The organism is Saccharicrinis aurantiacus, from assembly GCF_001660705.2.
In the GTDB taxonomy this organism is placed as follows: Bacteria; Bacteroidota; Bacteroidia; order Bacteroidales; family Marinilabiliaceae; genus Saccharicrinis; species Saccharicrinis aurantiacus.
This window is the reverse complement of sequence record NZ_LYBV02000039.1, coordinates 57672-115342: the sequence shown is the minus strand read 5'-3', so window position 1 is coordinate 115342 and position 57671 is coordinate 57672. Positions and strand designations below refer to the sequence as shown.

Sequence of the window (57671 nt, the reverse complement as noted above, 5' to 3'; positions counted from 1 at the left end):
TTAGCTGTGTTTAATTTAGTATTGATATATATCTAATTAAGATAAGTTATCTATAGCTAATTTATATCAAGTTCAGTGAGTAATCAATATTTATGCCATATTAATGGCAAAAGTGTACTTTTACAAAAAGCTAATAAATCATGTTCACAACCTTATTCTTTAATGTTTTTACCGTTTTTTTAATGATGATACCGGGCTATATTCTTATAAAAAAGAATGTTATTCCAGAAAGCACACTAAAAAATCTGAGCAACATAATCATCAAAGTATTTTATCCTGCTTTGATATTTAGTTCAATCACAAAGAGCTATAGTATACAAGAGATACTGAATTTATGGCAACTCCCTTTTGCTGTATTCTTATTTTGTTTAATCGGTTACATAATTGGGCTCGCCTATAATGGCTTCTTTAAACATAAAGACCCAGTTAGAAGGCGAAGCATTCTATTACAACTCACCGTAAACAATTACTCATTTCTTCCACTAGCCATTATTGCAAAATTATATGATGAGCAACATATGGCTGCGTTAATATTATCAACACTTGGGGCTGAGTTAACAGTGTGGACCATTGGAATGGCAATTATAAACCCACAAAAAGGATTCAATATAAAAAACCTAAAGAACCTACTTTCTCCTCCCCTCTTGAGCATTTATTTTTCACTCGGAATTCTAAGTCTATTTCATCTTTTTAAAACTAACACAGCTGCAATAGTTGAAAATAATGCCCTGCTCCAATATACACAAAGTACCATTGCACAAATAGGTCAGGCTGCAATACCTGTTTCCTTACTAATGGTTGGAGGAAGAATGGGAACCATTAAATTTAAAGACCTTGCTCCTATTGAAATATGGGGCGTTACTTTATTTCGTTTAATTATTATTCCCATGGTAGGTGTATTATTTATAAAAGGAGTATTTCCGAGTCATCCTTATCAAAATGTAATGCTCATTGTTGCAGTTATGCCAAGTGCGGTTAGTAGTTTGGTGTTGGGCGAGCTTTATGGTGGCGATCAGCATTTAATTAGCGGCACAATACTAACCTCGCACATTGTTTCGTTAATTACAATACCTTTGTGGTTGTTGTTTCTACTATAAATTAGCAACACTTGTAAAAATTACTTTGAGGTAATATTTAACTTAACATTTGAACAAAAATTACACACATGAATTCAATAAAAATAATTTTAGCACTAACGCTATGCGCAATAGCACAATTAAATGTTAATGCTGATAATAGAAGTTTAAAGTTAGCTTTAGAGAAATCTATAAAAAACCAAACACCTGTATTTGTAATAGTTACAAACAAATCAACAAACAACAAATCCTTAAAACAGGCCTATGCTGTAATTGAGGAGGCAAAAAGTGAAATTGGTAACGTAAATGTATTTGAATTGGATAAGAGCTCGCCTAAAAATGCAGACTTTGTACAAAAATGGCAACTTAACGATGAATCACTACCCTTAATAATAGCACTATCTCCCAAAGGAAATTATTCCGGACGAATTCCTGCTCATGCTGCAAGTACTGATAAATTGGTTAAATTAATACCTTCACCAAAATTAGACGAGATTTATACTATTTCAACAAACCATAAGGCCATTTTAATTGTTATGGGTAGCAGAACTGATGATGTAAAAGCAGAAGTTCTGGAAAATTGCCAAAAAGCAATTACAAAAATGAAAGGAAAAGCTGACGTTGTTAATATTGACTTTGAAGATACCGCTGAACACGATTTATTACTCTCTATGAAAGTAAATCCTCTTAGAGAAAAAGTTATTACTATGGTAATCAATAAGTATGGTGTAAAAACAAAGGTGTTTAAAGGAAAGATATCTGTTGATAAAATAATGACTGCTGCTTTAAATGAAATTGAAGAAAGTTGCAGCCATGGTAGCTGCGGACACCAACACTAAATTTTAAACTTATGACGGTTAAACAAACATTATTTATTGCATTAATAGCATCGCTATTAGCATCGTGTAGTGGTATTAAAGTAGTTACTAACTACGATAAAGAAACTAATTTTGATCAGTACTCTACTGCCCGCTATTTTGGTTGGAAAAACAATAGTGATGACTTGTTGACCGATATGGAGAAGAAGTATATTGAAACTGCCTTCCATGAAGAGTTCACCAAAAGAGATATTACTTTTATTGATGATACAAGCAGCGATCTAATTGTCTCTCTTTTTATTGTAACTGAAAAAAAATCGAACTACTCTCAAACAGCCACTTACCCACATGCCTACCGTGGATATTACAGATATGGTTATGGTGGCTATTATGGTTACGGCCCCGGTTATGGTTGGGGTGGCGCTTACCCTTACGGCGATATACAAGTTGTTGAATACACCGAAGGTACTTTAATTGTATCGGTTTATGATGCCAAGAAAAAAGAGATCATCTGGGAAAGTGTTGCTAGCGGCACCATAGAACCAAAGTCGAACAGACGAGAGGAACAGATTAAATACAGCGTTGGAAAAATTATGTACAAGTTCCCGAAAAAGATAGTGAAGAAGAAAAAATAGAGATATTCTCACAATATGATACTATAAAGGCTGCTAATGTTGATGATTAGCAGCCTTTATTAGTTTTATATTAAAGATAAGCCTACTCCTTTTTAATGGCGTCATCCCACTTATCGGTTCTAAAAGAAGGAGCTGGCAAATAACTTGTATCAAATAATGATGCCTCAGTATAACATTGCCAACCATACCTTACCGCCTTGGGATTAGGCACCTTATTGCTATAAACAAGCACCTTACGCCTGTCAATTATTTTAGCTTCTGCACTATAAAAAACCTGATCCTCCCCTGCTATATCAAAGCCAGATAAGGTACGTACGTTTTGTGTGCCATATAAACCATTCTCGGCATACTTAAAGCTTAATACTATTCCTTCGTCTGTTACTTCCATTGAGTCGTATATAGGCCCCGAAAAATCAACGGAAGTATACTTATAGCTTTTGTTTAATGCAATGTACAATAGGCGGTCGGCCACTTCTTTTTTCTGTGGAGGATGAATAGAGTACTTATCCCCTATATCCATAGTTGTAGCCATAAATGAATTGGGTATTAAATCGATGCATTTCGTTTGAGCTTCGCGAAGAAAAGCGGCATTTTTAGGTTTGGTATAATCATTTGATTTAGAAAACGGTGCTATTTGCACGTAGTAAAAAGCAAAATTAGCATCCCACCTGTCTCTCCAATCCTTAACCATAGCAGGCAATAGCTGTGTATATTTATCGGGCTCTGATCGGTTAGATTCTCCTTGATACCATAAGGCACCTTTTATGGTATAAGGCACAAGTGGATTAATCATACCGTTAAACAAAGCCGTTTGTGTTTTATTGGGCTCTTCAGTAATATTTTCAGTGTTTATATTTTCTAAAGGGGCAAGCGCATCGGCACTCACCCAAGCTTGCACACTACTTGCTCCCCACGATGTGTGGATGATACCCACTGGCACCTCTAAAATTTGCTGCAACTGACTGGCAAAGAAATAACCCACCGCGCTAAAATTAGGGACTGTGGACGGATTTGCCAGTTGCCACGATCCATTATCCGCACTTAATTGTTCCAAAGGTTCTGTTGATGGGTTTTTATTAACCGTAAATAACCGAAGCTGATCATTCTTCGAATGCACAATGGCATCAATATTTCCCACAACAGGTTGACCTGGATTACCTAGTAATGAGAAATTCATATTAGATTGACCTGAGCATAACCATACTTCTCCAAACAGAATATCGTTCAACACCACTTCAGATTCAAAATCTTTAATTACAATAGTCTGGGCTTCTAAGCTTTGGTTCGTGCTAACAGGAATACTCCACTTCCCATTTTTATCACTTTTCACTTTTAGTGGATGATTAAGCCAGGATGCCTCTAATAATATGGTTTCATTTTTATCGGCCCATCCCCAAATGCTTACCACTGTATCGCGCTGCAACACCATGTGCGACGAAACCAAAGCGGGTAGTTTAATTTTTGCATCAAGATTTAACGACGCCATTACTAATATGGCAAATAAGAGATATTTCATATTGAATAAAAGTTTAACAAGTTTATTCAAAGATGAATATGTACGAACAAGAAGTAATACTTATGAATAAAAACAATGTGTTTTTTGGTATAAACCGATAGGTACAGAGTCAATTACTATATAATTGACAAGGACATTTTCTCAAAAGCCTTGATTTTAGTAGTCCCTGAGTAGGTTTACCCACTGCAATAGGCCTTTTCTGTAGTGTTAGAGAAGTTTAATGTATTACATGAGTAAAATAATAGTCTTCAAGAGCAGTTTCACCCATTACATGATAGGCAGTCACCTATAAACGACCATACTTTTTTGAATTTCTGACTACTATGAAGCTATAAAAGAGCACAAAGTTGCAATGCATGAGGCATAAAACTAATTTTCAGAGTAGGTATCGGCCATAAATTAGTATAATTTACTCGATAATGAGGTTTAACTTACAAATCATGAATAGTGATTTTGTATAGGATACTATTGTGTTTTATATTTAAGATATAAACTAGCACCAAGACCTCGATATTATCTTGGTCCTGATGCACTTACACCTTAAAGCATTAAGTATGTTTATTTTAATGCCTGTTAAGTTTTTAGCTTTAGTTATGCTGCCCAAAATATTCTTATGTACTAACACATATACGAACAGCTGTTGAACTATCAACTCTCCGATAATACACTAGTCCTGGTACGCAATTCGTCATACATGACGTCCATAAACTACTAGTACCACTTTTAACAATATGTACTAGCACATATACGAATAGCAGTTGAATTATCAACTCCCTGAGAATGCATTACTCCTGGTACACAATTCGTCATACATGACGTCCATAAACTACCAGTACCACCTTTAGCTTTTTGTTTTTTTACTTGATACTTTTTAAACTTTTTAAGAGAATCTTTCATGCTATAAAATTTATTAAGATTAAACAATGAATAAATCTACAAACATCAAGGATTATGATTCATAGTCATTTGATACAATTATAGGGTGTATTCAGAGCTATTTGAGTACATAAAAGGTTTCGTAGACTATTAACCTATTTCCAATTGATTTTTAACTAAATGGTAATACTTGCCTTTTAATTCTAACAATTCTCTATGTGTTCCTTGCTCTACAATCTTACCTTTATCAAGAACTATAATTTTATGTGCATATTTTACAGTACTTAATCTGTGTGCAATTACAACCGTCGTTTTATTTTTACAAAATTGTTCTATATTATCGGTTATTTGCTTTTCATTAGATGCATCCAAAGAGCTGGTAGCTTCGTCTAACAAAATAAAACTTGGATTTTTATAAATAGCTCGGGCAATCATCAATCGTTGATTCTGTCCAGAACTAAGTCCTATTCCGTCGTTTCCAACTTTGGTGTGCTCTTGCATGGGTAAACTGTCGATAAAGTCCTTTATATTTGCAAGTTCACAAGCCTTCTTAAACTTTTCTAAGTCTGGCTTTTCTGACGAAATAGTAATATTCTTTAGAATACTATCTGAGAATATATATCCTTCTTGCATTACAGCACCAACATGTTTTCTTAGTTCATCACTAGACAAATCACGATAATTATTTTTACCAATAAATATTTGTCCCTCTTGTGGAATGTAAAACTTTAGTAATAATTTAAGTAATGTTGTTTTGCCACTACCACTAAGCCCTACAATTGCAGTGGTTTTATTTGATGGAATTATCAGGCTAATATTTCTTAAAACCCATGTACTTTGTTCTCCACCATATCTAAAACTAAGGTTTTTGATGCTAATGTTACTCTTATTATAGAATTGATCTGGTATATTATCTAAAGTCCCTTCGTCCTCATCTTTTTTATTATGGATATAACCTAAACGATCTAAACTTATTTTAGCATCCTGAGACTCCTGTATAAAGCCAATAAGTTGAAATAGAGGACCGTTTAATTGACCAATAATTTGCATAGTAGCCATCATCATTCCAATTGTCATTTGTCCTTCCACTACTTCCATAGCAGCATAAAATGTGATGAAAATATTTTTTGACTCATTTATAAAAGACCCTCCAAATTCTTGTAATTGTTCAAGTTTTAAACTGTTTAAACTTATCTTAAACAATTTAATCTGTATCTTCTCCCATTCATTCTTTTTATGAAGCTCCGCTTGATTTAATTTAATTTCTTGCATCCCTTGCACTAACTGTATTTCATTACTTTGCATTGCAGAAGATTCATTAAAGCGCTTATGATCTATAACTCTTCTTTTCTTTAGAAATTGCAATATCCAACCTAAATAAAATATTGAAGCTATAGAATAGATAATAAAAATTACTTTATTATAATAAAGTAATACAATTCCAAAAATAATAAGGTTAGTTAAGGAAAATATACTATCTAAAGATGAAGAAGTTAAGAGTCTTTTAATCCTATCATGATCTCTGATACGCTGTAAAGTATCTCCCAGATTTCTACTGTCAAAAAAGCTAATTGGTAAACTCATTAATTTGACGAGAAAATCTGATATAATGGCAATATTGATTCTTGTTGAAACATGTAATAAAAGCCAATTTCGTATAATCTCGACGCTTGATTTACCTATAAAAATCATTATTTGAGCAAATAAGATTAAATAAATAAATTTTATATTCTTATGCTGAATACCTATATCAATAAGTGACTGTGTGACAAATGGTGTAACTAGACCAATAAGGCTTGCTGCAATTAAACTAAATGCTATTTGAAGAAATAGCCTTTTATGAGGAATTAGATAGTTAAAAAAGTGCTTAAATGATATGTTATGGGGTTTTTGATTTGTATCATGGCTAAAGAATTTATCCGTAGGTTCAATTAAAATAGCAAGACCATCGTTCTTATTATTCCAATATTTTAAGAATTCATCGTGAGTATAATTAATTAAACCTATAGCTGGATCAGATATATAAACCTTTTTATTTGTTATTCGGTGCAATACAACAAAATGTTTTTGACTCCAATATAATATAGTTGGCAAGGGCTTTTCATTGCATAATTCTTGGAAAGGTATTTCTACTAATAAAGTTTCAAAACCTATCTGATTGAGTGCAAAATTTAGATCATCAATAGAGGTTCCTATTCTATCAAGATTACAAATATTTTGCAAGTATTCTAATGATAGATTTTTTCCGTAATATTGTGCTATCATGCGAATACAGGCTGGACCACAATCCATTGTATCTATCTGAGCTTGAAAAGGGAATTTAGGCATATAAATTATGAACTAGTTCTTAATTATATTGATTATTGAGAAAACGCTCAATCAATCTAATATCCTTTATTATTATTTCTGCCGTTCCATACATGTTGTAAACAAAACTAGGCTCTTTTTTTTTATTTGTTTGAAATCCATTTGGAAGCTTTATTTGTACTAAAAAATTTTCATCGACATCTTGTTTTGATATACTTTCGATAACTCCTTCAATAGTACCATACTCTTCAAAAGGATAATCATTGAGTTTAATAATAACCTTTTGATCAATTCTGATTTTACTCACGGCTACTTCAGATACATAAGCGTAAGATCTATATTCTGAGATTTTGGGAATAATATAAAATAACTCTTCGCCGAAGGTAACATATTGCGGATAACTGATAGTTTTATGGAAATTAACTATCCCTGCGACAGGTGCAATAATCGTATCTATATTTGGCAATGATTCAACATACCCAAGAGGGCTACCTTTATCTACATAAGTTTCATTTATATCTTTAGCATAATAGAATAGTCCACTTGTATTAGTCAGTATTTGAATTGGCGCTGTATCTGAAATTATATTAGATTCAACTATTATGACATCTGGATACTTAATAAAATATGAAAATAATAAGATAACACAGATAGTAAGCAACAATAAACCAGAACCTATTTTAGTTAGAAGTTTAGGAGTTGGACAAATCTCTTCTATGTTATTTGCTAGTCCTGTTTTTGATAATTTTGATTTATTAGCCATTCAAAATATTATTTTTATGCTAAATTAGTAAAATATTAATTACATCTGTATAATACATGCAATATGGAATATGCCAGTAATATATTTCCTCATTGCTTAGTTCTATTTAACACAATCATCATAAATAATAATCTTAAATGGAAATAAGAAAAGAGCATACCAATAAACTGATATTTAATATATGTTCAAAAATACTAAACAAACACAATGTATTATTTACTAAAACTAAGTTACGTGAATCAATTGATCTCAACTCAAGTATTGGTACAATTAATGCATTCTCAAAAGTCTTTGATATTTATTTCCTTGAGAATATTACAGTTCAGATACCACTGAAAGAACTGAATGAAATTCCACAAACATCTATTGCATTTCTTAAGGATGGAGAACCGATTATACTACAAAAAACAAGTGGTAATATTAGATACGAAGATTCTGAGGGGAACATTCACCAACTTTCTATCAACGATTTTGAATTGGCTTGGAGTGGATATTTAATAATACTTGGTAACGGAGATACTGCCTTTGAACCTGATTACCTTAATAATTTAAAGGATGAAAAACAAACATTTTTATTTAATACAATTTATAGAATCTTATTAGCATTTATTCCTCTTTTATTATTTGTTATTACATTAACGTATAAAACTTATTGGATATACCCTATATTAATTGTAATAAAATTAATTGGGCTAGGAATTGGTATTTCTTTATTCTTTGAATCTCATGGAGAGTCTTCTTTTATTGGCAAACAACTTTGTAACCTCCACAAAGATTTCCATTGTAATAAATTACTTAGATCAAAAACTTCTAATTTCTTAGGAATTAGATTATCAGATTTAGTGATTCTATATTTCTCCACTTCTCTCCTATTTTTAATTATTGGAATCGGAAGTACTAATAATATGTATCTAATATTAGTGAAAACCATAAACTTAGGAACAATTCCTTTTATTGTATTTTCAATTTCATATCAGCTTTACTCTAAACAGTGGTGTCTTCTTTGTATAAGCACGGTATTTATACTAACAATAGAATTTACACTCTTTATTAGTACTTCATTTATAAATAACAGCATTAATCTTACGGAAGTTCTAATTATACTATTAATTATTACTATGATCATTTTTATATTATTTAATTTCAAGAATTTAATAATTAAGAGATATCAGCTTAAACAAAAAGATTTAAGGTTAAATCAACTATTTAATGATAAACACATTCTTAAATCAATAATTGAAAATGGACCTGAGTTAACAGACTGTCCAAAGCAAAATATGGAATTACTGTGTTCTGATGCAAAAAACTCAATAATTATGGTTTTTAATCCTGAATGTATGCCATGCGCGAATTCTTATAAAGAATTAACGGATTTAATAAAATATATGGGGCAATACATTTCTTTAAACCTAATACCTGTACCTAATCAAAACGATCAATTCTCAGTAAAAGTATCAGATTTTTTATTAGCATCTTTAACTAAAACTGAAGATATACCAATAAGACTTAGTTTAATAAATAGTTTTTTCAAAGCTGAAAAAGAAGGTAAAACTGCCATTTTGGATTGGATGGAAAATAACCCAGTAGATCTAGATTCCATAGACAAATTATCTAACCAAATAAATAATTGGTGCATGAAGAATAACATTTATTATACACCATGCTTTATTGTAAATAATAAAATTGTGAATAATTTATTGAAGGTGTCTGAAATTATGGAATATCTCAAAAATAACATATTAGAAACCGAGGACTAGAGAGGGGTATCACCTTTTGATAGGTTGCGTTTTTCCCATATTCTTTGCAGTAATAATTTAACCCATCATAGATTATTATACGATATTTGTTTCTTATAACACAAAGGGCGAAAACCAATTATGATTGTCGCCCTTTGTCTGTTTTCTTATCTAAATTAATGCGCCTCGTGCCAGTTCGCACCTACTCCCATATCTACGGAAAGTGGTACACTTAATTCACAAGCTTTTTCCATACCATCTTTAACAATGGTTTTCACTTGTTCTAGTTCACTTGTAAGCACATCAAAGTTCAATTCATCGTGCACTTGCAAAATCATTTTCGATTGTAGTTTAGCCTCTTCCAACTTTTGTTGGATATTAACCATGGCCATCTTCACAATATCGGCCGCTGTACCTTGTATGGGTGCATTAATGGCGTTACGCTCTGCTACGCCGCGCACTACTCCATTGCGAGAGTTGATGTCGGGCAAATTACGTTTGCGTCCGAAAACAGTTTCTACTGCGCCATTTTCGCGAGCCACTGCAATACTCTTGTCCATGTACTCTTTTACCTGAGGGAAATTCTCAAAATAGCCTTCAATTAATTGCTTGGCTTCGGTACGAGGAATATTCAAACGCTCTGATAGACCAAAGGCTGAGATACCATAGATAATACCAAAGTTGGCCGTTTTTGCTTTTCTTCGCATATCATCTGTTACCTCATCCAAAGGTACTTTGTATATTTTAGCAGCTGTTGCAGCATGAATATCTTCATTGTTATTAAAGGCCTCCAACATATGCTTATCCTGACTAAGGTGCGCCATTAAGCGAAGCTCCACTTGTGAGTAATCGGCCGATAGGAACACATGCGCCTCATCGGATGATTTAAAGGCTTTACGTATTTCTCGTCCATCCTCATCGCGGATTGGAATGTTCTGTAAGTTAGGATTTGTACTGCTCAAACGGCCGGTTACCACCATAGCCTGATTGTATGTGGTATGTATTCTATTTGTATCAGGGTTCACCAATAATGGTAAAGCCTCCACGTAAGTGTTTACTAATTTTTTAAGTCCACGGAATTCTAATATCTTCTCAACAATTTCGTGCTTGCCCTTAAGCTTGGCGAGTGTTTCCTCCGAGGTACTGAATTGACCTGATTTTGTTTTCTTGGCTTTGGCATCAATTTTCATATGCTCAAAAAGCACTTCCCCAACTTGCTTCGGACTGGCCACATTGAAGTCCATCCCAGCAATGGCTTTAATATCGGTTTCAAGCGTAGCAATACGTGCATTTAGTTTTATGGCAAATTCCTTTAATTCGTCCACATCTAAACGAACGCCAGCATATTCCATCTCAGCCAATACCAAAAGTAAAGGCATTTCGGTATGATAAAACAAATCTTCTAAACCTGCTTCCTTTACTTTAGGCTCAATAAATTGCTTAATCTGTAAAGTAATATCGGCATCCTCAGCAGCGTACTCCTTCACTTGCTCCATTTCTACTTGTCGCATTGAGAGCTGATTCTTGCCTTTTTTACCAATAAGCGACTCTATTTTAACAGGCGAATAACTCAAATAAGTTTCAGCCATAAAGTCCATGCTATTTTTAAAACCCGGTAATGCCAAGTGATGCGCTACCATGGTATCAAAAATCTTTCCTTGCACTTTAATGCCGTACTTACGGAGCACTAAAGCATCGTACTTAAGGTTTTGCGCTATCTTTAAGATGTTCTGATCTTCTAGTACATTTTTAAATTTCAAGGCCAATTCTTTTGCCGCATCCTGATCCTCTGGAAAAGGAACATAGTAAGCCTCTCCTACTTTCCACGAGAAAGAAATACCTACTAGCTCGGCACTCATGGCATCTAAACTGGTCGTTTCTGTATCAAAACAAAATTCTTTTTGAATACTTAATTCAGCAGCTAAGGAAGCATAGGCCTGTTCATTATCTACCAAATAGTATTTATGATCTACGTCTGCTATTGTTTTTAAGGATGATGTAAAAGTGGGTGTTTCAGCAACCTGAGGCTGTGCAAATAAATCGCCCTGAGCAGATACCACTGGCTGAGGAGCACTTGCAGCAGCTGCCTCAAAACCGAAACGGCTCATCATATTTTTAAATTCCAACTCTTCTAAAAGTGGGAATAACTTGTCCTTATTAGGTTCGGATACCTTTAAAGCTTCCTCATCAAATTCAATGGGTACTTCGCGATGAATAGTTGCCAAAGTATACGATAATTCAACCTGCTCTTTAAAGTTAATCAGGTTCTCTTTTCGCTTACCTTTAAACTCATCAATGCGCTCGTAAATACCCTTTAATCCACCAAAGTTTTTAACAATGTCTTTGGCACCCTTTTCTCCAATACCCGGACAACCAGGGATGTTATCGGCAGAATCGCCTTGCAAGGCTAAAATATCAATTACCTGAAGCGGTGTATCTATGCCAAATTTTTCACAAACTTCAGCCACTCCTAACACATCCATACCACCACCTTTGGTTCGTGGCTTATACATTTTTACATGCTCGGTAACCAACTGAGCATAATCCTTATCGGGAGTCATCATATAAACCTCAAACCCTGCTTTCTCAGCGAGGATGGAAACTGTACCCACTACATCATCGGCCTCGTAACCTGCTACCTCTAGAATCGGAATATTTAAAGCCTCTAATAGTTGCTTGATGTATGGCACCGCCAATTTTATATCCTCAGGTGTAGCCTCTCGTTGCGCTTTATAGGGTTCAAACATTTCGTGTCGGAAGGTTGGCCCCGAAGGGTCAAAAGCAACAGCCAAGTGTGTTGGTTTTTCTTTCTGTAAAACTTCCAATAATGAATTGGTAAAACCAAAAATGGCTGAGGTATTTAGTTTTTTAGAATTGATACGTGGCGCACGAATAAATGCATAATAAGCTCTATAAATTAATGCGTAGGCATCTAATAAAAATATCTTCTTTTCTGCTGACATAATAATCTTGTATTTATAAAAGTAAAGGTAGTTGTACTGTTTGTAAACTACCTCATTTATATTAGTGTATTGTAATTGAAAGTATTTTTAGTAGTAAGACAAAAGTATAAAGACGAAAGACTCAGTAAAGCTGAGATCTTTATACTTTATACTAATTGTTCTATTTCTTTCTATCAATAGTGTATTGTACCAATTCAGTCATGGCCTCTTTGGCTTCTGAATCGTCAAACTGATTCAATATTTCAAGCGCCTTATTTTTGTAGTCAATCATTTTATCGTAGGTGTACTCAATACCGCCATTATCACGCACGTATTGGATAATCTCCGCTACCTTTTTATCATTCTTATGATGGCGACGAATGGTAGAAAGCAGCTTTTTACGCACCTTGGCATCGGCATTGTTAAGCACATATATCAAAGGAAGTGTCATTTTCTTTTCTCTGATATCGTTACCAGTAGGCTTTCCAATGGCGCTTGTTTTTTCGTAATCAAACAAGTCATCCTTAATCTGAAAAGCAATTCCTAGGTTTGTTCCAAACTCTTTCATCAAGGCCAACTTATCCTTATCTGCATCAACAGATAAAGCGCCTGTTACCGTACATGCAGCAATTAAAGTGGCGGTCTTTTTAGTGATGATATCGTAATAAACTTCTTCTGTAATATCTAGCTTTCTACTTTTTTCTATTTGTAATAACTCACCTTCGCTCATTTCTTGCACTGCGTGCGATATTACCTTAAGTTCTTCTATCCTATCATTATTTAAGGCGGTCATTAAACCTCGCGATAAAAAATAGTCTCCAACTAGAACCGATATTTTTGTTTTCCAAAGTGCATTAACCGAAAAGAATCCGCGTCGTTGGTAGGTTTCATCCACAACATCATCATGAATTAAAGTAGCCGTATGCAGTAATTCAATTAAAGCAGCCGCCACATAGGAGGCATCGTTGGTTTGCCCATTCAATTTAGCCGATAGAAATACCAACATTGGCCGCATTTGTTTTCCCTTACGGCGTAAAACGTAATTGGTAACTATACTGAGTAGTGGAATTTTTGATTTGAGTTGCTCCTTAAAATAAGGCTCAAAGGCTTCCATCTCTGATTTAATAGGCTGCTTTATCTTTTTTAATCCTGACATTATTCTCCTCTCCTGTTCTTCAGCCTTATTGATAAAGGCAATTTTGATCAGTCAAATTTAGTAATTTATACCAATTTGAAGATTCAAAAAGATGAATTGTTAGCATAGAGTTAATTTGTGGGTGATTTCGTATTCATATAGTGTAACTAAGCGTTAAGTTTTAGGTATTCACGACGTAGGTATTCACGATACCCGACGTAGATGTTTACGCCACTCGACGTAAATATTCACGCCACTCGGCGTAGATGTTCACGCAAGGGCTGCGTGAAATTTCACGGAAGCTCTAAGTAAATAGTAGTAGGATTCGTTATGATGATAGAACTGGATTTAATTTCTAAAAAAATCCTTGTACCTTCAATGCAGACAAAATAAACCAAGATTTATGGCAAAGTATAGATGTTTAGCATGTGGTTACGAGTATGATGAAGAAAGTGAGCACAAAGTTTGGAGCGAATTAGAAGACGATTACCTATGTCCTATCTGTAGTTCCGACAAATCCTTCTTCGAGGAAGTTGAAGAAGCCGCAGAAAGTGCAGTAGCAGAAACAACAAAAAACGCAGATCAATCAAAAGCCTATTTATCTGAATGGGCAAAAAGTGATGAAGCTACAGAACCTTACTTTAGAAAGATTCATGCTATGGCAGATGGTTTAACCTCGGAAACGGAAGCCATGAAAACACTTCGCCCAATAATTTCATGGGATAGTGTTTTAATTAAAGGAGCACAATTGGCTAAGTTTCCCTTGAGTCATAACGAAGAAGTAAAAACCAAAACTATTATTGGCCCCAAGGCAAAGAAACCTTTAGAGATTGATACGCCTATATACATCAGTCATATGTCTTACGGGGCCTTATCAGCCGAAATAAAAACAGCATTAGCTAAAGGAAGCGCCAAAGCCAAAACTTTAATTTGCTCTGGTGAGGGTGGTATATTACCCGATGAAATTGATAATGCCTACAAATATATTTTTGAGTATATCCCCAACGAATACAGTTGCACTGATAAAAACTTTAAACGTGCCGATGCCATTGAAATTAAAATAGGACAAAGTGCAAAACCTGGAATGGGCGGACATTTACCAGGCGATAAAGTAACGGCTGAAATTGCCAAAGTACGAGGTAAAAAAGAAGGTGAAGATATTCATAGTCCTGCTAATTTTAAGGATATCAAAAGTAAAGAAGACCTAAAAGCTAAGGTAGATTGGCTGAGAGAAAAATCAGATGGTCGCCCTATCGGGATAAAAATTGCTGCCGGCAATATTGAAGCCGATTTAGAGGTTATTCTATTTGCTAAACCTGATTTTATCACCATTGATGGCAGAGGTGGTGCAACAGGTTCAGCTCCAAAACACGTTAAAGACCACACCTCGGTTCCAACGTTATTTGCACTAAGCAGGGCTCGCAAATACCTCGATGCCAATAACGCTTCAGACATTAGCTTAATTATTACTGGTGGTTTACGAGTAGCTTCCGACTTTGCCAAGGCAATTGCCCTCGGTGCCGATGCCATAGCTGTAGCTTCTGCTGCAATGATTGCCGGCGGTTGTCAGCAATACCGCATTTGTAACACGGGAAACTGCCCTGTAGGAATTGCCACACAAGATCCTGAACTCAGAAAAAGATTAAGTGTTGAAAAAAGTGCAGAACGCGTTGCAAACTACTTAATTCAATCCACTGAAGAATTAAAAGACTTTGGACGAATAACAGGCAATCATAATATCCACAATTTAAATGTAAGTGATTTGTGTACTGACAACAGCGAAATATCAGATCATACAGATATTGAGCATGTTTAATTAATAAATAAGGGTGCAAAAAATACAAGTACTTTGAGTAATTGAGAATAAAAGATTTGGCGTAAAAGCTGACTTTTATCTTTTATTAAATCAATCACTTTTAGTACTTATGCCCCATAAAATTTAATTATTATTCATGAGTCAAGGAAAAAGAAAGTTTTCGCCAGCATTCTGGACAGCAAACTTTGCCGAATTGCTAGAACGCGCGGCGTATTACGGAGTATTTATTGTTATCACGCTATATCTATCAAGAATATTAGCCTTTAATGATATAGAGGCAGCAGCTATTGCAGGTACATTCTCTGCATTATTATATTTTTTACCAACATTTGCCGGTGCTTATGCCGACAAAATTGGCTTTAAAAAATCCTTATTAGTTGCCTTCTCATTTTTAACATTAGGATATTTTGGGCTTGGCTTATTTCCAACTATGTTAGAAGGAGCAGGTTTAGCACATTATGATATTGAAACCACATTTACAGGTTTAGAGGATAGCAATTGGCGTTATGGAATAATTCCAATAATGGCACTTATTATTATTGGTGGTAGTTTTATTAAATCGGTAATTACAGGTACCGTATCCCTAGAAACCACAGCTGAAAACAGAGCCACTGGTTTCTCAATATTCTACACCATCGTAAACATTGGTGCGTTCTCTGGTAAAACAATCGTAAAGCCACTAAGAGACGCAATGGGAAATGTGGGTTTAATTCACATTAGTTACTTCTCTGCCGGTATGACCTTATTAGCACTAATAGCGGTTTGGTTCTTCTTTAAACCATCAACAGCACAGCGTGAGGGTAAAACTTTTTCTGAAATATGGACTGCTTTTATTAAGGTATTAGGCAATACGCGTTTAATTGTACTAATTGTTATTATCACAGGTTTCTGGATGGTACAACATCAACTTTACGCTACCATGCCTAAGTATGTATTGCGTATGGCGGGAGAAAGTGCTTCACCAAGTTGGTATGCAAATGTTAACCCATTAATTGTATTTACAACAGTAGGTTTAATTACTTCATTAATGAAGAAACGCTCTGCCTTATATTCAATGACCATTGGTATGTTTATTATGCCAGTATCGGCATTTTGTATGGCTGCTGGTAATATGATTGGCGGAGAAACCATGAGCTTTATAAATATGCACCCAATTGCTTTTATGATGATTGTGGGTATTGCTTTTCAAGGATTGGCAGAATCATTTATCTCGCCAAGATTCTTAGAGTACTTCTCTTTTCAAGCACCTAAAGGTGAAGAAGGATTGTATTTAGGATTTAGCCATTTACATTCTTTCTTATCAAGTATACTTGGATTTTTAATGTCGGGGGTATTATTAGATCAATACTGTCCTGACCCAATTAAATTTGGAGGTAGAACAGCTGAATGGGCCGAAGCTACTTCGCATGCACATTACATCTGGTACTACTTTGGGGCCATTGCTCTTATATCAGCAATATCGTTAGTAGCATACGGATATATTGTAAAAAGAATTGATGCTAAAAAAGCATAAGTAAACTAGATTATATCTATACAATACACGTTGCAAAGTGTATTCACTCGCGCAACTAAAAGAGTCGGCATTATTACCCATCCCACCGGGTAAGCCGGCTCTTTCTTTTTTTATACAACTTTGTACTCAACAGTATTTCGTATCCGTAGACACACTATAATTACGTCTGTCCCCCATAAGATTTTAAGCTTACACTACTTTTATAGCTCTTAACTATAACAATCGTAAAAGCACTAAAAGTAAATGAAATACCTAAAACTTCTCATCCTTCTGACAATGCCACTAATCAGCTGGGCTCAAAATGAATCGTCAATTACAGGAATAGTTACCAATAGCAAAGGAGAAACAGTGCCCTTTGCTAATGTAGCGCTATACACACAAGAAGAAAATGCTTTAGTTGGAGGCGTAACTACTAATATTGATGGTGAATTTACCATACCTTATCTGGCTTCCAACACATACTCTATAATGGTTTCGTTTTTAGGATATGAACCATTAACCACAAACAATATCATCGTCAATGGTAATGTTAATTTAGGAGCCCTTCAACTACAAGACCAGTTAACGGAGTTAGAAGAAGTTGAAGTAAAAGCACAACGCCCTACCATTGAACAAGGCTTAGGAAAAACTACACTTAATGTGGGCAATGATTTAAGCAATGCCAACGAAAGCGCTTTAGATTTGATTCAATATGTACCATCCGGTTCAACCGATGCCGATGGTAACGTAACGCTTAGAGGAGCACCTGCAACCATATTAATTGATGGCGTACCAACCGATTTGCAGAATGCATTAGAAACGATACCTGTTGATGCTATCGATAAACTAGAAATTATTAATAACCCATCAGCCAAGTATGCTTCACAAAATGGTGCGGGTGTTATTAATATCGTATTAAAAAAGGATAACCTAAAAGGATCAAATGGAAGAGTAACGGGGATGTTAGGAACTCCTGATAGACAACAACTGAGTGGCAATATCATGTTACAGGATAACAAATTGAGTTCAAGTACGAATGTAAACTACACTCATATTTATGATGAAATTGATGCCAATTCAAAAAGAATTACGATTTCAGATACCAACCCTACTTTTTTAAATAACACAGGAACTAGCGAAAAAAACACCAGCAAAACTACCATCCGTCAGAAATTTAAATATCAGATCAATAAAAAATCATCAGCTAGAATTTCAGGAAACTACCAAAAATACGATACGGATAATAATGGTTATAACAGGGCCTTAAATTACAAAGCTGATTCTACACTACGAAGTGATAATAGAAACTCTACAATAGCAAATTATGAACGTGAATACTGGAGTATTAATGCACGCTATAATTACGACTTCAGTAGTAATACGAACCTAATAATTAATGCCAAACACGAAGGCCAAAATAGTTTGAACCAATCAGACCGTACTATTAACTTTTACGAGCCTGATACTGGTGAAGAAGAAAAGAGGTACAAAACCCAAGATAGATATGTGCCTGAATATATGAATAGCACAAGGTTAAATATCGATTTTGAACATAGCTTTAACAAACACCTAAAAATAGAATCGGGTCTATTCTTTGTTAATAAATATGCCAATACTGATAATCAGTTTCTAAGAACGGATTACAACTGGAGTGAAGATGATGAAGACTATATTCCCGATCTAGATAGTTCACAGTTCTACATTTTTGAAACAACAGAAAGAAACGCAACAGGATATTCTGTTTTATCAACTCAACTTGGGAAATGGGAGCTTGCCGGTGGATTACGCTATGAATATATTACGCTTGAGCCCTACTCTCCTACTAATGATTCTGGTGCAGTTAATAGAAATCATAATTTTTTACCCTCACTACAAGTTCGAAATGTAGTCAGTGATAATTTCGACTTTGGTTTTAGCTACTCTAAAAGAGTAAAAATGCCCAACTATCGACAATTAAATCCTATGGTAGTCTACAATGGTTTATATAATAAAAGCAGTGGTAATCCTTACTTGTCGCCAGAACAAATTCATAATATCGAACTAAGTGCAAACCTTAGAATTGGTAATCACCGTTTTATGCCTTCTATATTCTACAAGCATCATACCGATGTTATAACACAATATCAAGAGTTAGTTGAGGAAGATGGAGAAGAAATATTACATCGTAAGTTTGAAAATATCGGTAATATGGAACAAACTGGATTTGAGTTAAATATAAGCAACCGATTTTTTGAAGTATGGCGTTTGAAAACAAACTTCTTAAGTTATTACCAAGGCATTGATAATTTAAAAGATGGTGAGTTTGAAAGAATAAATGATTGGGTAAACAATGTTAAAATAACTTCGGATATTACTTTTCTTAAGACCTTTAAATGGCAAGTTACCGGAACCTATGAATCTCCAAGGAATACAACTGTTGGGCAAAATTACGAACGTATGTTTGTAAATACCAACATAAGGAAATCATTTTTAGACAACCAGGCTACACTTACCTTTAGAGTTAATGATGTATTTAATACACTTGATAGAGGCCGAGAGAACACCTCTTCTCCGAAATTTGTATCCACAAGCTACACGAAAGGAATCAGTAGATATATGGCCCTTGCCTTTTCGTATCGATTCAATACAATGAAGAGAAACTAAAACAAAATAACCTATGTAACTGAAACTTCAATTACATAGGTTATTGATATCTTTGTTACTTATTGATCACTTGCATGCCACTCAGCAAAGGAATTGGCAGTTTCGTTTAATCGTAAGCTATGTAGCTCTACTTCTTTTGGTAAACGTGCTGAAATACGTTCTGCCATTTCAATAATCATGTTTTCACAGGTAGGTTGGTAATCTGTTAGTATTACACGTTCGCCCATTTGTGGAATTTCTAAAAACCCTTTAATATCAGCATTTTTATTGAGCACCACTGTGTGATCCATCCTATCCACCACCTCTTCGTGTACTATCTGTTTTAGTACACCAAAATCAAGTACCATCCCATCTTTAGGGCTATTATTATCAGCAATAGGTTCTCCTAGTACTGTAACTCGCAATATATATGAATGCCCATGAAAATGTTTACATAAACCATCATAATTCCACAAGGCATGAGCCATCTCAAACCTAAATTCTTTTGTTAATCTTACTTTCCTCATCTATCCCAACTGTTCACGAACATGATAATTGACAACTGCAATTAAGTTCGGGCACATTTACTTACACAATTAATAATATTTTGAATGCTCTCATACTTTAATGAGTAGTACGTGTTTTTACCCTCACGCTGAGACACAAGCACTCCTTTATCCTTTAGTATCCCTAAATGGTGAGAGGTAGTACTTTGTTCTATATTAAGATTTTTATGTATCTCTGAAACGGTAAATCTATTATCCTCAAGCAAGCTTAAAATTGCAATACGCGTTGGATGCGCAATTGCCTTTAACATACTTGCTGCTCTATCTAATTCATTTGCATCTAAGTCCTGAATCTTCATCTCTTTATCATATTTTCCCTGTTTAACATAGATTAAACTAGCACATTTCCGCAGTAAATATATAATATTCATTCCAAAACACATTTATTACATGTAGATATTTAAATATATTTATTAAAAATTACCGTTTTTCAGAATATTCAATTGTATATTAATGAGCTTAATGCATTTATTATATTTGCGGAAAACTAATTTTCATGCTACAAACTACCAGAGGAATTGTACTAAATTATACTAGATATGGAGAAACAAGTGTTATCTCTCATATTTTCACTGAAGAATTTGGCAGACAATCCTATATGATTAATGGCGTGAAAAGCAGAAAGAATAAGGGGAAGAATATATTCCTTCAACCTCTAGCCCTAGTTGATTTAGAAGTATACAATAAAAATAAATCACAAATTCAGAGAGTTAAAGACTTTAAAGTCAATACTCCATTCTTCCAAATTCCGTTTGAACCCCTCAGAAGAAGCATTGCCTTTTTTATGGCGGAAGTTTTGAGCAAAAGCCTCACTGAAGAGCACAAACCCCATAATAACCTATTCAACTTTTTACATCAAAGTATTGAAATATTAGATTCTGATATTCAAGGACTGGAAAACTATCATCTATTTTTTCTTCTGCAATTAACAAAACCACTAGGCTTCTTCCCTAATATCGATAACCATATTAACAGCAGGTATTTTGATTTAAACAACGGACACTTCACCGATATAGAGCCAAGTCACAAACACTTTATGAATGCATGGGAAACTGAAATATTAAAAGAAATAAGCCATTTAGGATTAACCCAATTAGGTTTACTAAAGCTTAATCGCGAAAGTAGGACACAGTTTCTTGAAAAACTTCTTCAGTATTATAATTACCATCTTCACGGCTTTACTAAAATCAAATCACTAGACATACTAAAAGAGCTATTTGAATAAAATAGCTTTATGAATTTTTATATCAGAAAAGTTTTGTAAATTGTATCAAAGCGTTTTTCATTAAATCCCTCACTAACCTAAATTAAAACGTCTAATTATGAATTCACCATTAATCAGTTCTGATAGTAGAATCTTTACATCCCCGAGAAGTATAATCGAGTACACACGTAAAAACAATCTTATTAATCTTGCTGAAAGTTCATCTGCATTGCACGCAAATAATGAACTAATTAATAGCCTTCAGGGCTACACTAAGGAATACTCTAATCAAAGAAGTCCGAAGTTTGGTACTATTGAGCTGAGAGAGTTTATTGCTAATCATACAAAAAAGCTGTACGATTATAATTATTGCCCTCAAAAAGAAATAACAATAACTGCAGGTATTAAGCAAGCGGTATTCTCGGCAATTCTTGCACTTATAAAAGAAGGTGATGATGTTGTAATATTTGAACCTACACACCAGAGCTATAAAACTGCTATTAATATTGTTGGCGCAAATGCAGTATATGTTCCATTAAAACAGCCATCATTCGAAGTTAATTGGGATGATGTGCAAAAGGTGATTACACCCAACACTAGAATGATTATTATTAATACGCCACAATATCCTACAGGGTCTATTTTTACTGAACTTGATATGCTTAGGCTTCAGAAAGTAATTAATGGAACTAATGTAATTATTGTTAGCGACGAATCCTTTGAACAAGTACTGTTTGATGGGAATATGCAACAAAGTGTTTGTTTATATCCTAAACTTCAGAAAAAAAGTATAATTGTTTCTTCATTTAGTGAGTCTCTATTAATTCCCAATTGGAATATTAGTTATTGCAGTGCTCCTGAACACTATATGAAATCAATTAGAAAAGTATTAGCATCAATGAGTGAAGGTGTGCCCCTTCCCTGCCAGATGGCAGCTAACAATTATCTTCAAAAACAAGGTTACGATAGCTCTTTGTTTAAGACATATCAAGATAAAAGAGATCAACTATTATTAGGTTTAGACGATACTGAAATTAAACTTATTCCTTCAATGGGAACCTATTTTCAGTTAATTAATATTGAAAGTCTAACTTCAAAAAATGATGTCGATTTTGCTATTGAGCTAATGGAGAAACATGGGTTAGCAACTATGCCTACCAGTTTTTATTATCATCAAAAAGTAAAATCAAAACACCTACGTTTAAATATTTCTGTAGGAGAGAAAGATCTTGAAGCAGCTATTGAAGTATTAAATAAAGTTGCCAAATAATCTTGACACTTACTGCAAATATTAATTTCACCCCCTTTAATAGGGTGAAATTTGTTACTAACGACTGATGCTATATAAGTAACTTTGTTGGTGACATAGATTCTCGTTTTCTATGGTTTACACACACAAAAAACTACAAACCATGAAAAGAATACCTTTTTTAATATCATTACTACTTGTTTGCGTCTCAATATCCGCGCAATTACAAGGATTCAAGGTTAATAATTACACAACTAATAATGGCCTATCTCAGAACACGGTTTATTGCTCTTTACAGGATAAAAATGGGTATATGTGGTTTGGGACCAGAAGTGGCGGACTTGATCGTTTTGATGGAATAGAGTTTAAACATCATCGACGAAATCCTTACGACCCATTTAGTATAGGAGGTAACGAAGTAAACACATTGTTTGAGGATAGCGAAGGTTTAATTTGGGCCGGGTTAAGAAACAAAGGACTCTCAAAATATAACCCGTCAACCCAACAATTTACTAACTACTACCCCAATGCAAAAGACACCAATTCTCTTTGTTCTGCAACAGTATATGGTATCGAAGAAGATAAAAATGGTGAAATATGGCTCGCAACTGGTTGGGGACTTACTGTATATAATAAAAAGACAAACACTTTTAACCAATTGTATAGAGATATATTACATAACCGAAAGATATACTATAAAGGTATTTCATCCATCAGTAAATTTGGTGATAAGTATATGTTATTAGCAGAGCTTGATTCAGGCTTAACACTAATTAATGTGAATACAAAAAAAATAGAAAAAACTTGGGTACATGATAGTACCAATCCTAATTCTTTAAAAGGAAATCACCTATTAGCGGTAATGGTTGATAATAATAAAAGAATTTGGATAGGCTCAAATCAGTTTGGGATAGCTGTTTTAAACAGTATTGAATCAGACAAATTCATCTATTTAAATCCTGAGAAAAATAACCTGGCCTCAAAAGAAATTAGAGGTATAACGCAAGACAGCAAAGGAAATATATGGATAAGTACGAATAGAGGTTTAAATATTATTGAATCCAATAAAACTATAGATACAGACTTATACATTACGAAGTATACCCATGATGAGAGTAACTTATATAGTCTAAAGCAAAATGCTCTTTATAACATAAAAGAAGATAGGCAAGGTAATGTATGGATAGGAACATGGAGCGCCGGTGTTAATTATATAAATGTCAATAAAAATAATTTTGAGCATCACCAATGTATTCCAGGGAACAATAGGGCCATAAATATGCCTCTTGTGAGGAGCCTGCATAAACGAAAAAATAAAATATGGGTAGGAACTCAAGGCGGTGGAATAAATATATTGGACCTTAAAACAGGTAAATATGAATACACATTAAAAACAAATAAATTTGGAGTATATGCTCCTTGGGTCAGTGCTATAAAAGAAAATAGTAATGGGGTTCTATTTATAGGAACGATCAATAATGGACTTATCATTTATGATTCAAACACTAAAAAATCAACTAACCTTATACCCAAAAGTAAGATTCAAGATATACTAATAAGCAAAGGTAAAATATGGGTTCTAAATGAATCTGGTGTATTTTTACTTAACGTCGATCGACTACAAAAGAACCCTATAAACTTTAAGGATGAAGACTTAACGTTGATTTTAAAAGAACCTTGTAATGTTGCTTTTCAGGATAATAAACAACGTATTTGGTTAGGCGGCCCTAGAGGGTTAAAAATTTATTCGGAAACAGCTGAAGCTATTAATCAATTTGAATACAGTAAAGCAGATAAGAAATGTATAAGCGCTAACTTAATAACCTCTATTAGCCAAGATAATAAAAACAACATTTGGATAGGGACCTTAGATGGATTAAACGTTTTTAATGAAGATAGTCTAAATTTTAATTCCTTTGGAGAGTGGGATGGATTAAAAAGTAATGAAATTCAGAATATTTTCATCGATAAAAACAATAACATTTGGGTATCAAGCCCCAAAGGATTATCTGAATTTACCTATAACAGTGCAGCCTCTTCAGAAAACATGCTCACTAATTTTAAACACTATACTGTTGATGATGGACTACAAGATAATATGTTCTCTAATAACTGTAATATCGCAGATTCTGACGGAAAAATTTATATTGGAGGAGTAAATGGATACAACTCTTTTTACCCAGATCAACTTGAAATTAACCAAAAACAACCAGAAGTAATTATCACTGACTTTGAGCTTTTTAATAAACCTGTATCAATAGCCAATGAGGATTCACCATTAAAAGAAAGCATTACAAAAACTTCGTCCATTACTTTAGATCACACCCAAAACATATTTTCGTTTAAGTTCGCCGCCATAAACTATATTGCTGCTGAAAAGAATCAATATGCTTATAAAATGGAGGGTTTTGATGATGATTGGAATTATATTGGCACACGTAGAGAAGCCAATTATACAAAATTACCAACCGGCACTTACACATTCAGAGTAAAAGCATCGAATAATGATGACGTTTGGAATGAAGAAGGAACAAGTATTGAAATAATAATACTTCCACCCTGGTATGAAACTTGGTGGTTTAGATCGTTAGTAGCAATTATAATAGCAGGATCAATAATTTACCTTAGCAGGCGGAGGGTTCGAATTATAAAAGAACGTCAACGACGATTAGAACAAAAGGTAAATGAAGCTACTGCTGAATCAGAAAGTAGAAGTAAAAAACTAGCTGAGGCAAAAGAGCGCTTGTCTATAATTATGGATGAAGTAAAGTTAGAACTTGGTGAAACATCTGCACAATTATTAGAGGCAACCAATAGCCAAGCATCCACAATTGAAGAAATATCAGCCTCTATTGATCAAATGGCAAATGAAATTAATACAAATGCAACTGATGCAGCTAAAATGCATAAAAGTGCAAAAGAAATAGAAGTTGATTCTGAGATTAGTGTTAAGGTTGTTAATAATACGGTTAATTCTATCGAGGATATTGCCAAAGATATTGAGTCCATATCGGGTTTTGCACGAACAACAAACCTATTGGCACTAAATGCGACAATAGAAGCAGCTAAAGCTGGAGAATATGGAAGAAGTTTTTCAGTAGTTGCCAATGAAATTAAAAAGCTGGCAGATAGTTCTCAAGAGATGGCTGTAAACATCAAAAAAACCTCTAACAAAGGTCTTGAATCATCGCGTGAAGCGAATACTAAGATAACAGAACTGCAAAGTTATATACATAATATTGTTTTGTTAATTGATCAGATAAAAGAATCAAGTCAGAATCAGTCTTACGAGGCTAATAATGTAAATTCGGCCATACAGCAAATTTCAAATTATGTAAGTGGCACATCAGGCTTAGCCGAAAAATTAGATGAAGCTATTAAATCACTATCAATAGAAGATGAATAAAATAAAAAAGCCGATGAAAGTTTAATAATCATCGGCTTTATCTTTTCTCTGTAAACTTCTATCCTAGCGAAGCCAATATCTGTACACATATAATCAATAATACCATAGCTACAGGATATACAGTTGCATAGGCAATTGAAGGGGCATTAGTATCTGTCATTGGATCAACAGCTGCTAGTCCAGGTGTACTGGTCATAGATCCTGTTAAAGCACCAAGCATAGACAATACATTTACCTTAAAGAATATTTTTGCTACCAAAGCTCCTAAAAACATTGGTACAAGAGTAATAATTGCACCTGCTAAAAATAGCATCGATCCGTATTCATTATAAGTTTCTACAATGCTAGAACCTGCTTTTGTTCCAACTGCAGCTAAAAAGAACATTAATCCAAGTGTTCGTAATAATTGGTTGGCTCCACCGGACATAGACCAAATTATAGGGCCTGTTTTTCCAATTCTACTTAATATCATCGCAACTGTTAAAACACCTCCGGTTAAACCTAAAGAGAATGTAAAAGAATCACCTAGGTTCAATGAAAACTTACCCAATAAAAAGCCAAGTACTATACCGGCAGCAATGGGAAAGAAATCAGTATCTGATAGTTTTTTACTATTACCCCCAAACATTTTAGTAACCATTTTTAAGTGGTCTTTACTAACGGATATTTTTATTTTATCTCCCATCTGTAAAGTTAAGTTAGGACTTGGTGTAATATCGATACCAGACCTACGTACTCTAGTAATGGTTAAGTCATATGTAGATGTCCACTGACTTATTTCTCTAATTGTTTTATTAACAACCTCTGGATTAGAAACTAATATTGATTGAATCTCATAACCCTTAATTAGTGGGATAGACTCTTGTGTTGGAGATCCTATTAAGATCTCAACTTTTTTAAGTGCATCTTGTGTACCAACCGCTTTAATAATGTCACCCTTTCCTAAAATCATTGATGAGGTTGGTGCTTTTACTTCACCTCCGGCTTTAATTCTTGAAATAACACCTTGTGTCATTGTACGCACCTTTAAATCTCTAATAGACTTACCAACTACGTTATCATTTTCAACTACAAAGTGGCAAGTGCTAATCTCTGGAAAGGCATCTACTGTTCCCGATTCGTATTCCTCTTCTGCTTTCTTAATATTTACTCTAAATATTTTAGGATATAACCTTACAAAAAGAATTACTCCAATTACTCCAAACGGATAAGCAATACCATAACCAATAGAAACGTTAGGCGATCCGGTACTTTCAATGGCTGCCGCTAAACCGGGTGTAGATGTTAATCCACCAGTTAATAAACCTATGGCTACAGGTACATCTATATCAAACAACAATATACACCCATAGGTAACCAATGACGCCGATATTATTACAACAGCTGCCATTACCACCAATGTTCTACCCTGCTTTTTGAAAGAATCAAAAAAACCTGGACCAGCCTGAATTCCAATGGTGTAAACAAATAATATTAATCCAATTTTTTCAATAATCTTTGGCATCATGATACCATGATGTCCGAAAACCAGAGCTACAAAAATAATTGCAGATATATCTAAAGAAATTCCTTTAAACTTAATGTTACCAATAATATAACCGATACAAATAATTAAAAATAAGGCGATATACCCTTCTTGAAAGTATTCCATAATTGTTTGATATTTTTTTTGCAAAAATAAACAATATAATGCGCAATAATGACAAAAATCACTTTTACAACTGTTAAATTTAACTAAAGAACCATCTCTTTTTTGCAAAAATAGACTAACGCCCTCGTCAAATTATATACTTTTGCGCAAAAGGTGCATATTTTATCATAAGCACCTATATATTTTTAACACATTCTCCAGAAAAATGAAAAACAAAAGAATTATTACTGTTCTTATTATGTCAATTGGATTAATAATTTCAGTGAATGCACAAAACCATCACCAAACTAATACTAAGAGTGAGCATCATCACGAATCAACCAACTTAATTCATGCCGAACATGGGAAACATAAAATTGCAGCTTATGGCGGATTTACCCACATTAGTGCAGCCTTTTATGAACACGAAACACATGTTGAAAGTACAGGTAAGTGGGTTCCAACATTTGGTATAGAATATTATTACAAACTAAACCACCACTTCGAAGTTGGATTTATTGGAGATGTTGAATTAGATCAATATTATATTAGAACCACACATGAAGAAGAACTAGAAAGAAATAACGTACTTGTGGTTGCTGCTGTAGTTCGTTACTCTCCTATCAATAGACTTGGTGTATTTTTAGGGCCTGGTTATGAAACCGAATTTGTTGGAAAATCAGATGCAACCTCTTTCTTTGTAGCTAAACTAGGGATTGATTATGAAATTGAAATTGAAAATGGTTGGGAGTTAACCCCTATATTTTCATACGATATAAAAGAGGAATATTCAGCTTATTCATTTGGAGTTTCCCTTGGTAAACGATTCTAATAGTTAATAAACTAAGCTAAAGCCTTTCATTTATAATGGAAGGCTTTTTTTGTATACAAAACATTTTTATATTCACGATGCATTATAAACATTAAGAAAATGAATACATACGCATTAATTGCCGGTATAATAGCACTTTTTGCCACCTTGGGGCACCTTACAATAGGCAATCAGTCTTACTATAAACCCTTAAGTAAAAGTGATATTGACATCACAGTTAAAACCATATTTAAAGCTCTATTTCATTACATAACAGGCTTTCAAGTCTTATCATCTTTCATATTAATTATGATAGGAATTAGAGGTAACGGATGTAATTTCGAACCACTTTTAGTATTAGGGTTTATTGCAGCTAACTATATCTTTTGGATGATTACACAACTAATTATTGCCGCTAAATCTCCAATTAAAGGAGCTATTACAAAACTATTTCAATGGATTTTTTGGCTACTGATATCAGTCTTTACAATATTGGCCTTTATTCATTCGTGGAACTACATTAACGAATGGGTGTAATTTTTTAATTTACATCAGGATATAAATCACTTTTAAATCTTGCCTTGTTAATAAGTACTGAGTACATTTACGCCGATTTTACAATAACCTAAGGGTATGAAAGATAAGAAAAGAGCCAAACGACAGCTGATTAATTCATATTTTACTACAGTAATAAGTATAACGCTTGTACTATTTTTATTGGGTTCAGTTGGTTACCTCATTTTAAATGCCAACCGCTTATCAAATTATGTAAAAGAAAATATTGGTTTTAATGTTGTTTTAAAAGATAACATTAGAGAAGTAGAGGTGAAACGCTTACAAAAGTATTTAGATGCCTCTTCGTTTGTTAAATCAACCGAATATATTGATAAAGATGAAGCTGCTGAAGAATTGCAAAAGCAGTTAGGAGAAGATTTTGTTGATTTTTTAGGATACAATCCTCTACTATCCTCTATTGAAGTAAAATTATACGCACAATACGCAAACCCCGATAGCATTAAAAAAGTAGAAGCAATCTTTAACTCCTTTACCCAAGTTAAAGAGGTTTATTATCAGAAAAACCTAATTGAAAAGGTAAATGATAATGTAAATAAAATTAGCATTGTACTACTTGTATTTAGTGGTTTACTACTTTTAATTGCCATTGCTCTTATAAACAATACCATAAGATTATCGGTATATGCCAAACGTTTTTTAATAAATACCATGCAACTTGTTGGCGCTACAAAAGGATTTATAAGGCAACCCTTTATCAGCATAAGTTTATTTCATGGTTTTATTGGCGCAATTATTGCAAACGGAATGTTGGCTGGAGTAATTTATATTCTTCACCATGAACTAGGTGGCTTTATAGGTTTTGATAATATTGAACTCATCGGAATACTTTTTATTTTGGTGATTTTACTTGGCATAACCTTGTCATTTACATCAACTTACTTTGCTGTAAATAAATATTTAAAATTAAAAACAGATCAATTATATTTCTAACAATCTCGATATGTCTAATAAAGAAAACTCCAAATTCGAATTTGCCCTTTCTAAAGAAAACTATATTTTAATGGCAATTGGTTTTGGTATAATTATTCTCGGTTTCATTTTAATGATAGGTGGAAGAAGTGAAGACCCAAATGTTTTTAGTGAAGAACTTTACGGATTTCAAAGAATCACACTTGCCCCAATGCTAGTTTTATTTGGCTTTATATTTGAAATATATGCCATCATGAAAAAACCAAAACAATAGTATTAAACATCACTTCCATAATCACAACAACTAATTACACTTATTAAATGACTTGGATTGAAGCATTAATTCTTGGAATTATTCAAGGACTTACAGAATTCCTGCCCGTAAGTAGCAGTGGTCACCTCGAAATTGGCAAACAACTACTAGGCGTAGAAGCCACTGATAACCTAACCTTTACTGTTATAGTTCATGGAGCAACTGTATTGAGTACAATTGTAGTATTTCGTAAAGAGATACTTCAACTACTTATGGGTCTATTCTCTTTTAAATGGAACGAGGACACCCAATACATTGCAAAAATTGCGGTAAGTATGATTCCAATCGGCATAGTTGGTGTATTTTTCAAAGACTATGTTGAAGAAATATTTAACTCTGGTAATATCTTACTTTTAGTAGGTTGCATGTTATTAATCACTGCAACACTATTAGCATTTACCTTTTATGCAAAATCGAAGCAAAAAGAGATTTCATTTAAAGATGCTTTTATAATTGGTATTGCACAAACAGTTGCAGTACTTCCAGGTATTTCTAGGTCGGGATCAACCATTGCAACAGGATTATTACTTGGGAATAAAAGAGAATCAGTAGCTAAATTTTCATTTTTAATGGTACTTGTACCAATTTTAGGAGAAAATGTATTAAGCATACTTAAAACTGATTTCTCAGCAGAATCTTCTATTGGTGCCCTTCCTCTTCTAATAGGTTTTATTGCTGCTTTTACAGCAGGTTTACTTGCCTGTACTGCAATGATTAACCTAGTAAAAAAAGGTAAATTAATTTACTTTGCAATCTATTGTGCTATTGTTGGTGCTATAGCAATAACTTTTGCTCTATAAATTTATATTTGTGAATACAGAATCAGAATACGACTTTAAGGAAGGTGCTCTCCTTCTTTTTGATAAACCATATGAATGGACTTCATTTGATATGGTTAATAAGGTTAGAAAAAGAATATGCACTTACCTTGGCGTTAAAAAGCTCAAAGTTGGTCATGCTGGAACGCTTGACCCTTTAGCAACAGGTTTACTAATCATTTGTACTGGTAAAGCCACTAAAACTATTGACAGTTACCAAGCCAAGGAAAAAGAATATGTGGCTACACTTAAATTGGGGGCCACTACTCCATCGTTTGATTTAGAAACTGAAATTGATAAGACTTTTCCAACAGAACATATCGACAGAGCTCTAATAGATAAAGAACTTTTAAACTTTGTAGGAGAATTAGATCAAATTCCTCCTGCATTTTCTGCGGTAAAAGTAAAAGGTAAAAGAGCCTACGAGTTAGCTCGCGAAGGAAAAACACCTGAACTAAAACCTAAAAAGCTTGTTATAAAAGAGATCGAAGTTGTTGATTTTAAAAATGATGAGCTTGTTTTAAGAATTGTTTGCAGCAAAGGTACTTACATAAGAGGTTTAGCTAGAGATATTGGTTATGCTTTAAAAAGCGGATCACATCTAACTACCTTACGCAGAACCAGAATTGGTAAATATTCTGTAGAAAATACTCTTAGTTTAGAGGAATTTGAAAAAAAATTAAATTAATTTGTAACTTATTCAAAAACCCTACGTATAACCGACCTGCAAATCACTGCAGAATAATATCGAATAATTTAGTATTAATCACATAATATACTGCCACTTACTATTATTAAGTGTAGTAAAACTAAAGAAAGCAAATGAAGTTATCGAAGTTTAAATACGACCTTCCTGAGGAATTAATTGCATCTCATCCTACCTATAATCGCGATGAATCTCGCATGCTAGTGTTAGATAGAAAAACTGGAGAAATAGAACACAAGATCTTTAAAGATATTGTTGATTATTTCGACGATCAAGATGTAATGATCTTCAACAACACAAAAGTTTTTCCTGCCCGTTTATACGGTAATAAAGAAAAAACAGGTGCTGAGATTGAGGTATTTTTACTTCGTGAATTAAATAGAGACCAGAAACTTTGGGATGTTTTGGTAGATCCTGCTCGTAAAATTCGTATTGGTAATAAGCTATACTTTGGCGAAAACGATGAGATGGTAGCCGAGGTTATTGATAACACAACTTCAAGAGGAAGAACGCTTCGCTTTTTATACGATGGTCCGTATGACGAATTTAAGAAGTCACTTTTTGCTTTAGGAGAAACTCCACTTCCTAAATCTATCGACCGTGAGGTTGAGCCTGAGGATAGAGAGCGTTACCAAACCATTTATGCCAAACACGAAGGAGCTGTGGCTGCCCCAACTGCAGGTATGCACTTTAGCCGTGAGTTAATGAAACGCCTTGAAATTATAGGGGTAAACTTCTCAGAAGTTACATTACATGCTGGCTTAGGTAATTTCCGTTCTGTTGACGTTGAAGATTTAACAAAGCACAAGATGGATTCAGAGCAAATTTTTATTACTGATGAAGCGTGTGATATTATTAATAAAGGAAAAGACCAACGAAGAAAAATTTGTGCTGTAGGAACTACGGTAATGCGTACAATTGAAACTTCAGTTTCAACATTTGGCCATGTTAAACCTTTTGAAGGTTGGACTAACAAATTTATTTTCCCTCCATATGAATTTCGTGTTGCAAACTGTATGGTTACTAACCTGCACCTACCTTTGTCTACTCTAATGATGATGGGAGCTGCATTTGCAGGTTACGATCATTTGATGAATGCCTATGCTGTTGCAGTTAAAGAGAAGTATCGTTTTGGAACTTACGGAGATGCACTATTAATTATCTAATAAAGCATCACTTAAAATATACAAAGGCTGTGTTAACCCACAGCCTTTTTTTGGCCCTAATCCAAGCATAATGTCTAAAATATTTGGTTAAAGTTGAGTTAATTGACGATTAAAAAAGTTCGAGTAGCTTTATAAAACAGTATTTTTCAATTAAATTTACCATTTCACAGATTATTTCTAGAATCATGGCAAATAAAAAATTAAAGATTGGCATTCTTTCTGCTGGCGGCGATTGCCCTGGTATTAATGCCGCCATCCGTGGCGTTGGTAAAACTGCAATTGTACAATACGGAATGGAAGTAATTGGCATATCAAATGGCTTCAGTGGCCTTATTGACATGAATACACAACCACTTACAGAAGATCACCTCTCTGGAATATTAACATTGGGTGGTACCATCCTTGGAACTTCAAGAATGAAACCATTTAAACCTCAGGAAGGAGATACTGTTGAGAATAAACCTGAAGTAATAAAAGAAAACTACGAAAAACTTGGTTTAGATGCCCTTGTATGCATTGGCGGAAATGGAACCCAAAAAACAGCAAATTTACTTTCTAAAGAAGGTTTGAATATTGTTGGGCTACCAAAAACAATTGATAATGATGTTTGGGGAACTGATGTTACGTTTGGCTTTGATTCTGCTGTAAATATAGCAACAGATGCTATCGATAGACTTCATACCACAGCAAACTCGCACAAACGAGTAATGGTAATTGAAGTAATGGGACATAATGCTGGTTGGATTGCTCTATACTCAGGTATGGCTGCCGGTGGCGATATTATCCTGTTACCTGAATTAGATTATGATATGAATGTAGTAGCCAATACACTCAAAGATAGAGCTGAAAAAGGCAAGGCCTATTCTATTGTAGTTGTTGGCGAAGGCATCGAGCGCCCAGGCAAAAAAAGTGCAGCCCGATATGTGGCCAAGCAAATACAAGAATTAACTGGTCTTGAAACCAGGGAAACAATATTAGGATACATTCAACGAGGTGGAAGCCCATCTCCTGCTGATAGAATTCTAGCAACACGATATGGCGCTCATGCTGCCAAATTAATATACGAAGGTAATTTTGGTACAATGGTTTGCCTTGATAAAGGAAACATAACCTCTATCCCACTTGAAGAAGTTGGGGGAAAAACTCAATTACTAAGCCCCGACCACTCTCTTATTGAGAAGGCTCGCAACATGGGCGTATGTTTCGGCAATAAATAGGCTACCAAAGATAGAAACAAAACTTAATGCGGTTTGTGGTGTTAATAATTAAACATCAAAAACCGCTTATTTACTATAAAGCATATAATAATTAACGATGACCAAAGAACAAATAAACGCACTAAATCAGCAATTTAAAGATGCAAGCCCAATTGAACTAATCACTTTTTTTTTAGATAAGTATGAAGATAAAATAGCCCTATCTTCAAGTCTTGGCGCAGAAGACCAAGTTCTTACACAAATGGTAACATCTATTAAATCAGATGCTAGTATTTTCACATTAGATACCGGACGTTTATTTCCTGAGACTTACGACTTAATTGACCGCACATCAAAAAAATATAAAACCAACATACAAGTATACTTTCCGCAGCCTACTGCCGTTGAAACGATGGTGAAAGAAAAGGGAATTAATCTATTTTTCGATAGTATTGAAAATAGAAAGCAATGCTGTAATACTCGCAAAATAGAGCCTTTAAAAAGAGCTTTTAAAGGATTAGATGCTTGGATATGTGGTTTACGCGCAGATCAGTCTGTTACGCGATCTGAAATCCAATTAATTGAATGGGATGAAAACAATAACATCGTAAAAATTAATCCGCTTGCATTTTGGAGCGAACAAGATGTTTGGGATTATATTGATGAAAAAGGAATTCCGGTTAACCCGTTACATAAAAAAGGTTTCCCAAGTATTGGTTGCCAACCATGTACAAGAGCCATCATGGAAGGTGAAGATGTTAGAGCTGGTCGATGGTATTGGGAAAACCCGGATACCAAAGAATGTGGCCTACACAAAAAATAACCCACAATATTTAAATTTATCATTTACCAAAAAATCATTATAAATGAGCAAATTCAAAAAACAAGGTCGTGCCAAATGGATAGGTATCTCGCTTATCGTTGTGCTTTTATCAGGAGGCTTAGCTGGCTTTATTAACGATGATCAACGCAATTTCTCAATAGTTAAGAATCTTGATATTTTCTATACTTTATTTAGAGAGTTAAACAGTTATTATGTTGACGAAACAGATCCTGAGGATCTTATTAAAACTGGAATAGACAACATGTTAGAGTCGCTTGACCCTTACACTACCTATATTCCGGAAGACGACATGGAAGATTTCAATTTCATGACTACTGGTGAATATGGAGGTATTGGATCTCTTATCTCAAAAAGCGATGAATATATTATTATTGCTGAGCCATATGAAGGTTTCCCAGCACAATTGGCTGGATTAAAAGCAGGTGATAAATTACTTGAAATTAACGATGTTGATGTTGTTGGTAAAAAATCAAGCGAAGTAAGTGACTTATTAAAAGGACCTGTAAATACACCTCTAAAATTAAAAATTGATAGACCGGGTGAAGAGAAAGCCCTAACCATTGATTTAACTCGTCAGAAGATATCGATTAACCCAGTGCCTTATTACGGAATGGTGAATGATAAAACGGGTATCATCATGCTAAATAATTTTACTCAAAATTGTTCTGCTGAGGTAGCAAAAGCATTCAAAGACTTAAAAGAAAACCAAGGTGCCGAAAGTATTGTACTTGACTTACGCGGAAACCCAGGTGGTTTATTAGATGATGCTGTTAAAATTGTTAACCTATTTATTGAAAAAGGAAACGAAGTAGTTTCAACAAGAGGTAAGGTAAAACAGTGGGATAAAGTTTATAAAGCAACTTCATCTCCTTTAGATACAGTAATGCCATTAGCAGTATTAATCAGTCGTGGTTCAGCTTCTGCTTCCGAAATTGTATCTGGTAGCTTGCAAGACTTCGATAGAGCTGTTTTAATAGGCCAACGTTCATTTGGTAAGGGATTAGTTCAGAGCACTCGTAATTTATCGTATAACGCCAAATTAAAGGTGACTACAGCCAAATATTATATCCCAAGTGGAAGATGTATTCAGGCAGTAGATTATACACACAGAAATGATGATGGAAGTGTAGGTTTAGTGCCAGATTCACTAATTACTGAATTTAAAACCTCAGGTGGCCGTTCTGTATACGATGGTGGCGGTGTATCACCAGATATTATGGTTGAAACAGATAAATTCAAGAACATCACTTTTGCTTTGGTAGCTCAATCTATGATGTTTGATTATGCAACAGAATTTGTTCTTAAAAATAAAGAAATTGCAGCTCCAAATCAATTTGAAATTAGTGATGATGTTTACAATGAGTTTGTAAGCTTTGTTGAAGCCAAAGAAGATTTTTCTTATAAATCAGCAACACAAGAATCTTTAAAAAAGCTAGTTGATGTTGCCAAAAAAGAAAAGTATTACGATAAAAATAAAGAAGAATTTGAAGAACTTGAATCCTTACTTACTCTGAATGTAAAAGAGGATATGATGTTGTTTAGAGACGAAATTGAAGAGTTCTTGGCTTCTGAAATTATCAAACGCTACTACTATCAAAAAGGAGCCATTAAGTATACTCTTAAAGATGACAAGGAACTAGCTAAGGCTATTGAAGTGCTTGGTGATAAAAGTACGTACAATGGTATTTTAGATGGAAGCATAGCTTCACACGCTGGTGATAAAAGAAGCATGAAATCGAAAGATTAAATAATCTGCTATATTATATAAAAAATCTGATGCCATTTGGTATCGGATTTTTTTATGCCCTTAATTCAAATGTAATACAATTAAAGGTTTCAATTATTTTATAATGACAAATCAATCTAAACATAAGCACGAAGTTAAAAATACCCAGTGGCTATTTACTAATTTATAGTTATAGTTTTATTACTTTAACGGCATCTTATAACGAAACTTAGGCATAAAAACACACGAGTAATGATTAGCTTGATTAAATCAAGCCCCTATCTTTAACCTCTAAGTATTTATTAATTACTGAAATCGTTAACTCATCAGGGCGTACGCTAATGTTTAATATGCCATGATGTGTAAGTTCTTCCATCAAAGCATATTTATTGTTAATGTGATTATTAGCTAATGCCTTCTGGTAAATACCCTCCATGTTTTTGGCAGAATCATGAGTAAGTTCCTCTAGTTCAGTATTAATAAAGGTAACTAGTAATACAAGGTGTCTTTTGGCCATCTTTTTTAATAATGGTAACTGACGTTCAAGACTTGGGTTACTCTCAAAATTAGTGTAGAAAATAAGCATGCTCCTACCCTGCGTATTTTTTTCTAATGCTGCAAAAACCTGTTCTAGATTTGATTCATTAAATTGGGTTTCTTGCGCATAAAGAGTTTCTAAAATACGATTGAGTTGCAATTGTCTATTATCACTTTTTATGAGCGAATGCACTTTTGAAGAATAGGTTAACAACCCCGTTTTATCTTGCTTTTTTAAAATTATATTTGATAATGCTAAACTCGAGTTAATAGCATAATCTAGTAAAGTCATTCCTGAAAAAGGCATCTTCATGGTACGCCCCATATCTATAAGCTGATAAATATGACGCGATCGTTCTTCTTGATACTCATTTACCATCAATTTATTAAATCGAGCTGTAGCTTTCCAATTTAATTTTCGGTAATCATCACCAATTACATATTCTTTTATTTGCTCAAATTCACGACTATTTCCTGGTCGTTGGTATAATTGGTTGTTTTGTTGGTTTCTATTGTAAGAAAAGGCTAATAACTCATGCTTTTTTAGCTGTATAAACGAAGGATAAACAGCCACACCTTTATTTGCATCAATACTATAACGCATTGAAAAAAGCCCAACTTTACTACTAACCAACACACGCAATTTCCCGAAATGATAGACACCACGCTTTACTGGTCTAACACTATAATTAAAACTATGAGATTCGGATGGCGCAAAATCTTTATTTATTAAGCTACTGCGCTTCTGAAACTGCACGGGTAGTTCATCAATAAAAACAACACTAGTTCTAATCCGATAGGCACTTTTTAGCTCATACTTAATGCTATTATAATCTCCATTTGAAAAGCGTTCGGCCACTTTACGAGAAGCCGAGAATGAACCTTGCCAAATCAAAAACAGATCAACAATGATTAAAATTGATAATGCAAATAACAACACCCTTGAGAGTACAAATAAAGGACTAAAGAAGTGCCCGAATACAAACAATACGATCAATATAAAAAGAGCAGTATAAAAACGTTGATTCAGAAATATATTTAAAACTCGCTTCATTGAAGAATAATTTGTTTTGGGCTACCTAGGTACTTCAACCTTACTTAGTATTGATTGTACAATATCGGCTGAACTAATTCCTTCTATTTCCTTTTCAGCGGATGGAATAATACGATGAATTAATGCGGATGTGGCCACCATTTTAATATCATCGGGAGTTACAAAATCACGACCTTGGATAACGGCAAAAGCTTTAGCACTGCGCAAAATTGCCAAACTAGCTCGTGGAGATGCTCCCAAATAAATATCGGGGTTATTTCGGGTACTATTAACAATTGCAGCAATATAAGCTAACAAAGACTCCTCAACATGGATCTCATCTACTTGCTCACGTAACTGAATTAATTCATCAGCACTCAAAACAGGTTGAACATTTTCCATTTGCTGATTTGAGTTTTGCTTACTAAAACGCATTAAAATAGCGGTTTCCTCTTCAAGTGTTGGAAAACCCATCTCTATTTTAAATAAGAAACGATCGAGTTGAGCTTCAGGCAAACGGTAAGTTCCTTCATGCTCAATAGGGTTTTGAGTACCAACCACAAAAAAAGGTTTGTCTAATTTATATGTTGTTCCTTCAACACTAATGCTGCGTTCTTCCATAACCTCGAAAAGGGCAGATTGTGTTTTAGCCGGAGCTCTATTAATCTCATCAATCAGTACAATATTAGAGAATAATGGTCCTTTCTTAAACTCAAAATCTGATTTTTGTGCATTGTAAACCGAAGTTCCAATTAAATCTGCAGGCATCAAATCGGGGGTAAACTGAATACGAGTAAAATTAGTATTTACTAGTTTCGCCAATAATTTGGCAGATAATGTTTTGGCAATTCCAGGAACTCCTTCTAACAAAATATGCCCATCAGCAATTAAAGCAGTTAGTAATAATTCAACTGTTTTATCCTGACCAATTAGTAGTTTCTGAATTCCAGTTCTAACTTGATCTAGTTTTTCTTTTATCTGATTAATATCAACACGTTGTATATTTTCCATAGGATATATCTCTCTTTAAAATATCTGTTACAAAAACTTTTCGATGGTTTTATTTATTTCAATTAATTGCTCTTGCGATATGTTTGTACCACTTTTGGCTATGTTAATTTGTTGCAATAATTTATCAACCTCAACTTCCGACTTACCTGTTTTTTTCATCAATTGATCCTTAACTTGTAATGTAGGCCGATTCCATTGGATAAGGTACTTTCTCTTGGTTTTAATACGTAGGTTACGTACAACATATTGGGCTATTGTTCCATTGTTTTTATTACTTAAATACAAATTTGTTAAGGTGCTAAGAAAGGCAATTGAAGCATTCTCAGGAGGATTAATTACCGGAATCAATTCTTGCTTACGGCGCCAGAAAAGTGAGAAAAAGATAACGAATACGAAGGTTAATAAATAGAAAGCATAACGCATTGGTGCAGAACTTAACACGTAACGCAACTCTGATTGCGAAGAAAAACTTCCATTATTTAGAAAATCATCCCAAACAATTGGAGCATCAGGCATTTTTGAAAACACACCATTTACATATTGGTAATTATACCCATGCGCAAAGTAATAGTTGGTAAAAACCAGTGGCGATAAGTGCATTAATATTGTTCCGTTTGAAAACTGAGCTTCAATAAAATTGGGTTTATCGTTAATTGTACCTAAAACTTTTACATTCTTAACACTATCTGCTACAATAAAATAATAGTGATTATTATAAGCCTTTATCTTATTTAAGGTATCTGTAAAAACAATGTTGCTATCACTTAACTTTAATTGCTTTACTGTATGATTTTCGTAAGCGTATTCTTTTCTTATTCCTAGAGTATCCATCAACTGATATGGCATTTGCTCTGAAACAAGCATTATAGTGTTTCCTGCGTTTAAATGTTTGAGTAAGCTTTCAGTTGATTGCTCATCAAAACCAATACCTGGTGCCATATAAACAAGGCTATAATCAGTAGAATCTTCTTTGGCGTATTCAAAAAATGTTTGATTAATACGCGTTAAACTATCCTGCCAAAGCCCTGTTTTAGCCATCTCATATAAAATACTTGTACCATATGGTATTTTGTCGCGGCTTGATAAAGTGGCTTTCCAATTTAATTCTTCCTTTTTATAGAATTCAAAAATCCCCATCAAAATAAAGCCTACGCTTAACCAGATATAATATTGCTTTGGTATCTTCATTTTGAATGTATTTGTGCTGAAATAGCTGTAATCTCAACTTTTAAACTATCATACTTACTCTTATACTCATCGTTGGTCCATGGCATTTCTCCATACCAAGCATCCTCAAAAGTACGAGTAGCGTATGTAAATTGATTATAAAATGGTTTCGATTTTAATTGAAGTAAATATTCGAAATTCGATTTTTGCTTCTCCCATACAATAAGCTCTACTTCATCAAGCTTTTGTAACAATTGCAAATAAGAATATCGGATGGCTAACCTATAATCAAAGTCTGATATAGCTGCCAAAATCAGGTTATCAAAGTTCACTTTCCCAATAACATCATCACCTATAAATCCATCTGCATTTTTAATGGTTTTCAGTTTCGGTTTTCGAAGATCACTAAAACTTAAACCTACAATTTTCATTACAATTAACACAAGAGTTACTATAACAATTATATAAGGTAATACTTCTGCAAAATGAAAAGATGCCTTGTTACCAAATAACTTTGAAAGAAACCAAATAATCCACTTTTTAAGTGCAGATAAACTAAAAGTATTATCCTCAACCTCAATATAGGATGCATAAGGCTCCTCCAACTGAAGCTGCTGCAATGTTTGCTCACTCAAAACCTCATGGTCATCGGCAATAAACACATGAGCCTGAAGTTTTGATACACTAAGCAATTGAATGATTGCAAATACGATAAAGTAGATGTATCGGTTGACTAAAATGGGTTTATGAATCATAAATCTAGAACAAAGGCTTTTCTGTACTATCATCTATCACATTCATAGCTTCAATTTGCTCGGCTAAACCAACCTCTTCTTTTAATTCAACTAAAGAAAAATATCTCATGCCAAAACCAACTGAATAAAAACAGTATAGAAACAAAGAAACAAACATGATAATTGGAATACCAAAAGTCATTACAGAGCCTAAGTAAGAAAAATCAGGCTGAGAATTGGGGTTAGTAATTAGTTGCGAAAACATTTTATAAAATGCCAAAATGTAAAAAGGGACTATCACTATAGCTGAAATAAAGCCTTGGATAAAGTATAATAAAATATAGTATCCAAATGTACTCCACCAATTACCTTTAATCAACTCAAATGATCGTCCGAAAGAATCTGTTATTGAAGCATCCTCAATACCAATTGAAAAAGGATAAATACTAAATGCAATCATCAGGTATATTAACCCGAACATCATAACAAAAACACCTAAAACCGGCGATATTATAGATAACACCAATGTTACTATAAATCCAACAAAACTAATACCTATACCCAATAATATACCTGCGCCTAAGTATTTCCAGAAATACTTTTTTATATCAGTAAATATTAACTGTAAGGTAATTTCATCTTTGGCATGTTTTAAACTCATTTTCATATAAGAAACAATAGATGCTTGATAAAAAATCCCTCCGATTATAAGAAGAATATATGCCGGAATAAAAAGAGCAAAATCGAATGGGTTGGGCTCAAGGGTTGTTTCAAACATTGAAAACATGGTACCATAAACCCGTCCTATTAGGATGCCTCCTAGTATAAAAAACGGACCTACTAAAACCATCATAAGTTTAAGCAAATTCCAAATATGAATTTTTAAATAGTTAAATACATCACTAACGGATTCTGATACAGTTCTTTTTTTTCTAAGCTGAAATGTGTTGTACATGCTTTTTATAAACTAAGTGTGGATAAATAAAAAAGTAAAATATAATAGTAATTAACGATATAGCTATGACCAAAATACTAAGCCATTGAATTTGTGAATGTCTGGTTAAAAACGATTCAATAAACCCTGCAATTATAAAAAAAGGAACTAGTCCAGTAACAATTTTAACACCCGCTATTGCCCCTTTCTGAAAGGAGTGTATACGAGAATAGGTACCCGGAAACAATATGCTATTTCCCATAACAAGACCAGCCGCACCTGCTACAACTATACTAAATATTTCAATAGTCCCGTGCATCCAAATACCAGATGCCGACTCCCAAAGTAAATTGTAATTGTAAAAAAAGTATTGAAAAGAGCCCAACATCACACCATTTTTAAAAAGCATAAAAGCTGTTCCAACAGATAAAAGCGCGCCCATTGCAAAGGCAATTAAAGCTACTCGTATGTTGTTAAGTGTAATCATAAAAAACATCGAAATTTCGTTTTGAGAAGCGTATACCCCAAGAGGCTCCCCTTTTTCAATATTTTCGATGGTCATATTAACGTAATTATCTCCTGTAATTAAACGTACGTAATCTACATCATTAGCGGCAGAAAAGGCTCCTATTAAAACCGCAATCACAAATATTAGGCAACTATAGAACAGTTGTTTGTAATGAGAATGAATTAAAAGTGGGTAGTCCTTTTTGAAAAATGTATATATTCGTGACCAGTTTTCGCGCTTGGCAGTATGCATAAACTGATGCGAATTAAGCACCAATTTATTTAAATAAGCTGTAGTGTTACTATTAGGATAATAGGTTCTGGCATAGGACAAATCATCGCTTAATTGCATATAAACTTTAGATATAACCTCAGGGTCAACCTTTTGCTTTTTTGTTAGCAGTTGCTCTGCTTCAAGCCAACGTTTTTTATTAATTTTAGAGAAGATTATTTCACGCAAAACCTTAAATCTTTAAATATGGATCCGAAATTTAACATAAATAATTCTCAAAATGTAAATATTGAGGTCAATTTTGCAGGTGTAGGCGAAAGATTACTTGCACTCATTATTGATGGCCTCGTTTTAGGTGGCATTGGAATGGCACTTTCAATTGCCGTGGCAACAGCACAACCAGGAGATACAATTGTCATCATAGTATTTTCAATATATACTTTTGCAGCCATGCTATATTATTTTTTTATGGAGTGGCTTTTTAAAGGACAAACCATTGGAAAAAAATACCAGAAGATAAAAGTTATTCATAAATCGGGTACTGATGCCTCTATATTTCAATTACTCATCAGGAATTTAATACGTGTATTCGATTCTATTTACGGACTTGGTTTACTAGTCATATTCTTTAGTAAGAAATCTCAACGTTTAGGGGATTTAGCAGCCGGAACTATCGTGGTAAAAACGCATCAGAACATTAAGTTTAATGAAACTGCATTTGCTGAAACCGAAGAAAACTACTCTCCTACTTTTGATAAATTAGAGATACTTAGAATTGACGAGAAGGATATAGAAATTATTAAGCACGTGATTGAGAGAGATACCATGGAAATTAATTGGAAAATAGTTGGTGCCTTGGCTACAAAAATTAAAGCCAAAGCACAAATCAATAATAATGAATTAAAATCGCTTGAAGTTCTGAAATGCGTGGTTAAAGATTTTCAGTATTACCATGCAGGATAAATTACTTTCCTGTTAAAGTTCTGATGACATAGGAAGCTGCGTAACAACCAAACATTGCAGGTAAATAAGAAATAGTGCCCAAAGTGGACTTTTTATTTCTTTCTCCTTCAGTTTTAATTACATATTCTTTGGGTGCTTCCTCTGTTGAAAATACAACCTTAACCCCTTTTCTAATTCCTTGTTTGTACAAACGTTTTCTAACACTACGGGCTAACATACAATATTCAGATTTAGAAATATCGGCAATTTTAATTTGAGCAGGATCAAACTTTCCACCTGCCCCCATGGCAGATATAATAGGTGTTTTAGTATCAACTGCCGACTTTATTAAAGCAACTTTTGGCGACAAAGTATCAATAGCGTCCACAACAAAATCGAAACCCTTTGATACCAATTCTTCAAAACTATCTTCATCAATAAAAGAGTTGATAACAGTTAAATTAAGCTCAGGGTTAATATCTAATAAACGTTGGGCTACCACATCTGCTTTAGCCATATTAATAGTACTTGTTAATGCAGGTAACTGACGGTTTATATTACTTGCATTCACAGTGTCTCCATCAACAATTGTAAAATTACCAACACCTGCCCTTGCAATTAATTCAGCAGCATAAGAACCAACTCCTCCTAAACCAACAATAAGAATATGTTTGTGCTTCAAATCCTGCAACATATCCTGTCCTAACAAAATCTCTGTACGTTCTATCCAATCCATCACTTACCAAATACTCTACTAAAATTTTTACTAATCTGATCTTCTAATAAATCAGGTGGCAAATTTAATAAGCTTTGTGCTTTTTTATACACATCACTAACTAATAAATCAGAATCATCGGTTTCAAAAAGCATATAATTTTGATCTATATTTTTCATGGTTTCCTCAAGCTTCGCAGAATTATTGAGTAATGATGCACCAAATGATAGATATACTCCTTTGGCTACTAATTGCTTTGCTGTCTGATACGATCCATTATAGCCATGTAATACCCAGGGCTGTTTAGCCTTAAACTTAACCCTATACTCTAAAATTAAGTGATGCATTTTTACCGAATGAATAATTAAAGGTAATTCGTATTTCTCCGATAACTCTATTTGTTTAACAAACACAGCGACTTGTATATCAGTATTTTTAATAAACTTATCTAAACCACATTCTCCTATAGCATCTATTTTTTTATCAGAACAATAAGTATCTAATAATTGTAGGCCTAAATCAATATTAGCAGTATTTATATGCCAAGGATGGATGCCACAAGAAACAAGGCGAGTTGATGTTTTGTCAGCAATGGCATCTGAATGAAAAAAGCTCACACAATTAACATCAGCACTTGAGTCTATTTTATGAGTATGGGCATTTATAATCATATCATTAAAATAATTGAAGTAATTTGTTTTTACAAATACTCACTAACTTTATATTATGAATGAGATACATGTAAGTTGTGCCATAATAATTAAAAATGATAAAATTCTGCTTGCTCAAAGAAGCATAAATATGCAACACCCGCTTTTATTTGAATTTCCTGGAGGGAAAATAGAGGAAAACGAAAGTCCTGAAGAAAGCATTCAACGAGAAATAATTGAAGAACTTTCATGTACGATCACCATTCATGAGAAACTTCCCCTTTTTAGACATAATTACAATAATCGAGCAATTGTATTACATCCCTTTATTTGCCATATAAAAACAGGTACTGCAGTTAATTTAGAGCACCGCCAAATAGTCTGGTCAGAGTTCAATAAACTAAGTACTTTTGAATGGGTTGAAGCAGATATTGCAATTTATGAGTATTTAACGGAAAAATACACCACATTAAAAAACGAATGCTTTAAGGATGATTATTAAATATTTATCAAACAAAACATGATTTTAGTATAAGTATTAAACACTATAAATACCTTGCGTGTTATAAATGATAAAAACCCACAAATCATAATATAACAAACTATGAAAAAGAGAATTATTATTCCTTCAGTATTGCTCGTAATTGTTTTTATTTTTCTCTTCTTTTTATCAACAATTGCTAAGAATTACGTTAATAAAAATGGAGAAGAACTAACAAGCAGAAAGATTCTTATAAACGAATTACACATTGACTATTTTAATTTGAAGGTTACTGTGGATGGATTTACATTATTTGAAGAAAATAAAACAGATACCTTCGTTTCTTTTGATCAACTTCTTATCGATTTTAATCCATGGAAACTATTCAATAAAGAATTCTCGTTCTCGCAAATACAACTCAGTAACTCTTATATTAACATTGAACAGAATGATGATATATTCAATTTTTCGAGTTTAATAGAACATTTTAATGACACCACAAATATTGAAACCGAAGCAGTTGATAATGACACAACTCAATCAGAAATTAAATACTCCATAACCGACTTTAAATTAATTACTGGCAGGTTTAAATACTACGATAAATCGATTGATAATTTAATTGAAGTGGATGATATTAACCTACAATTACCTGAATTTGCTTGGGACAGCCAAAGCAGTAAAATGGGGCTTGAATTTGCTATTGGTAAAGAAGGATCTGTTATAATAAATACCACTGTAAGTGAGCAATTAGCCCACTATAAAGTAAATTTTCAGACTAAAAATATACAGTTAAATAATTTCACTAATTACTTAAAAGAAAGTGTAAACATTGCAGATTTTAATGGTTATTTGCAAAGTAATATCAACATTGAAGGAAGTTTAAAAGAAACCTCTGAGGTTAAAATTGATGGCGTTATTGCGGTGGATAGTTTAATTATCATTGATGGAAACAACAATGAACTATTATCCTCAAAATCAATAAAAACAGAATTAGAAGATATCGATATTGCGAAGAATTCGTTTGTGATTAAAAATGTAATTATTGATGAACCTAATATCAATGCTACCCTAGGAAAAGTGCAAAGTAATTTTGAATACTTTTTTGCACCTATCATCAATTCCACAGATACAACCGAACAAGAAGAAACACCTAATACTCCTCAAGAAGCTGAAACCGAAATCTACTATAATATTAAAGAGTTTGTAGTAAATAATGGTAAAGTAATTTTTAGAGACAGTACTTTAAATAGATCGTTTAAATACGATATATCAAATATTGATTTACAAGTAGCGGATATAAATACTACAAACAGGGCAATTCCTGTTGATTATAGCATGAATTTTATAAACGATGGAAACTTTAAAGGAAAGGCTATAATTGATTCAGAAGAACCTACTAATTTAACTTATAACGGAAAAATATCTCACCTCGACTTACATAGTTTCTCACCGTACACTGAATATCATTTGGGCTATCCTATCAACTCTGGTTTATTCTATTACACCTGTGATATTGAAATGAATCCTACTGAACTTTTAAACGAAAATGACATTTTTGTGCAAGACATAGAGTTTGGTAAAAGCACCGGAGATACCACTGCTGCAAAGGTTCCTTTAAAACTTGCCATGGTCATATTAAAAGATTCAAAGGATAATGTTGAAATGAATGTGCCTGTCAGAGGTAATCCTTCAGAACCAGGCTTTAGACTGGGTAAGATAATGCTTAAAACTTTTGGAAAGTTCTTAGTTAAAGCCGCCGCATCTCCGTTCGGAGCACTGGGTAAAATGGTTGGCACTACAGCCGATGAATTAGACCACATCCCATTTGAATATACACAAGATTCAATGGCTATTAAGCAAAAAAACATCTTGGATAAGATTGCTAAAATATTGGTGAAGAAACCCGACCTAATATTTACATTCAGACAAGACTTATCAATGGATGATGAAACATATTTCTTATCTGAAAAAGCTATAAAAGAAAAGTACATTACTGAAAAAATGAATTCTAAAAATCTTAATTGGCTTGATATAAAAGATAATGATGAAAAGTTTGTTTCGTATGTGGATAAACTAAGCCCAGAAACCACAGGCACACCAATGAGTGAACGATATTCATCATTAACAGATGAAAACACAATAAAAACCACTTTTAAAGACCTCTATAATAAACGAAATAATGCCATAGTTGAGTACTTAACTGTCACAAAAGGTTGTAAGCCAACAAGCGTTAAAACCCTTAGTGCTGATTTTGAAAATATGCCAGAGGAGTTGAAAAACCCAAGTTTTAAGGTTGACGTGGGTATTAGGTAATCCGATTATAATTGTTGGTAGATTAAATCTTAATAGATTCACTAGGCTTATGTAATTATAAATTTAAAGATACACTTCAATCATATTAAACCCATGTTTAATATGATTGAATAATTACTTAATACTCCTACAAATAGCTTTAATCCTGTTACAAATAATTTTCATCCTATATATAGGATGAGCTATTAGCTTATGACAAATAATGATTTAATTTGATTAGTTATTGGGTATTGCCTGAAAATTCTATTTGATTATCATGACAATATAAAATGCTTTTAATAATTTCGAAGCTTCAAAATTAATTATAGCAGATGAGATTGATAATAAAGAAACTTCTCAACCTTATAGGAGGAGATCATTTTTCTGAAAAGATATACATACGATTCTTTCAATTAAAAGAATCTATACAATATCAATTCTTGTATCCATTAATACTAAATATACCCGGATTAAAAACCATCTACTTTATATTCTCTAAGGCATTTAACTATGAAGTGGCGATGTTTATTGCTGCAAGAAAGGACTACATCTACAAAAAAAATAATAACACTGAAAACCTCTTCCTTCTAAGAAGAAATATTCATAGAATTGAAAAAGGATTATTGATGAAAAATAGGCGAAGTATCTTTGCTCTAGATTATATTGAGGATACAACAATTCTTTATAAAAAGATAATAAGCCTGAACTCACAAAATGATCAATTAAATTGGGCACACGATATACTTGAAAAATACTTTAGCGTAACTGATTCTCATCCAACAATAGATAAGGCAAAAAATATTTTTACAAATATTGAAAATAGGGCTTCCAGGCAAGTTGAATTTACACCTTACTCCTTATCCAATGAAAATAAGGATAACTCATTTGAGGAGTTTAAAAAACTTGCTCATAAAAGAAAGTCAGTCCGTTTTTTTACCAATGAGCAATTACCCGAAAGAAGCCTAATAGATAAAGCTATTACCGTTGCGGGATTAGCCCCAAGTAGCTGCAATCGTCAGCCATTTATGTTTAGGGTTATCGACGACCCTCAACTAGCTAAAAAAACATCTAATTTAGCCGGCGGAACAACGGGCTTTGCCGATCATATACCCGCAATTATAGCCGTAATTGGGCAAATGAATGTTTCTCCGTCAATTGGCGACAGACATTTGATGTATATAGATGCAAGTTTAGCTTCAATGAATCTGATGCTTGCATTAGAAAGTATGAACATAGGCTCTTGCCCATTAAATTGGCCCGAAGACAAGACAAAAGATAAACAAATGGCAGAATTACTCTCGTTACAAAAATTTGAACGACCAATAATGTTAATTGCCTATGGATATCCTGAAAAGAATAGTATGTTAGCGTGTTCAGTACGTAAGCCCTTAGAACAATTAAGACAGTACAACTAAAATGAATAAGATTTTAATTACAGGAGGTAATTTTATAAATAAAGGCGCACAATCAATGCTTTTCTGTGTGGTTGATTCTTTGAAAAAGGAATATCCAAATTCAGATATCGTAATGATCGATCTATTCCCTTCTCTTACCTCTAACGACAAAAATAAATATGCATTTGAAATTGTGAACATGCATATTAGAACTGTGCTTAGATTAGGGTTTCCAATTGTAAAATTACTTGTTAAGCCTAAGCCTATTAGTAATCCTGAAAAAGAAATAATGGAGCACTTTAAAACCGCTGATCTTGTATTTGATATTAGTGGCTATGGTGTAAGCTCTCATAATCAACACCCTTTGTGGACCTATGCTACCCTATTTCCTGTAAAGGTCGCGAAAAAATTCAATGTGCCATTTGTCTTTTTGCCGCAGTCCATTGGACCATTTAATTTTAAAGGCTGGAAAAAGTTAATACTATTCCCCTTTATTAAAAAGTACCTCAGTTATCCTGAAAAAATCTTTATACGTGAACCTAAGTGCAGAGTAGAACTTAGTAAGATTAGAACAGAGGGTGTTATTGATTCATTCGATATTGTTTTACAATCAGAGAAAGTTGATATAAATAATATACACAAAGCACACTCGAATACTGCACATTACGAAGTTAAGGAAGACTCAATAATAATTATACCTAATAAACAACTAACCAAATTAAGACCTCAAAATGAGGTTATCAGCCTATTTTCAGAATTATGTAATCATTTATCAGAAAAAGGCCATAATATTTCAATCATCCGCCATTCGGCAGATGACGAGCAAATTTGTAACGCAATTTTTGAAGAAACTAAAAAAACCAATATTCAATTAATTAATGAAGATCTCGATCCATACGAAATTCAACAATTACTTGCACAAAGTTCAATAGTAATTGCTTCAAGATATCATGGATTAATACACTCTTTAAAACTAGGTAAACCATGTTTAGTTATTGGGTGGGCACATAAATATGAGCATGTTATGAAATCCTTTAATTTAATGGATTACTATTTTAGTGTTACCGATAGTACTACTAAAGGCATTATTGAATCAACTGATAAATTGTTAAATAATAAGACATCCCTTAATAAATCGATTAAAAAGTATCTTGAAGAAATAAAAGGAGTAAACTTATATAAAGACATTAAGTAATATTCACAAGTATAACTATATGAATAATTTTGCACCAATAGCACTTTTTACATACAATAGACTCGATCACACAAAAAAAACGATTGAGGCATTGGCAAAGAATAAAAATGCGCTAAAAAGCAGTCTTTTTATATTCTCAGATGGAGCAAAGACAGAAAGCGATATTCCTTTAATCGAAAAATTACATAATTATTTAAATACCGTAACCGGCTTTAAGGATGTTAAACTGATTATTTCTGACACAAATAAAGGGCTAGCTCAGTCAATTATAGAAGGGGTTACTTCAATTTTTAAAAATCACAATGAGGTAATTGTTTTAGAGGATGATTTAGTTACAACTCCTGGCTTTATCACCTTTATGAATAATGCCTTACAGTTCTACAACCCAAACAAAATTTGGTCTATTGCAGGCTATACACCTCCAATAAAATTGGAAACTGATTACTCATTTGATAGTTATTTGGCACCACGCAACTGCAGTTGGGGTTGGGCTACTTGGAAAAAAAATTGGCTTAATACAGATTGGGATATAAACGACTTTAAAAGTTTTATTGAATCAAAAGAAAAACAAATACTATTTAACGTAGGAGGAAATGATTTAACAACAATGCTTTTAAAACAGCAGCAGAAAGTGATTAACTCATGGTCGATACGATTTAACTACGGTGGATTTAAAGCTCAAAAGCCAAGCGTTTATCCATCTAAATCATTGGTAAACAATATTGGAATTGATGGATCAGGCACTCACATGAAAAAAACTAGCAGATATAATTCAGAACTTGAAAATGTATCTGAATTAAATTATAATTTTTGCCCTGATAATTTATCTAACCCTATTATTCAGTCACGTTTTAAACGATTTTATGACACTTCTCTACAGAGGAAACTAATTAATTGGTTTAAAATAAAACTAGCCAAATATACCTTAACTTAGGAAAGGTAGTTTCTTACTCCATTTTGCCCAAAACTGTTTTATTCGTAAAAGCTCTTCAGGCAATAAAAACCTACTTACAAGCAATAAACCCATCCATAAAGCCACAATAGATACTTTAATCAGTATTGAAATGATAATTGAATCTACCTGTATCAAATAGCCTAGTGATACGCAAAAAACAAAGGCTATTGTTAATAGTAATAACCTCAGCCACTCAAATTTCATTTTCACATACTTGAGTGTAAAATACAATAAGGTTAAAGCCGACAATAACTGCACTATTCCAGTAGCATATGCCGCTCCTAAAGCTTTCCATTCAGGAATAAGTAAATAATTAAGCAATACATTAATAGCTCCAGCTACAACTGAAACAATACCAATAACTTTCGTCTTCTTAACCTTATTAATAGGCAATAAGAGCATTTGCCGAACTCCTCCAAAAATTAAACCTATTGTAAGCACAGGGATTATAGCACTTGAGCCTCCATACTGTTCATTATTTGCCGTAAGAACTAGTACCAACTCATCGATAAACAAAATAATTAGCAGGCTAAAAAAAGAAATAACCAAATAAAAATAGGTGAATGATCGAGAAAAAAAGGAATCACTATCCGAAGAATCCACAGTTTTAAAATACGAGTGCATATAAGCACTAATAAAACTATTTACGACCAACAAGTTAACTACATTGGATATTTTATGAGATAAGGTAAAGGTTCCGACTTGTTTTAAGTTTGAAAATATATTGATGAAATATTTATCAGTAAAAGCAAAAGCTACATTCACCATATTTCCTAATGCAACAGGGAATCCATAACGAAGCATTTCTATAGTTTTCTTCCATTCTATTTTAAAAAATATATTTCTAAAGATATCAGGAAGTAATAGTAAGGTTTGGATTAGAAATGAAAAAATTGTAGCCCAGAATATCCCATATAAGCCTAAATCAAAAATAGCTAGAAATACAGCTACAAACGCAACAAAACTGAGTAACTGAATAACTTGAAGAACCGAATGTCGTTTCGCCTTATGTTGGATGCGAAGCAGTAGCATTGGGACCTCAGTAAATAATCGAATTAAATTACCAACAACAAATAGTAAGGCAAGTGAAGAGTTTATTGGAGACTTGAAGTAATAATCACTTAGAAGGTTAAATGAAAAATAGATGATAATACTTAATAGTATGCATACGATTGAATTAAACACAAAAGTTGTAAAAAATAAACTCTTACGATCCTGTTCCTCTTTCTGATCCCAATACCACCTTGAAAGTCCCAGTTTAATACCTAGTCCTGAAAATACTTGAAACACTTGAAATATTGCTTCAAAAAGGGCATACAAGCCAAATTCTTCAATAGGTAAATAAAATGAATAAATAGGAAGCAGGATAATTCCTGAGAACTTTCCAGCAAAATTCCCTAAGCTGTAAAAAAAACTTTGAATTACGGTAAGCTTAAACTGTTTAAAGGTATTACTCATTTACTTTAATTAGAAACAAACACCAAATTACGCACTGATAGCGCAATTACGGCTAATATTTACTTCAAACTTATAAAAAATATAATAGAGTATGGTTAAACCTGCTCAACTCACTATAACAATACTATCAATCATAACAAGAAGGGCTTGTTTTATTGCTTATGACGGAATTCAAAAATATAATACTGGAGAAAGTATTGAGCACAAAAAAACCAGCATCAATCGGATACTGGTTTTAATTTAAAGTTTTATAGAAATTAAAAGAACTTCACTGTTTCTTTAGCCTCTCCATTTAATTTTAAAATATCATTTAGCAATTCATTTGCTAGTCTGCTTGCTCCAATACGGAACCAAGTATTATTTAACCACATTGTACCTAGTACTTCTTTAACAATTGAATAATATGCAACAGCATTACTCGTTGTTGAGATGCCTCCAGCCGGCTTTAAACCTACTACTCTACCCGACTGCGCTGTATATTCTTTAATTGCCTTACTCATTACGTAAGCCGCTTCGTGAGTTGCTGCTGGGTCAACTTTACCTGTACTAGTTTTTATAAAATCGGCACCGGCTTCCATTGCAAGCATCGAAGCTTTCCAAATTAATTCAGGATCATTTAATAAACCTGTTTCCAAAATAACTTTTAAATGAACATCGCCACATGCTTCTTTTAGCTTCACTAACTCATCAAAAACGTGCTTATAATTACCTTCGAAGAATTCTCCTATAGAAATTACCACATCTATTTCGTTAGCGCCTCCATCAATTGCTAATGAAGTCTCAGTAACCTTAATTGATTGTAAGGCCTGTGAGTTAGGAAAACCGGCAGATACAACTGCCCTATTAACTCCTTCTACTTTTAAAACTGTTTTTACAGTATCCGCATAATTAGGAAATACACAAATAGCTGCAACATTTGGCATTTCTGCATATTCCTTAGAAAACTGATTTACTTTCTCAACAAAGGCAGTTACTGATTTAACTGAATCTGTAGGACTTAATGTTGTTAAATCAATGCAGCTAAAAATAGTTTTTAAAGCATCTACATCCTTATTCAGGTCTATATTTGATGATATAATATTTTCAATTTCAGCTTTAATCAATTCATCGTTTAATTGATAAGGGTATTTTTCAAATATTTCTTCCATCTTATTCTATTATAATTTTTCGTTATTCTTATGTCTATCCTTATCTCTTAAGGTTTTCTTCTTTATATTATCCTCTAAAGCTTTTGTTAAATCAACACCAGTTTGATTAGCCAAGCAAAGTAACACCCACAAAACATCTGCCATTTCATCAGCAAGGTTTAATTCTTCACCTTTTTTAATACTTTGCTCACCATACTGTCGAGAAATAACTCGGGCCAATTCACCGACTTCTTCGGTTAAAATAGCCATATTAGTTAACTCGTTAAAGTATCTTACACCAATAGTATTAATCCAATTATCTACTTGTTTTTGAGCTTCTTCTATTGTCATATTAAATACTTAAGTTAATTATTTTAAAGCATATACTTGCCCCTTATCAAAAGAACTTTCACTCATTATAAGGTTGGAATAATCATGGGTTAAAAAACCAAATTTATATTTACCACAATTATCCTGCATAAAAGAAATAACCGACTCTTGATTAATAAAGTTCAAATCAAATATAATGAGTTGTTCAGAATCGATTTTGAGCGAAGTACTGATATTTATATTTCTAGACATTGGCAAGTTACTTAGATACTTTTTTACAGAATGATTATTTGAAATAAGTCTTATATCGAATTCTGTTCCATTAATAGTTTTATTTCTACTAAAAAGATCTAAATATTTCGATCGAAACATCTGAAAATAGGATAAACCTTTAATCCCTAAATAAACAGTAGCATTGGTAACAATATTCTTTTGAGGTTTAATATGAAGTTTGTAAAATATCCACATAGAGTGGAAAAAATGATAAATAATATGTGTAGATGCCTCAGTACTTTTCCCTTTAAAATGAATTATTGATTCATCACCTATGTATATATTTTCTCCAAAGTTCTGCTGTAATCTGTAGGACAAGTCAACATCCTCTCCATACATAAAAAAAGAAGTATCAAATAATAAGAAGTCCCCACTTTTTAATCGTGGTAGAGTCATAAAGGCTCCCGCAAGTATATCGGTTTTATGAATATCAAACTCATCTATATGCCCCGCATAATACCTAGTAAAATTAGTGTTATTTGGAAAGAACTTAGCCAAACCACTGAACTTACAGAAAGAGGTGAAAATATCGGGGAATCCACGTTTTGATTCACGTAAAAAGGAACCTGTCCCATTAATCATTCTAAGGCCAATTCCTCCAATCGTACTATTATTTCTATAATATTGGATGACACGATTTAAAGCACTTTCTGTAATTATAGTGTCAGGATTCAAGAGAAGTGCCAAATCTGATTTACAATAGCGTAATCCAAGGTTATTTGCACCTCCAAACCCTAAATTCACATTATTACCTATCACATGTACAAAAGGAAAATTGGTTGTTACCAAAGAGACCAACTCAGGATTGTTAGAATTATCAATGAAAATAACCTCTGCTTTTAAATTTTCAATTGATTTTTTAACTGCAAACAAGGTTAACTTTAAGAATGCTGCAGCATTATATCCAACTATAATTATACTTATCTCGGGTTTATTCATTGAAATCGTAACGAAAAAAATACGCTTTTATTGAGTTACTCTCTATTTTTACTATCAATAATAATAGTTACAGGTCCATCATTATTTAAATTAACGTCCATATCTGCTCCGAATTCTCCGGTATATACTTGCTTACCTATTAAAGTACTCAAATGATTAACGAATTGTTCATATAATGGAATGGATATTTCGGGAGAAGCGGCGTTAATATATGACGGCCTATTTCCCTTTTTAGTTTTTGCCATTAAGGTGAATTGACTAACAACAATAATATCACCTTCGGTCTCTAAAATCGATTTATTCATAATTCCATCTTCATCGTCAAAAATTCGAATATTCGAAACTTTGTTGGCGAGCCAATTAATATCTTCATTCGAATCGTCATTGCCAATTCCCAGTAGAATCAATAAACCATCAGAAATCGATGATTTAACAATTTTATTAATTGTTACCGAGGCTTTACTTACACGCTGAATAATTAATCTCATTTCAATTTTTAATCTTTAATCCATTTTTGGTAAAACTATTCAAATAGATTAAAAGTTTACCCCGAATAAACAAATTAGTTACATTTATACTTATATTCTCAAAAGAATGCTTTTTAGAATCTATTTTATGAAAATAAATGTTCATTAATATTACAAAAAAATAATAAATATAATCAACTAAACAACAGTAACTTAAATCAACTTATCAATCTTAATTATTTAGATTTAAGGGCTTTAGAATTCAATATTTATTTTAACACGTACAATTAGCTTACAATATGAAAATCATACTCAGTAAAACTGACGATCCTTATTATAATATTGCCACCGAAGAGTACCTTTTGAAAAATTGTTCTGAAGATATATTCTTCCTATATATTAATTCAAAAAGTATAGTTGTGGGAAAACATCAAAATACACTTTCTGAAATTAATTATAATTATGTAATTCAAAATAATATTCCAGTTGTAAGGAGACTATCTGGTGGAGGTACAGTTTTTCATGATAAGGGCAATATTAATTTCTGCTTTATTACAACCGGAGCAAAACGCGAATTGATTAATTTTAAAAAACACACCCAACCTATGGTTGACTTTTTAAAGTCGATAAATATAAATGCTCATCTTGGAGGGCGAAATGATATATTAATTGAAGGGTCGAAAATAAGCGGTAATGCGTGTCATGTTTTTAAAAGTAGAGTTATGCATCACGGTACACTACTCTTCGAAAGTGAACTTTCTGCACTTACAAATAGCTTAAAAAATGATCCTCTTAAATTCAAAGATAAAGCAGTAAAATCGGTTAGAAGTAAAGTTACCAACATAAAAAGTCATCTGAAGGATGAATTAACGGTTGATGAGTTCGTAAAAGGATTGGCTAAATTCATTAGTGAAAATTACAGTGCAGAATATAAAACATTAAATAATGAAGAGGGTGATATCATCAATACCCTGTCAAACGATAAGTACAATACTTGGGATTGGAACTTTGCTTATGGTCCAAAATTCGAACTTAAAAAACGTATTAAAGGTAATAACGGAAAACGATTTGAAATTAGCATGAAAGTGAATAAAGGAATAATTACAGATGCTAAACTTAAAGGTAACTCTAAGGATCAGAAAATGATTGAAGCTATTGAAACTACACTTCAAAATACTAAACACCATCCAGAACTTCTATACAAGGCGTTAAACAACTTAAATGATGAGAGTAAAGACTTATCATCAGAACAAATTATTGAGGCTATTTTTTAGTCTTAAAATAGTTATAAACAAGTGTTGCTTTTGATAAACCTATCACAAGTTTTATACTATCTAAATCCTGCTTCTTTAGCTGATCTACCGATTTAAAAGTAGATAACAGCTTCTCTTTTGTCTTATCCCCAATTCCTTTTATCTCATCTAATTCCGACGATACAAAA

At 33.3% G+C, this 57671-nt stretch carries 50 protein-coding genes (1 of these 50 only partly in view); 27 read left to right on the top strand and 23 right to left on the bottom strand.

The annotated features are described in order from the left end of the window. The first annotated feature begins 140 nt into the window (after nt 1-140). The 3 genes from A8B35_RS20735 to A8B35_RS20725 all read left to right on the top strand — a co-directional run bounded on the left by A8B35_RS20735 (nt 141) and on the right by A8B35_RS20725 (nt 2529). Nucleotides 141-1097: an AEC family transporter gene (locus A8B35_RS20735; RefSeq protein WP_075603893.1), complete on the top strand. Its 957-nt coding sequence runs from the start codon at nt 141-143 to the stop codon at nt 1095-1097. A gap of 68 nt (nt 1098-1165) precedes the next feature. Then, nucleotides 1166-1915 (top strand): hypothetical protein, encoded by a 750-nt coding sequence (locus A8B35_RS20730; protein WP_075603892.1) that lies wholly within the window; start codon nt 1166-1168, stop codon nt 1913-1915. Nucleotides 1916-1926: 11 nt separating this feature from the next. After that, the gene (locus A8B35_RS20725) at nt 1927-2529 is read left to right on the top strand and encodes a DUF4136 domain-containing protein (RefSeq protein ID WP_075603891.1); all 603 of its coding nucleotides are present in this window, start codon (nt 1927-1929) and stop codon (nt 2527-2529) included. A gap of 82 nt (nt 2530-2611) precedes the next feature. On the opposite strand, the gene A8B35_RS20720 is transcribed toward A8B35_RS20725, so the two are convergent. From A8B35_RS20720 to A8B35_RS20710, 4 genes are all read right to left on the bottom strand, one after another. Continuing rightward, nucleotides 2612-4045: a sialate O-acetylesterase gene (locus A8B35_RS20720; protein WP_075603890.1), complete on the bottom strand. Its 1434-nt coding sequence runs from the start codon at nt 4043-4045 to the stop codon at nt 2612-2614. 723 nt (nt 4046-4768) lie between these two features. Then, nucleotides 4769-4942, bottom strand: coding sequence for a hypothetical protein (locus A8B35_RS23430; protein WP_171973245.1), 174 nt, complete (start codon nt 4940-4942; stop codon nt 4769-4771). A 129-nt stretch (nt 4943-5071) separates the two neighbouring features. Then, nucleotides 5072-7249 (bottom strand): peptidase domain-containing ABC transporter, encoded by a 2178-nt coding sequence (locus A8B35_RS20715; protein WP_075603889.1) that lies wholly within the window; start codon nt 7247-7249, stop codon nt 5072-5074. A 19-nt stretch (nt 7250-7268) separates the two neighbouring features. Beyond that, nucleotides 7269-7991, bottom strand: coding sequence for an HlyD family secretion protein (locus tag A8B35_RS20710; RefSeq protein ID WP_075603888.1), 723 nt, complete (start codon nt 7989-7991; stop codon nt 7269-7271). A 137-nt stretch (nt 7992-8128) separates the two neighbouring features. On the opposite strand from A8B35_RS20710, the gene A8B35_RS20705 reads away from it, so the two are divergent. Beyond that, on the top strand, nt 8129-9748 hold the full coding sequence (locus tag A8B35_RS20705; RefSeq protein WP_075603887.1) for a vitamin K epoxide reductase family protein: 1620 nt from the start codon (nt 8129-8131) through the stop codon (nt 9746-9748). Between the two features lie 155 nt (nt 9749-9903). On the opposite strand, the gene polA is transcribed toward A8B35_RS20705, so the two are convergent. Then, the gene (polA, locus tag A8B35_RS20700) at nt 9904-12690 is read right to left on the bottom strand and encodes a DNA polymerase I (RefSeq protein ID WP_075603886.1); all 2787 of its coding nucleotides are present in this window, start codon (nt 12688-12690) and stop codon (nt 9904-9906) included. A 160-nt stretch (nt 12691-12850) separates the two neighbouring features. Next, a complete protein-coding gene (locus A8B35_RS20695; RefSeq protein WP_075603885.1) occupies nt 12851-13825 on the bottom strand; it encodes a polyprenyl synthetase family protein in 975 nt (324 codons plus the stop codon). Nucleotides 13826-14207: 382 nt separating this feature from the next. Between A8B35_RS20695 and A8B35_RS20690 the strand changes: the two genes are divergently transcribed. The 3 genes from A8B35_RS20690 (at nt 14208) to A8B35_RS20680 (ending at nt 19755) form a co-directional block, all read left to right on the top strand. Further along, nucleotides 14208-15620, top strand: a complete 1413-nt coding sequence (locus A8B35_RS20690; RefSeq protein ID WP_075603884.1) for a glutamate synthase-related protein — start codon at nt 14208-14210, stop codon at nt 15618-15620. A gap of 136 nt (nt 15621-15756) precedes the next feature. Further along, on the top strand, nt 15757-17133 hold the full coding sequence (locus tag A8B35_RS20685; RefSeq protein ID WP_075603883.1) for an MFS transporter: 1377 nt from the start codon (nt 15757-15759) through the stop codon (nt 17131-17133). Between the two features lie 243 nt (nt 17134-17376). Beyond that, the gene (locus tag A8B35_RS20680) at nt 17377-19755 is read left to right on the top strand and encodes a TonB-dependent receptor domain-containing protein (RefSeq protein ID WP_083634615.1); all 2379 of its coding nucleotides are present in this window, start codon (nt 17377-17379) and stop codon (nt 19753-19755) included. A gap of 59 nt (nt 19756-19814) precedes the next feature. Here A8B35_RS20680 and A8B35_RS20675 read toward each other — a convergent pair whose 3' ends face one another. Both A8B35_RS20675 and A8B35_RS20670 read right to left on the bottom strand, forming a co-directional pair. Next, nucleotides 19815-20261 carry a 6-pyruvoyl trahydropterin synthase family protein gene (locus A8B35_RS20675; protein WP_075603881.1) on the bottom strand — a complete coding sequence of 149 codons (447 nt, stop codon included), beginning with the start codon at nt 20259-20261 and terminating at the stop codon, nt 19815-19817. 41 nt (nt 20262-20302) lie between these two features. Further along, a complete protein-coding gene (locus A8B35_RS20670) occupies nt 20303-20671 on the bottom strand; it encodes an ArsR/SmtB family transcription factor (protein WP_083634626.1) in 369 nt (122 codons plus the stop codon). Between the two features lie 125 nt (nt 20672-20796). Between A8B35_RS20670 and recO the strand changes: the two genes are divergently transcribed. The 3 genes from recO to A8B35_RS20655 all read left to right on the top strand — a co-directional run bounded on the left by recO (nt 20797) and on the right by A8B35_RS20655 (nt 26159). Continuing rightward, nucleotides 20797-21525 (top strand): DNA repair protein RecO, encoded by a 729-nt coding sequence (gene recO, locus A8B35_RS20665; protein ID WP_075603880.1) that lies wholly within the window; start codon nt 20797-20799, stop codon nt 21523-21525. A 97-nt stretch (nt 21526-21622) separates the two neighbouring features. Then, the gene (locus A8B35_RS20660; RefSeq protein WP_075603879.1) at nt 21623-22774 is read left to right on the top strand and encodes an aminotransferase class I/II-fold pyridoxal phosphate-dependent enzyme; all 1152 of its coding nucleotides are present in this window, start codon (nt 21623-21625) and stop codon (nt 22772-22774) included. A gap of 142 nt (nt 22775-22916) precedes the next feature. After that, nucleotides 22917-26159: a ligand-binding sensor domain-containing protein gene (locus A8B35_RS20655; protein ID WP_075603878.1), complete on the top strand. Its 3243-nt coding sequence runs from the start codon at nt 22917-22919 to the stop codon at nt 26157-26159. 58 nt (nt 26160-26217) lie between these two features. On the opposite strand, the gene A8B35_RS20650 is transcribed toward A8B35_RS20655, so the two are convergent. Further along, a complete protein-coding gene (locus A8B35_RS20650; protein ID WP_075603877.1) occupies nt 26218-27810 on the bottom strand; it encodes an aspartate:alanine exchanger family transporter in 1593 nt (530 codons plus the stop codon). A gap of 205 nt (nt 27811-28015) precedes the next feature. Between A8B35_RS20650 and A8B35_RS20645 the strand changes: the two genes are divergently transcribed. The 10 genes from A8B35_RS20645 (at nt 28016) to A8B35_RS20600 (ending at nt 36875) form a co-directional block, all read left to right on the top strand. Then, nucleotides 28016-28621, top strand: a complete 606-nt coding sequence (locus A8B35_RS20645; protein WP_075603876.1) for an outer membrane beta-barrel protein — start codon at nt 28016-28018, stop codon at nt 28619-28621. A 99-nt stretch (nt 28622-28720) separates the two neighbouring features. Next, complete coding sequence (locus A8B35_RS20640) at nt 28721-29137, top strand: hypothetical protein (RefSeq protein ID WP_075603875.1); 417 nt, start codon at nt 28721-28723, stop codon at nt 29135-29137. Between the two features lie 96 nt (nt 29138-29233). Then, the gene (locus A8B35_RS20635; protein WP_075603874.1) at nt 29234-30106 is read left to right on the top strand and encodes a cell division protein FtsX; all 873 of its coding nucleotides are present in this window, start codon (nt 29234-29236) and stop codon (nt 30104-30106) included. A 10-nt stretch (nt 30107-30116) separates the two neighbouring features. Further along, nucleotides 30117-30359 (top strand): DUF3098 domain-containing protein, encoded by a 243-nt coding sequence (locus A8B35_RS20630; RefSeq protein ID WP_075603873.1) that lies wholly within the window; start codon nt 30117-30119, stop codon nt 30357-30359. Nucleotides 30360-30406: 47 nt separating this feature from the next. Continuing rightward, complete coding sequence (locus A8B35_RS20625) at nt 30407-31198, top strand: undecaprenyl-diphosphate phosphatase (protein ID WP_075603872.1); 792 nt, start codon at nt 30407-30409, stop codon at nt 31196-31198. Between the two features lie 10 nt (nt 31199-31208). Then, nucleotides 31209-31904 carry a tRNA pseudouridine(55) synthase TruB gene (gene truB / locus A8B35_RS20620; protein WP_075603871.1) on the top strand — a complete coding sequence of 232 codons (696 nt, stop codon included), beginning with the start codon at nt 31209-31211 and terminating at the stop codon, nt 31902-31904. A gap of 134 nt (nt 31905-32038) precedes the next feature. Beyond that, on the top strand, nt 32039-33088 hold the full coding sequence (gene queA / locus A8B35_RS20615) for a tRNA preQ1(34) S-adenosylmethionine ribosyltransferase-isomerase QueA (protein WP_075603870.1): 1050 nt from the start codon (nt 32039-32041) through the stop codon (nt 33086-33088). A gap of 185 nt (nt 33089-33273) precedes the next feature. Further along, on the top strand, nt 33274-34305 hold the full coding sequence (locus A8B35_RS20610; RefSeq protein ID WP_075603869.1) for an ATP-dependent 6-phosphofructokinase: 1032 nt from the start codon (nt 33274-33276) through the stop codon (nt 34303-34305). 97 nt (nt 34306-34402) lie between these two features. After that, on the top strand, nt 34403-35107 hold the full coding sequence (locus tag A8B35_RS20605) for a phosphoadenylyl-sulfate reductase (protein WP_075603868.1): 705 nt from the start codon (nt 34403-34405) through the stop codon (nt 35105-35107). Nucleotides 35108-35150: 43 nt separating this feature from the next. Then, nucleotides 35151-36875: a S41 family peptidase gene (locus A8B35_RS20600; RefSeq protein ID WP_075603867.1), complete on the top strand. Its 1725-nt coding sequence runs from the start codon at nt 35151-35153 to the stop codon at nt 36873-36875. Nucleotides 36876-37119: 244 nt separating this feature from the next. Here the strand turns inward: A8B35_RS20600 and A8B35_RS20595 are convergent, their stop codons facing one another. Genes A8B35_RS20595 through A8B35_RS20570 form a run of 6 tightly spaced genes read right to left on the bottom strand, consistent with a single transcriptional unit; the run spans nt 37120 to nt 43237 of the window. After that, nucleotides 37120-38445, bottom strand: a complete 1326-nt coding sequence (locus A8B35_RS20595) for a DUF58 domain-containing protein (RefSeq protein WP_075603866.1) — start codon at nt 38443-38445, stop codon at nt 37120-37122. A gap of 21 nt (nt 38446-38466) precedes the next feature. Continuing rightward, nucleotides 38467-39435, bottom strand: coding sequence for an AAA family ATPase (locus A8B35_RS20590; RefSeq protein ID WP_075603865.1), 969 nt, complete (start codon nt 39433-39435; stop codon nt 38467-38469). A 27-nt stretch (nt 39436-39462) separates the two neighbouring features. After that, entirely contained in the window at nt 39463-40623 is a 1161-nt protein-coding gene (locus tag A8B35_RS20585) for a DUF4350 domain-containing protein (protein ID WP_075603864.1), read from the bottom strand. Further along, nucleotides 40620-41390 carry a hypothetical protein gene (locus A8B35_RS20580; protein ID WP_139314961.1) on the bottom strand — a complete coding sequence of 257 codons (771 nt, stop codon included), beginning with the start codon at nt 41388-41390 and terminating at the stop codon, nt 40620-40622. Before A8B35_RS20580 ends, A8B35_RS20585 begins: the two co-directional genes overlap by 4 nt. Continuing rightward, the gene (locus tag A8B35_RS20575; protein ID WP_075603862.1) at nt 41362-42291 is read right to left on the bottom strand and encodes a DUF7847 domain-containing protein; all 930 of its coding nucleotides are present in this window, start codon (nt 42289-42291) and stop codon (nt 41362-41364) included. The genes A8B35_RS20580 and A8B35_RS20575 overlap by 29 nt, the downstream gene beginning before the upstream one ends. Beyond that, complete coding sequence (locus A8B35_RS20570) at nt 42269-43237, bottom strand: stage II sporulation protein M (protein ID WP_075603861.1); 969 nt, start codon at nt 43235-43237, stop codon at nt 42269-42271. Before A8B35_RS20570 ends, A8B35_RS20575 begins: the two co-directional genes overlap by 23 nt. Nucleotides 43238-43255: 18 nt before the next feature. On the opposite strand from A8B35_RS20570, the gene A8B35_RS20565 reads away from it, so the two are divergent. Then, nucleotides 43256-43972 (top strand): RDD family protein, encoded by a 717-nt coding sequence (locus A8B35_RS20565; RefSeq protein WP_075603860.1) that lies wholly within the window; start codon nt 43256-43258, stop codon nt 43970-43972. A gap of 1 nt (nt 43973) precedes the next feature. Here the strand turns inward: A8B35_RS20565 and A8B35_RS20560 are convergent, their stop codons facing one another. Both A8B35_RS20560 and A8B35_RS20555 read right to left on the bottom strand, forming a co-directional pair. Then, nucleotides 43974-44687, bottom strand: a complete 714-nt coding sequence (locus tag A8B35_RS20560) for a tRNA threonylcarbamoyladenosine dehydratase (protein ID WP_075603859.1) — start codon at nt 44685-44687, stop codon at nt 43974-43976. Beyond that, entirely contained in the window at nt 44687-45337 is a 651-nt protein-coding gene (locus A8B35_RS20555; RefSeq protein WP_075603858.1) for a TatD family hydrolase, read from the bottom strand. Before A8B35_RS20555 ends, A8B35_RS20560 begins: the two co-directional genes overlap by 1 nt. Before the next feature lie 55 nt (nt 45338-45392). Here A8B35_RS20555 and A8B35_RS20550 point away from each other — a divergent pair, with 55 nt between their 5' ends. The 5 genes from A8B35_RS20550 (at nt 45393) to A8B35_RS20530 (ending at nt 51615) form a co-directional block, all read left to right on the top strand. Beyond that, the gene (locus tag A8B35_RS20550; RefSeq protein ID WP_075603857.1) at nt 45393-45818 is read left to right on the top strand and encodes a (deoxy)nucleoside triphosphate pyrophosphohydrolase; all 426 of its coding nucleotides are present in this window, start codon (nt 45393-45395) and stop codon (nt 45816-45818) included. A gap of 102 nt (nt 45819-45920) precedes the next feature. Further along, complete coding sequence (locus A8B35_RS20545) at nt 45921-48113, top strand: DUF748 domain-containing protein (protein WP_075603856.1); 2193 nt, start codon at nt 45921-45923, stop codon at nt 48111-48113. A 311-nt stretch (nt 48114-48424) separates the two neighbouring features. Next, nucleotides 48425-49507 (top strand): nitroreductase family protein, encoded by a 1083-nt coding sequence (locus A8B35_RS20540; protein WP_083634609.1) that lies wholly within the window; start codon nt 48425-48427, stop codon nt 49505-49507. Nucleotide 49508: 1 nt separating this feature from the next. Continuing rightward, on the top strand, nt 49509-50681 hold the full coding sequence (locus tag A8B35_RS20535; RefSeq protein ID WP_075603855.1) for a polysaccharide pyruvyl transferase family protein: 1173 nt from the start codon (nt 49509-49511) through the stop codon (nt 50679-50681). A 19-nt stretch (nt 50682-50700) separates the two neighbouring features. Beyond that, entirely contained in the window at nt 50701-51615 is a 915-nt protein-coding gene (locus A8B35_RS20530; protein WP_075603854.1) for a glycosyltransferase family 2 protein, read from the top strand. Here A8B35_RS20530 and A8B35_RS20525 read toward each other — a convergent pair. The 5 genes from A8B35_RS20525 to dtd all read right to left on the bottom strand — a co-directional run bounded on the left by A8B35_RS20525 (nt 51607) and on the right by dtd (nt 56251). Continuing rightward, the gene (locus tag A8B35_RS20525) at nt 51607-53094 is read right to left on the bottom strand and encodes an oligosaccharide flippase family protein (RefSeq protein ID WP_075603853.1); all 1488 of its coding nucleotides are present in this window, start codon (nt 53092-53094) and stop codon (nt 51607-51609) included. The two genes, A8B35_RS20530 and A8B35_RS20525, sit on opposite strands and share 9 nt — an antisense overlap. A gap of 257 nt (nt 53095-53351) precedes the next feature. Next, nucleotides 53352-54242: a deoxyribose-phosphate aldolase gene (deoC, locus tag A8B35_RS20520; RefSeq protein ID WP_075603852.1), complete on the bottom strand. Its 891-nt coding sequence runs from the start codon at nt 54240-54242 to the stop codon at nt 53352-53354. 9 nt (nt 54243-54251) lie between these two features. Then, complete coding sequence (locus A8B35_RS20515) at nt 54252-54572, bottom strand: nucleotide pyrophosphohydrolase (protein ID WP_075603851.1); 321 nt, start codon at nt 54570-54572, stop codon at nt 54252-54254. 18 nt (nt 54573-54590) lie between these two features. Then, nucleotides 54591-55763: a glycosyltransferase gene (locus A8B35_RS20510; RefSeq protein ID WP_075603850.1), complete on the bottom strand. Its 1173-nt coding sequence runs from the start codon at nt 55761-55763 to the stop codon at nt 54591-54593. Between the two features lie 35 nt (nt 55764-55798). Continuing rightward, the gene (gene dtd / locus A8B35_RS20505) at nt 55799-56251 is read right to left on the bottom strand and encodes a D-aminoacyl-tRNA deacylase (RefSeq protein ID WP_075603849.1); all 453 of its coding nucleotides are present in this window, start codon (nt 56249-56251) and stop codon (nt 55799-55801) included. A 278-nt stretch (nt 56252-56529) separates the two neighbouring features. Here dtd and A8B35_RS20500 point away from each other — a divergent pair, with 278 nt between their 5' ends. Then, entirely contained in the window at nt 56530-57504 is a 975-nt protein-coding gene (locus A8B35_RS20500; protein WP_075603848.1) for a lipoate--protein ligase, read from the top strand. On the opposite strand, the gene uvrC is transcribed toward A8B35_RS20500, so the two are convergent. Beyond that, a protein-coding gene (gene uvrC / locus A8B35_RS20495; protein ID WP_075603847.1) for an excinuclease ABC subunit UvrC crosses the window boundary here: on the bottom strand, nt 57494-57671 show its final stretch. It continues 1640 nt past the right edge of the window; the window shows 178 of its 1818 coding nt (coding positions 1641-1818); its start codon lies off the right edge, out of view; the stop codon is at nt 57494-57496. The genes A8B35_RS20500 and uvrC overlap by 11 nt on opposite strands.

Excerpts from the sequence above, each read along its gene's own strand:
- A8B35_RS20735 (WP_075603893.1), top strand. The coding sequence starts at position 141 with ATGTTCACAACCTTATTCTTTAATGTTTTTACCGTTTTTTTAATGATG.
- A8B35_RS20670 (WP_083634626.1), bottom strand. The coding sequence starts at position 20,671 with ATGAATATTATATATTTACTGCGGAAATGTGCTAGTTTAATCTATGTT.
- dtd (WP_075603849.1), bottom strand. The coding sequence starts at position 56,251 with ATGAGATTAATTATTCAGCGTGTAAGTAAAGCCTCGGTAACAATTAAT.
- A8B35_RS20685 (WP_075603883.1), top strand. The coding sequence starts at position 15,757 with ATGAGTCAAGGAAAAAGAAAGTTTTCGCCAGCATTCTGGACAGCAAAC.
- A8B35_RS20695 (WP_075603885.1), bottom strand. The coding sequence starts at position 13,825 with ATGTCAGGATTAAAAAAGATAAAGCAGCCTATTAAATCAGAGATGGAA.
- A8B35_RS23430 (WP_171973245.1), bottom strand. The coding sequence starts at position 4,942 with ATGAAAGATTCTCTTAAAAAGTTTAAAAAGTATCAAGTAAAAAAACAA.
- A8B35_RS20540 (WP_083634609.1), top strand. The coding sequence starts at position 48,425 with ATGAGATTGATAATAAAGAAACTTCTCAACCTTATAGGAGGAGATCAT.
- queA (WP_075603870.1), top strand. The coding sequence starts at position 32,039 with ATGAAGTTATCGAAGTTTAAATACGACCTTCCTGAGGAATTAATTGCA.
- A8B35_RS20510 (WP_075603850.1), bottom strand. The coding sequence starts at position 55,763 with ATGAATAAACCCGAGATAAGTATAATTATAGTTGGATATAATGCTGCA.
- A8B35_RS20710 (WP_075603888.1), bottom strand. The coding sequence starts at position 7,991 with ATGGCTAATAAATCAAAATTATCAAAAACAGGACTAGCAAATAACATA.
- A8B35_RS20645 (WP_075603876.1), top strand. The coding sequence starts at position 28,016 with ATGAAAAACAAAAGAATTATTACTGTTCTTATTATGTCAATTGGATTA.
- A8B35_RS20730 (WP_075603892.1), top strand. The coding sequence starts at position 1,166 with ATGAATTCAATAAAAATAATTTTAGCACTAACGCTATGCGCAATAGCA.
- A8B35_RS20555 (WP_075603858.1), bottom strand. The coding sequence starts at position 45,337 with ATGATTATAAATGCCCATACTCATAAAATAGACTCAAGTGCTGATGTT.
- A8B35_RS20560 (WP_075603859.1), bottom strand. The coding sequence starts at position 44,687 with ATGGATTGGATAGAACGTACAGAGATTTTGTTAGGACAGGATATGTTG.
- A8B35_RS20630 (WP_075603873.1), top strand. The coding sequence starts at position 30,117 with ATGTCTAATAAAGAAAACTCCAAATTCGAATTTGCCCTTTCTAAAGAA.
- A8B35_RS20655 (WP_075603878.1), top strand. The coding sequence starts at position 22,917 with ATGAAAAGAATACCTTTTTTAATATCATTACTACTTGTTTGCGTCTCA.
- A8B35_RS20640 (WP_075603875.1), top strand. The coding sequence starts at position 28,721 with ATGAATACATACGCATTAATTGCCGGTATAATAGCACTTTTTGCCACC.
- A8B35_RS20690 (WP_075603884.1), top strand. The coding sequence starts at position 14,208 with ATGGCAAAGTATAGATGTTTAGCATGTGGTTACGAGTATGATGAAGAA.
- A8B35_RS20715 (WP_075603889.1), bottom strand. The coding sequence starts at position 7,249 with ATGCCTAAATTCCCTTTTCAAGCTCAGATAGATACAATGGATTGTGGT.
- recO (WP_075603880.1), top strand. The coding sequence starts at position 20,797 with ATGCTACAAACTACCAGAGGAATTGTACTAAATTATACTAGATATGGA.
- A8B35_RS20580 (WP_139314961.1), bottom strand. The coding sequence starts at position 41,390 with ATGATAGTACAGAAAAGCCTTTGTTCTAGATTTATGATTCATAAACCC.
- A8B35_RS20600 (WP_075603867.1), top strand. The coding sequence starts at position 35,151 with ATGAGCAAATTCAAAAAACAAGGTCGTGCCAAATGGATAGGTATCTCG.
- deoC (WP_075603852.1), bottom strand. The coding sequence starts at position 54,242 with ATGGAAGAAATATTTGAAAAATACCCTTATCAATTAAACGATGAATTG.
- A8B35_RS20720 (WP_075603890.1), bottom strand. The coding sequence starts at position 4,045 with ATGAAATATCTCTTATTTGCCATATTAGTAATGGCGTCGTTAAATCTT.
- A8B35_RS20575 (WP_075603862.1), bottom strand. The coding sequence starts at position 42,291 with ATGTACAACACATTTCAGCTTAGAAAAAAAAGAACTGTATCAGAATCC.
- A8B35_RS20660 (WP_075603879.1), top strand. The coding sequence starts at position 21,623 with ATGAATTCACCATTAATCAGTTCTGATAGTAGAATCTTTACATCCCCG.
- A8B35_RS20565 (WP_075603860.1), top strand. The coding sequence starts at position 43,256 with ATGGATCCGAAATTTAACATAAATAATTCTCAAAATGTAAATATTGAG.
- A8B35_RS20680 (WP_083634615.1), top strand. The coding sequence starts at position 17,377 with ATGAAATACCTAAAACTTCTCATCCTTCTGACAATGCCACTAATCAGC.
- A8B35_RS20590 (WP_075603865.1), bottom strand. The coding sequence starts at position 39,435 with ATGGAAAATATACAACGTGTTGATATTAATCAGATAAAAGAAAAACTA.
- A8B35_RS20535 (WP_075603855.1), top strand. The coding sequence starts at position 49,509 with ATGAATAAGATTTTAATTACAGGAGGTAATTTTATAAATAAAGGCGCA.
- A8B35_RS20605 (WP_075603868.1), top strand. The coding sequence starts at position 34,403 with ATGACCAAAGAACAAATAAACGCACTAAATCAGCAATTTAAAGATGCA.
- A8B35_RS20550 (WP_075603857.1), top strand. The coding sequence starts at position 45,393 with ATGAATGAGATACATGTAAGTTGTGCCATAATAATTAAAAATGATAAA.
- A8B35_RS20625 (WP_075603872.1), top strand. The coding sequence starts at position 30,407 with ATGACTTGGATTGAAGCATTAATTCTTGGAATTATTCAAGGACTTACA.
- A8B35_RS20610 (WP_075603869.1), top strand. The coding sequence starts at position 33,274 with ATGGCAAATAAAAAATTAAAGATTGGCATTCTTTCTGCTGGCGGCGAT.
- A8B35_RS20650 (WP_075603877.1), bottom strand. The coding sequence starts at position 27,810 with ATGGAATACTTTCAAGAAGGGTATATCGCCTTATTTTTAATTATTTGT.
- A8B35_RS20515 (WP_075603851.1), bottom strand. The coding sequence starts at position 54,572 with ATGACAATAGAAGAAGCTCAAAAACAAGTAGATAATTGGATTAATACT.
- A8B35_RS20545 (WP_075603856.1), top strand. The coding sequence starts at position 45,921 with ATGAAAAAGAGAATTATTATTCCTTCAGTATTGCTCGTAATTGTTTTT.
- A8B35_RS20595 (WP_075603866.1), bottom strand. The coding sequence starts at position 38,445 with ATGAAGCGAGTTTTAAATATATTTCTGAATCAACGTTTTTATACTGCT.
- A8B35_RS20500 (WP_075603848.1), top strand. The coding sequence starts at position 56,530 with ATGAAAATCATACTCAGTAAAACTGACGATCCTTATTATAATATTGCC.
- A8B35_RS20525 (WP_075603853.1), bottom strand. The coding sequence starts at position 53,094 with ATGAGTAATACCTTTAAACAGTTTAAGCTTACCGTAATTCAAAGTTTT.
- A8B35_RS20635 (WP_075603874.1), top strand. The coding sequence starts at position 29,234 with ATGAAAGATAAGAAAAGAGCCAAACGACAGCTGATTAATTCATATTTT.
- A8B35_RS20705 (WP_075603887.1), top strand. The coding sequence starts at position 8,129 with ATGGAAATAAGAAAAGAGCATACCAATAAACTGATATTTAATATATGT.
- A8B35_RS20585 (WP_075603864.1), bottom strand. The coding sequence starts at position 40,623 with ATGAAGATACCAAAGCAATATTATATCTGGTTAAGCGTAGGCTTTATT.
- A8B35_RS20675 (WP_075603881.1), bottom strand. The coding sequence starts at position 20,261 with ATGAGGAAAGTAAGATTAACAAAAGAATTTAGGTTTGAGATGGCTCAT.
- A8B35_RS20530 (WP_075603854.1), top strand. The coding sequence starts at position 50,701 with ATGAATAATTTTGCACCAATAGCACTTTTTACATACAATAGACTCGAT.
- A8B35_RS20725 (WP_075603891.1), top strand. The coding sequence starts at position 1,927 with ATGACGGTTAAACAAACATTATTTATTGCATTAATAGCATCGCTATTA.
- polA (WP_075603886.1), bottom strand. The coding sequence starts at position 12,690 with ATGTCAGCAGAAAAGAAGATATTTTTATTAGATGCCTACGCATTAATT.